Raw genomic sequence first — 57,671 nt, 5'->3', positions numbered from 1 at the left:
CCACCCGGAAACCGGCCGCCTCGACCCGGGTCCGCACCTCGCCGAGCAGCACCACCCCGTGCGCGCCCGCCCAGCGCGGGTCGCCGGTGCCGAACACCGCGCCCAGGTCGCCGAGGCCCGCGGCCGACAGCAGGGCGTCGCACAGCGCGTGCGCGGCGACGTCGCCGTCGGAGTCGCCGAGGCAGCCGGGGACGCCGGGCCAGTGCAGACCCGCGATCCAGCACTCGCGGTCTACGTCGATCGGGTGAACATCGGTGCCGATCCCGACTCTCACGGAGCCTCTCCCGCCGACAGGATGAATTCGGCAATCGCCAGGTCAAAGGGGGTTGTGATTTTCATCGCATAGTGGTGGCCGGGCACCGTGGCGACCGGCACGCCGATCTGCTCGACCAGCCCCGCGTCGTCCGTCGCCGAATCGCCCGCCTCGGCATAAGCCCTGGTCAGGGTGGCCGTGTCGAAGCCCTGGGGGGTCTGCACCACGCGCAGCGCGGCGCGGTCGGGGGTGGCGAGCACCGTACCCGCCGGATCAACCTGTTTGACGGTGTCGGCGACCGGCAGCACCGGCACGACAGCGGGTGCGCCAGCGGCCACGGCGGCCACGACCGACCGGATGACCGCTCCCGGGGTGAACGCGCGCGCCGCGTCGTGGACCAGCACCACGCGGGCGTCCGGGATGATCTCGACCACGTGCCGCAGCGCGCGCCGGACCGAGTCCGTGCGGTCCGCGCCGCCCGCCACGACGGCCGCGGTCAACCCGGCGGCCCGCAGCAGCTCAGCGGTGCCCTCGACCTCGGTGGGCGGGGCCGCAACCACAACATGCCGTACGCAGCCCGCGTCGAGCAGGCCGCGCACGGCATGGGTGAGCAGAGCGGTCCCCCGCACGGGGACCAGCGCCTTGGGTACCCCGAAGCCGAGGCGTTCGCCTCGGCCAGCCGCAGGCACGATCGCCACGGCGTTGACCTGCTCGGGGGTGGTCGTGCGCTCCGGTTGGGGTGTCATGCACGTCTCAGTCGGGCCGTTCCGCCGTGGCCCGGTCGGGACGTGCGGGTGTGCCTGGGAGGTTAGACGGTCGCGGTGGCCAGGACCTCGTCGAGCAGGACCTCGGCCTTGTCCTCGTCGGTGCCCTCGGCCAGCGCCAATTCGCTGACCAGTATCTGCCGCGCCTTGGCCAACATCCGCTTCTCACCGGCGGACAGGCCACGGTCCTTCTCCCGCCGCCAGAGGTCCCGCACCACTTCGGCAACCTTGTTCACATCGCCCGAGGCGAGCTTCTCCAGGTTGGCCTTGTACCGACGCGACCAGTTGGTCGGCTCCTCGGTGTGCGGAGCGCGCAGCACGTCGAACACGCGGTTGAGGCCCTCTTGACCCACGACGTCCCGCACGCCGACGATCTCGGCGTTGTCTGCGGGGACGCGGACGGTGAGGTCACCCTGCGCGACCTTGAGGACGAGGTACTTCTTCTCCTCGCCCTTGATCACGCGGGTCTCGATCGCTTCGATGAGTGCGGCACCGTGGTGCGGGTAGACGACGGTCTCTCCGACCTTGAAAACCATGTGTCCTCTGCCCCTTTCGCTACGCCAAGCTTAACACGAGTCGCACCGCCCAGGAGATGAGCGTGTGAACGTCTGTGCAGGTCAAGGGCCACATCAGGGAACAGTCGGGGGTTGACAAGTGCTCCGGGCGCGTACTCAGCCGCCCATTGGCGCGGGTCAGCGGGGAAGTGGATCTCGCAATTGGCCCACCGGCGCGGTGGCGGGGGGCGGCCACGTGATCGTGGTGACATCCGAAGGGTGATTGTGCGCCCACGCGCGGGCCCGTTGGCCCGTCCCGGCTAGGCTCCTGAGCCGGTAGGTGAAAGTCCGCTAGCGACGCAGGAGCCCCCGTGAGCCGTGCACAGCAGAACTCGACCGGCAGGCTGCGCCTCGCCCCGGCCGTGTTGGGCCTCGGTATCGCCGCCGTCCTGGCGACCGCCGCGTGCAGCTCCGGCCAGATCACCCAGACCGACTCGCAGCTGCCCGCGGTCAACGGCGCGCTCGCCCAGACCGGCCAGGTCGCGCTGCGCGACGCCGTCCTCGCGTACCCCGAGGCGGGCCACTACGCCAAGGGCGCCGACGCCCCGCTCTCGCTGTCGATCGTCAACATCGGTGGCACCGCGGACAAGCTCGTCGAGGTCACCAGCCCGCTGGCCGCCGAGGTCGAGCTCGTTGGCGACACCGCGCTGCCCGGCGGCGTGGCCCTCGTCGTCGGCAAGGCAGGCGAAGAGACTGACGGCAAGTCCAGCGCGCCTACGACGCCGACGCCGACCACTACGACCACGGTCGCGCCGACCTCGGCCACGTCCGCGGGCAAGCCCACCTCCGGCGCCCCCAGCACGACCTCCAGCTCGGTCGCCGCCACCTCGGTGACGCCCACCACGACCACCACCAAGGTGCAGCTGGGCAAGCTGGAGATCGTCCTCAAGGGACTCGCCGACAAGGTCTACCCGGGCAAGAACGTGCCGGTGACCTTCGTGTTCGAGAAGGCCGGTCCGGTCACCGTCAACATCCCGGTCGCCGCCCCTAACGGGCCGCGCGAGGAGCACGCCGCGGGCGAGCACTGATCTCGTCGGGTTCCGGTCTTGTCGGTGCCGCGCGCTAGCGTGCGCTGAGTGGTGACCAAGTCCAGCTACCGCTGTGCCGAGTGCGGGCACGCCGTGGCCAAGTGGTTCGGCCGGTGCCCGGAGTGCCAGACCTGGGGCAGCCTGGAAGAGGTCGGCGCGCCCCGGAGCAAGGTCGCGGCCGGTGCGCCCAGCGCGCCCGCCCGCCCGATCGCCGAGGTCGACATCGAGGCCGCCAAGGCCCGCCAGACCGGTGTGCCCGAGCTCGACCGGGTGCTGGGCGGCGGTTTGGTGCCCGGCGCGGTCGTCCTCCTGGCAGGCGAACCGGGCGTCGGGAAGTCCACCCTGCTCCTCGAAGTCGCCTACCGCTGGGCCGCCCGCGACGGCGAGTACGGGCCGACGCTCTACGTGACCGGCGAGGAGTCCGCCGGGCAGGTGCGACTGCGGGCCGAGCGCACCGGCAACGTGCACCAGGCGATGTTCCTGGCCGCTGAGAGCGACATCGCCGCGGTGCTGGGGCACGTGGACGCTGTCCGGCCCGGGCTGCTGGTGGTGGACTCGGTCCAGACGATGTCGTCGCCCGCGGTGGACAGCGCGCCGGGTGGCGTGACCCAGGTGCGTGCGGTCACGGCGGCGTTGGTGGCGCTGGCGAAGGAACGCGGGCTGCCGGTGCTGCTGGTGGGGCACGTGACCAAGGAGGGGTCGATCGCGGGGCCGCGGGTCCTGGAGCACTTGGTCGACGTGGTGCTGCACTTCGAGGGGGACCGGCACTCGGCGCTGCGGTTGCTGCGGGGGGTGAAGAACCGGTTCGGCCCCGCGGACGAGGTCGGCTGCTTCGAGTTGGTCGAAGGCGGCATCATCGGCGTCCCGGACCCGTCCGGGCTCTTCCTCAACCGGCGGGACACCGGGGTGGCGGGCACCGCGGTGACGGTGGCGGTGGAGGGCAAGCGACCGCTGCTGGGTGAGGTGCAGTCGCTGGTCGCCAAGTCCCACTTGGGAACCCCGCGCCGGGCAGTGTCCGGTTTGGACTCGGCCCGAGTCGCGATGGTCCTGGCCGTCCTGGAACGCCGAGGCGGGATCCGCCTGGGCGACGCGGACGTGTTCACCGCGACGGTGGGCGGGATGAAGATCGCCGAGCCCGCTGCCGACTTGGCTATCGCGTTGTCGGTGGCGACGGCTGCGCGGGATGTGGCGCTGCCGCACGACTTGGTGGTGCTGGGGGAGGTCGGCCTCGCCGGTGAGGTGCGCCGGGTGTCCGGGGTCCGGGCCCGGCTGACCGAGGCCGCGCGGCTGGGCTTCACGAAGGCGTTGATACCGCCCGATTCGGGCGAGCTGCCAGAGGGCATCGAAGCCCGCGTCGTCGGCGACCTGGCTTCGGCGATGAACAACCTGCAGGTCCTGCGCGGCTAGGTCCGCTTCGGTCAAGAGCGTGGTGCGCCGACCTCAAGATCGAATGCGCTGAGCAGCCCCCGAATCCAGTCTATCGAGGGTGGCGGGTGGAATGGGCGGCTCACTGTCGGCCTGTGGATGGCGCGCGCGGTTGTGGATGACGCACCGGTCGTTGGGTTGAGTGTGCTGGCTAGCCGGGGAGTCTGGTCCGCTGAGGTAGCTGGTTCGCGGCCTGTGGATGGCGCACCTGAAGCCGCGGCGGCGCTCGAGCCTGGTCTACCGAGGTGGCTGGTCGGCGGGGTGCGCTGTTCTTCAAGATCGAGTGCGCTGAGCAGCCCCCGAATCCAGTCTACCGGGAGTGGCGGCCGGAATGGGTGCTTGAGCGGTGGCTTGTGGATGGTGTGCGCGGTTGTGGATGGCGTGCTGGCCGTTCAAGATCAAGGCGCGATTGGCAGCCCCCGAATCCAGCCTACTGGGATCTGTGGCCGCGATGCGGGCCAACCGAGCGCCGGTGGACAAGCCCGGGGGTTGTGGATGAGGCAAGGGATGGGCCACAAGAAGGTCTGTCCACAACGGCCCGGACCATCCACATGCGACGGGTTCAGCCTTCTGTCATGCGGCAGCCGCTCGGTAGGCTGGATTCGGGGGCTGCTCGGTGCGCTCGATCTTGAAGAACCGTGGGCTAGTCCTCGGCGCGGTCGCGGAGGTAGCGGGTGTGGTCGGACTGGCGGCGGAGGTCTTCGGCGAAGAAGTGGGCGGCGACTTTCTCGGCGTCGGCTTCGAGGAGTTCCAGTTGGGCCAGGAGTTCGCTGGCCGCGGAGCGTTTGGCGACGCTGATCCACCAGGGGAGGTTCAGGTACGTCTCCACGGCAAGGGGCACGTCCACGCGCACCAGCCGGGTCACGCCGTGGGAGGTTTCTGGGTCGGCGGCTAGGGCGTCGGGGCGGGCGAGGACGGCGGCCAGGGCTCGGTCCACCCGGGCCAACCGGTCCAGGGCGCCGTCGGGCATGCGTTTGGACTCGGCGCGGACCTTGGTCATCAGGGCGTCCAGGTCATCGCGCAGTTGGGTCGCTGCCTGGGTCGGGTCGACGGCGAGGTGGATGCGTTCGGGTGGGGCTGCCAGGGCGCCCACCAGGTACAGCCCGGCGATCACGGGCAGCCAGAAGGCGCCCGCGAAGCCGATCAGGTGCAGGCCGACGCCGCCGAGGCCCGCGACGCAGCCGACGAGGTTCTTGGTCGATCCCAGGTAGCGGACGACCCGGTCACTGGTAGCCACGGATCTCCCGGAACACGTGCTGCAGGTCCGTGTCCCGCGCGTCGAACACCTTCCCACCGGTGCGGCGCGCCACGTTCTCCATCTCGCCCTTGTTGCCCTCGCCGAACAGGACCGTGAACACCGGCACGCCCTTGAGCCGCTCGTCGCGGTTCGCCTGCGCCCGTTCGAAATCCGCGTAGTCCTGGCCGCTGTTGTTCTCCCCGTCGGTCATCAGCACGATCGAGGTGAACCTGCCGTCGTCCGGTTGGGCCTGCAGCAGTTGGTACGCGCGATCCAGGCTCGTGTAGATCGCCGTGCCGCCGCTGGAGTCCAAGCCCTCCGCGGCCGACTTGATCCGGTCGAGCTCGCCCTGCGGGTTCGACTCCGGCACCGAGAACGAGATCGGCTGCTGCGGCTGGTCGCTGAACGGGATGAAGGTGACCTCCTCGCGCCCGTGGAACCGCCGGTACCGGCCGACCAGGTCGTTGTTCGCGCCGGTGAGCCCCACCAGCGCGCCGCGCAGCGACGTGATCCGCTCGCCGTCCATCGAGCCGGACACGTCGAGCACGTACACGGTGCGCGACGGGCGGCGGATCTCGTCGAAGTAGGCCATCAGCAGCGCGTCGAAGGCCTGCTCGGTGGCCGGGAACGGCAGTTCGACCAGGGTCTGCGCGGTGAAGTCCTTGGTCAGCTCCACCGTGGGTACCGCGGGCCTGCGGTGCGTGCGGGACATGATCTCCCGCTGCGCGTCCGGCTCCCGCAGGTAGTCGGTGAGCTTGCGGTGGTCGGCCCGGACGTGCTCCGGGGCGTCCTTGAGCGCGGTCAACGGGTAGTCGGCGGTGACGACGCCGTCGCTGGGGTACACCAGGGTCAGCGGTTCGGGGAGCTTGCCGCCCGCGTTGAGCGAGAGCAGCACCGATTCGTAGTTGATCAGGCCGTCGACTTCCGCGCCAGGGTCCTCGCCGGTGGCGCGCCGCTGGTAGGCCTCCGACAGCCAGCCGGAGGAGCCCGCGCGCATGGTCTGGGCGGCGAAGAAGCCCTTCAGCCGCGGGGTGACCGCGCTGATCTCGGTCGCGCTGATCGCCGACCCGGTGCCCGCCAGCGCCGAGGCGACGCCGACCAGCGCGGAGAACCCGGAGTTCGACGCGGACGGGTCGGTCATGCCGTAGCTGAACTTCTTGTCCGCCGCGGCTTGCGCGATGTCGGTCCAGGTGACCGGCTTGTCCGCCCAGCCCAGTTCGGTCGCCTTCGCCCGGGAGAGGCCGAGCACGACCGGTGAGGTCGCGATCTTCGTCTGGGTGCCGAGCCTGCGCGCCGCCTCGGGCAGCGCCTGCGGGTAGCGGTTGGACGAGAACCAGACCGCGTCGAAGCGGCCGTCGGCCTTCCCGCTGGCCAGGATCTCCGCGCCCTCGATGGTGCCGGTGAAGGTGAACTCGACCTGGACGCCGGTCGCCTGCGCTGCCTGGTCCAGCACCGGTTTCAGGTCAGCCAACTCGCTGCCCGCAAGGACCCGCAACCGGCCGGGCTCGGCCGGGTTGACCGGTGGCTGCTCCCCGTCCGACGAGCACCCCGCCACCAGGGCGGCGACGGCTAAAGCGGTCGCGATGGCGCGCTTCATGGTTGTCCCCCGGTCTCGCTGTCGTGTGAGCGGCGCAAGTGCTCAGTGGTGCGGCGCAGTTCCCCGGTGAGCGAGGCGACCGTGGTGGCCATGTTCACCGTCGCGCCCGCCCGGAACTGGTCCACCGCGTCGATGGCGCGCAGGATCTGGTCGAACGACTCGCGGATGGTCGCCACGCCGACCGCCGGATCCCCGGCCGCCTGCTGGATCTGGGTCGTGTGCTGCTCGAGCAGCGTGCTGTTGACCCGCATCAGCTCGTCGGTGGTGCCGCGCAACGCGTCGATCTCGTCCAGCACCGCGCGCTGGTTGGCCAGACCGCCGCTGACCACCAGCGCGATCCGCAACGCCGCCACGGTGGTCGTGCAGGCGCGCTCCACGCCGCGGATCAGCTCGTCGTTGTTGCGCCGCAACAGGTCCAGCGCGAGATGCCCCTGGGCGCTGACCGCGAGCTGGGTGAGGATGTCCTGGTGCCGTTGCCGCACCGGCAGCAGCACGTCGGCGCGCAACGAGGTGGCCGCGGTCGGGTCGGCGAGGTCGAAGATCCCGGCCTGCCGGTCGATCGCGGCGTCCAGCGCCTCGGCGAAGGCGGCCGACTCGGCCAACCGGGCCATGTTCTCCCACAGCCGTGCCCGCTCGCCCTTGATCGCGGCGTTGTCCCGGCGCAGCTGGTCCTGGCGGGTGCGCAGGTCGACGATGAGCTGGTTGATCGGCGCGTGCGCGGCCTGGTACCGGTCGAGCAGCCGCTTCCCGCTGTTGCCCAACGGGATCACGCCGAACAGCTTGCGCTGAAGCGGCACGCCACCCGGGTCCAGCTCGGTGACCGTGCGGCGCAACTCGACCAGGCTCGTGGTGATCCGTTGCTGGGAGCCGCCCTGCGCGGTCGCCAGCGTGCCGACCGACCGGTCCAGCAGCGCGGTGGCGATACCGGCGGCGACGCGCATGTCGGCCTCGCCGAGCGCGAGCAGGTCGTCGACCTTGTCGGTGAAGCCGGGGGAGCGCGGGTCGAGCGCGGTCAGCTCCGCGGTGAACCGCTCGGCCTTCGCGACGGCCGCCACCCGGGTCGCGTCGTCGACCGGGATGAGCCCGGCTGCCCGGTCGAGCGGGACCGGGGCGACCGGATCGGGCGGGGTCAACGCGAGTCCGCTCACCGGTAGTGCCTCGCGATCTCGGTGAGCAGCCGCTCCAGCGTCTCGTAGCTGGGCACGTCGGCCTGGGCGAGCAGGTCGGCCGGGGCGTTGAGCTTCTTGCCCGCGACCACGTCCAGGAACGTCTTGGGGTCGTCGGTGCGGAAGCCGAACTCGGCCGCGAGCCGCTTGAGGCCCGGGTCGGTGGTCAGCAGCTCGCCGACCCGGTCGCCGTTGCCCTTGAGCGGCACCAGGGTGTGCTCGGAGAGCAGGGTCGGCTGCGGGTACAGCAGCCGCATGTCCGGTCGGATCGAGCCGTCGCCGCGCAGTTGCCGGTCCAGGAACTGCGACTCGTAGATGAACACCAGCGGCGCCTTGCCCATGCCCGCGGCCAGGTAGTCCTCGAACGGGCCCTCGCTGCTGTTCTGCGTGTAACCCTGGTCGATGAACAACTTCGCCGCCGTGGGCAGCACCTTCGCCTCGGCGTCCGGGGTGCTGACGACGGCGTTGCCGTTGAGCACGTACGACGTCAGCGCCAGGTACATGGCCGCGGAGTTGGAGTCGCGCGGGTCCGTGGTCGTGATCAGCACGTTCTTGCGCACCGGGTAGGCGGTGTTGCCGGGCAACTGGTCCCAGCGGGTGCCGGTGGCGGTCAGCTCCAGGTACTTGGCCACGTCGAGCACCTGGTACTCGCCGAGGCCCTTGTGCACCGCGCCCTGGGCGGTCAGCAGGTCGGCGATCGGCGCGAACGTCGCCACCGCCATCGGCGACCGGAACGGCGTGTACGACTTGGTGACCTTCTTGTCGACCGCGATCCGCTGGGCGGCCGGGCGCGACGACGGGAACGCGAAGTCGTACGGGCCGAGGTCCACCGCGGTCGCGATCTGCCGCGAGCCCGCGGCGTCGAACTCGACCCGCAGACCGTGCTTGCCGAACGCCTCGCCGACCCGCGGGTCGGCGAAGAACGCCGCCTTCTCCGAACCGCCGACGCCCCGCACCACCTGGGCCTGGTCTGCCGGGGTGCCCTCGTCACCGCCCGAGCCGAAGACGATCGCCGCCACGACCGCCGCGAGCAACACCACAGCCAGACCGATGCTGATCCGACGTTTCATGCGCCCCCTCCTCGCTGGGCCGATCATCCCCGGCCCACAACCCCTACGACGGGGGATTGCGCGGACGGGACATGAACCCAGCGTGAATGTCAGGCGACTTATAAGCCCTGGTGCAGGTCGCGCAACCGCTTGGCCAGCGCGGGTTTGCTCGCCGGGGCGATGAGCACCCGGTTGCCGGGCAGGGTGAGGTTGAGCCAGCGACCCCCGCTGGTGTCGGCGTAGCGCACCGGCTGCGGCACCGCGGTCCGCCGGTTGTGGTTGTCGCGCACGGCCACGTACAGCTGCCCGCCGCCGGTCGTCGGCAAGCTCGCGATCCGTTGCGCCAACGCGAGTTCCGGGGCTGCCCTGGACGTCGTCGTGTACTGGCGGGTCGAGGGCTCGGCCGGGGTGACGGTGATCGCCTGGCCGCGCCCGGGCGCGGCGTCCGGCACCTGGGCGACGAGCGCGTCCGGCAGGCGGTCGGGGTCGATTTGTCGCAAGTGGAGGGTCTCGCCCACCCGCACGGCCAGCACGGCGTCCCGCCCGGCCGCGGCGGCCAGGGCGGCGATCGTGCGGTCACCGCTGGTGATCCACCCGTAGAACTCGGTGCGCGGGCGGCACAGCAGCGCCAGGGTCGCCCGCAGGTCGGGGTCGACCCGCCCCCGGCTGTCCACTTCGCCCAGTTCGGCGAGCGCGCGCAGCGCAGCGGCGTCCTGCGCCCGCTCCTCGTCCCTGGGCAGCCACACCGGGGTGGGCGCCAGGGTCACGTGCAGTTCGCCGAGTTCCTCGACCCGGGCGATGCGCTGCACCGCGTGCACGGACAACTCCAGCGGTCTGTCCAGCAACGGTCACTCACCGATGACCGGGGGAGCGGTGACCGCGTCGGTCCCGAACAGCGCCTCGGGATCCGGCACGACGAGGTACGCGGGCGCCGATCGCTCCAGGTCGTCTTCCCCCGGTCCGGCCGCACCTCCCCCGCCCGTCGGCAACCCGCCGCCCGCTCGTCCCTGGCCCGCTCCCCTTGCCCCTTCGGACACCCCGGACCCTCGAACGCCCTCGGTCGGCCCCACGCCCGTCCTGGCCCCCTCCGGCCCGAACCCGCGTCCCGCCTCGGCCCCAAACCCGCGTCCCGCCTCGGCCCCGAGCCCGCGGGCCGAGAAACCGCGCCCTTGCTCGGTCCCGGTCGGCACCCGCTGTCCACTGTGGCTCCCGGCGCCCTGCTGCCCCGGCTGGCCGCCACCACCCCCGAACCGCCCACCGGTGGTCCCCACCGACCCCGTCGTAGACCCACCACCCGGCATCCGCACCGGCGGCAGCACGACGACCGGCGGCCGCACACCTGGCGGCGGATACCCGGGCAGCTGTCCCGGATTCGGGCCCGGCCGCGGAGCCACCGCAGGCGGCCGCGGCGCGACCTGACTCGGATCCGTCCGCTGCTGTTGGTGCGCCTGGACTTCGCCGGTACCGACCCGCTGCTGCTCGGTCCCCGACCGGGCAGGCGCCCGGGTCACGACGGGCTCGTGGGTGGCTGCCACCCGGTTCCGAACCGGCACCGGCGGTCGGACCCGTGTCGGGGGTACCGGTTCGGCCGGTGGCGTCGGTGGCGTTTCCACGACCCCGGGCCGGTCGATCGCTGTGGCCCCGAACGAGGTGGGCATGGCCGAGGCGTTGCTGGTCGTCTGGTCCTCGTACACCCGCATCGCATCGACGTTGATCTTGTTCGCGGTGTTGTACCGGGCCGTCTCGGCCTCGTAGGTCAGCGCTGCCCGACCAAAGGTGGTCAGGTTGTCCCACCAGCCCGGCTGTTGCGGCATGGGAGGGATCGGCTGCACCACCCTCTTGATCCCGTTGAACAACGCCACCTGGTCCATGGTCACGCTCTGCACCTTGGTCAACTCGGACGCCGCGGCATCGTGCTCCGCCTCGAGCGGCTCAGCGCCCCGCATCGCCGCACCGCTGGCCGCTCCAGACCAAGCCTCTTCCATCGTTCGCGTGATCTGCGCGATTTCTCCGGCGACCTCGCCGTACTGCTGGGCGACCTGGGCTACCGTTTCCGCTGCGCGCTCCAGTGGCCTGGTACCCGCGCCGTTGTGGAAGTTCGCGTAGATCTCCTCGCCGGTCAACCCCTTGAACCAGGCCATCAGGTCCACGGCCTACCCCGCTTTCAGGTTGGTGATCGCCAGGGTCGCCATTTCGCGCAACGTCTCGCACGCCTCTGGTCCCGGTCCGCCGAGCGCGCTGACGTGGAAGGTGAGGTTGTCACGAATTCCCACAACCAAGTTGCAATGGCCGCGTTGACGGTTGTCGGTGCCGGAATGGAAAACGGCGGGGTATCCGTCGATTGAAATCGGCTCGAAGTACGCCGAATTGTCCTTGAATACCCGGTACGTGTCGGTAATGCTCTGGTTGTACTCGTCGAGCCAGCCGAAAGAGTAGTTCGCCAGGTCTTTGGTGTCCCAATCGCAGGACGCGTTCTTCTGCCCCGCCTTGTGCGGGGTGCCTTCGGCTTCCCAGCCCAGGCCGGTCGACTGGGCCCTGGTGAGGACCGCGCACGGCTCGGCGAGGAATCGCCCCGGTTCAATGGGATCTTTCACCTTCAGCGATGCCCCGTCGGTATCGCTGGTCGTCGGGCTCGGTGTGCCGGATGAGCCTGCTACGGGCGTGCCCGGCTCGGAACAGGCGGCCAGCAGCGCGGCCGTCACCATCCCGACAACGATCATGTAGCGGCGCACGTCAGCGTCCTTCCGAGGTGCGGACGATCACGGTGTTCCGCGCCTCGGTCGCCGCGTACGCATTGCGTGCGGCGATGAGCTTTTCCAGATACGCCTTGGTGTACTCATGCATCTGGATATTGTGGTCGAGGGCCGACTGCACGCTGAACTTCGTTGCGTTGACCTCATTGGCGCTCATGCCATCGCCCGCCGGTGGGCGGATCGTTTCGTGGCTCTCTTCCAGAGTCCTGGCGTTCGCGGAGATCTTGGTCAGGACGACGTGCCACCGGGCGATGAGCGCGTCGAGCGCTGAGATGCTTTCGAACTGGAAGTGGCCGCTCCTGCCGCTGCCGCTGGCGACTTCGCTGGGGAGTTGGTACGTCAGCACCGGGCCCTTGCCCACCTGCACGCTGATCTGCCGGTCGACGGACGCCGCTATGTCGCCATCTGGCATGGGAATCCCCCTCGACGGTGCGGTGCGGGGAGAGAGTAGCAACGCTGTGTGGCGAAAAGCCCGCCGTTGGCGGTTTTTCGTCCGCCCTGCACCGTTCGGGTCATCAGTGGTTCGGCGTACTTTGACCGACAGTGAACAAACGAGGGGTGGACCGGTTCTCGGTCCACCCCTCGGAAGTAGTAACGCGGGTTAAGCGGAAAGCAGTTGCGCGCAGCGGATCAAACCGAGGTGCGAGTACGCCTGCGGGTGGTTGCCCAACGAGCGCTCCGCCACCGGGTCGTACTCCTCCGGCAGCAACCCGGTCGGTCCCGCCGCGTTCACGATCTGGGCGAACAGGTCCTCGGCCTCCGGGCGGCGGCCGGTGAGCAGGTAGGCCTCGATCATCCAGGCCGCGCAGATGTGGAAGCCGCCCTCGTCGCCGGGCAGGCCGTCGTCGCGGTGGTAGCGGTAGACGGTGGAGCCGGAGCGCAGTTCGGCCTCGGTGGCGGTCACGGTGGCCTGGAACCGCTCGTCGGTGGGGTCGATGAGGCCGACCATGCCGATCATCAGGGTGGCCGCGTCCAGGTCGGTGCCGTCGTAGGCGGTGGTGAACGAGCGGACCTCGTCGTTCCAGCCGTTGGTGAGCACGTCCGCGGCGATGGTGTCGCGCAGGCCGGGCCAGTCGGCGTGCACCGCCCGGTCGTGGGCCTCGGCGAGCTTGATCGCGCGGTCGATGGTCAGCCAGCACATGACCTTCGAGTACACGTGGTGGCGCGGGCGGTGCCGCTCCTCCCAGATGCCGTGGTCGGGCTCGTGCCAGCGCCGGGTGACCGCCTCGGCCATCGCCTCGACCATCGCCCAGTCACCATCCGAGAGCGACCCCTTGACCTCGGCGAGCGCCGCGACCAGGTCGACCACCGGCCCGAACACGTCCAGCTGCACCTGCTGGTTGGCCAGGTTGCCGACCCGCACCGGTCGCGAACCGGCGTACCCGGGCAGCGTGTCGATCACCGCTTCCGGGCCCAGCGTCGTGCCCGCGATGGTGTACAGCGGGTGCAGCCGCTCCGGGCCGGGGATGGTGGCGAGCACCCCGTGCACCCAGCCCAGGAACGCCTCGGCCTCCACAGTGGACCCCAGCGACACCAGCGCCTTCGCCGTCATCGACGCGTCGCGCAGCCAGCAGTACCGGTAGTCCCAGTTGCGGATGCCGCCGATCTCCTCGGGCAGCGAGGTGGTGGCCGCGGCCATGATCGCGCCGGTCTCGCTGTGGCACAGGCCGCGCAGGGTCAGCGCCGAGCGGGCGACCAGGTCCTTCTCCACCGGTGGCAGCACGAGCGTGTCCAGCCACTCGGTCCAGTACGCCGCCGCGCGGGACTTGCGCTGCGCCTCGGCGACCGGGTGCGCGGACAGGTCCCTGGTGCCGCAGCGCAGTTCGAACACCACCGGCGCGTCCGGGGTCGGCTGCACGACCGCGCGCGCCGAGTCCACCTGCCCGTCGCTGGTGATCTCCCAGACCACACCGGGGGCGCGCAGCGCGATCGGGTCCGAGGTGCCCAGCACCAGCAGCCCGTCCGGCGTCGCCTCCAGCCGCACCTGCACCTGGCCGAACTCCGGTCGGGGCGCGAACTCCACGACCGCGGCCGACGAGCCGGACAGCACCCGGGTCAGGTCGGTGCGGTGCGCGGGCACGTCGTGCTCGAGGTAGTCGGTGACCAGCAGGCCCGACCAGCGGGTCTCCACCGTCATCGTGCCCGGCAGGTACCGTTGCCCCAGCGGCAATCCGCCACGTTCGGGGGACACCGAGAAGTGCCCGGCCGTCGGACCGCCGAGCAGGTCGGCGAACACCGCGGCCGAGTCCGGCTCCGGGTGGCACAGCCAGGTGAGCCGTGCGTCCGGGGTGACCAGCGCGACCGAGCGCTCGTTGGCCACCATGGACAGCCGCTCGATCGGCGGCGCCTGCCCGCCGTAGAGCCAGTTGCGCCGCTCCTCGAGCAGCAGCGCCAGCATGGTCGCGACGGACACCGGGTCGTCGATGCGGTACCCGGCGAGCGTCTCGCCGTCGCCGACCTTCACGCCGAGGTCGGGGCCCTGCAGCCGGGCGAACGCCTTCTCGTCGGTCACGTCGTCGCCGACGAAGACCGCGGCGGTCGCGCCTGCCTGGTGGCGCAAGACGTCGAGCGCGTGGCCCTTGTCGGTCTGGACCACCGCGAGCTCGATGACCGCCTTGCCCTCGGTCACCTGGACCCCGGTCCACGTGCACGGCCCGGTGCGGACCTTGCCCAGCACCTCCTCGGCCACCCCGGCCGCCGCGCGGCGCACGTGCACCGCGATGCTGGCGGGCTTGACCTCCAGGTGCACGCCCTCGGCGCCCTCGGTCAGCTTCTCCAGCTCCGCCTCGATCCGGCGGTGCAGGTCGCGCGCCTCGGCGTCGAGCGCGTGCACGAACCCCACGTCGAACTCGGAACCGTGGCTGCCGACCAGGTGCACCTCGGCTGGCAGGCGCGACAGCGTCGCCAGGTCGCGCAGCGCCCGACCGGAGATGACCGCTGCGGTGGTCTCGTGCAGACCGGCCAGCGAGCGCAGCGCGCCGACCGACTCGGTGTGCGGGCGGGCGTTCTCGGGGATCTCGACGATCGGGGCCAGCGTCCCGTCGTAGTCGCAGGCGACCAGCAGTCGGGGTGTGCGGGCTATCTGCACGATGGCGCGGCGCAGCTCGGCGGGGAGGGCCTCGGCGGTCAACGCCTTCTCCTTGGCTCGTTCTCGGGGCGGGTCTGCTCAGTGGGCGTGTTCTGGGTCCAACGCGTCGAGGAACGAGCGCGCCCACCGGTCGACGTCGTGGGTCAACACTTGTCGCCGCAGCGCGCGCATCCTACGGCGACCCTCTGCTGGATCGATCGTGAGGGCCGCGTGCATGGCGTTCTTCACGCCGTCCAAATCGTGCGGGTTGACCAGGAAGGCGCTCGTCAGCTCGGCCGCGGCGCCCGCGAACTCGGAGAGCACCAGCGCGCCACCGAGGTCGTGCCGACAAGCCACGTACTCCTTGCACACCAGGTTCATCCCGTCCCGCAGCGGCGTCACCAGCATGACGTCGGCGGCGGAGAAGAACGCCGACAGCTCGGCCCGCCCGATCGACTGGTGCAGGTAGTGCACGATCGGGCGGCCGATCCGGCCGAACTCGCCGTTGATCCGGCTCACGACCTGCTCGATGTCGCTGCGCATCCGCTGGTAGTGCTCGACCCGCTCGCGGCTCGGGGTCGCCAGCTGCACCATCGCGACCTCGGCCGGGTCGACCCGGCCCTCTCTGAGCAACTCCTGCAGCGCGTAGAGCCGCACGTCGATGCCCTTGGTGTAGTCGAGCCGGTCCACCCCGAGGATGACCTTCTTGGGGTTGCCCAGGTCCGCGCGGATCTGCTGGGTGCGCGCGACGGTTTCCCGCTTGCGCGACAACGCGTCCAGGCCCGCGGAGTCGATGGAGATGGGGAACGCGCCGACCCGGACCGCGCGGTCGCCGAGCTGGATGACACCGGGGCGGGTGCGCACGCCGACCGCGCCCCTGGTCGGTTCCAGGCCGAGCAGCCGCCGCGCCAGCCACAGGAAGTTCTGCGCGCCACCGGGCCGGTGGAAGCCGATCAGGTCGGCGCCGAGCAGCCCGCGCACGATCTCCGCGCGCCAGGGCAGCTGCATGAACAGCTCGGTCGGCGGGAACGGGATGTGCAGGAAGAAGCCGATCCTCAGGTCCGGCCGCAGTTCGCGCAGGATCGCGGGCGCCAGTTGCAGTTGGTAGTCCTGGATCCACACCGTCGCGCCCTGGGCCGCCACCTTCGCGCAGGCCTCGGCGAAGCGGTGGTTGACCTTCACGTAGCTGTCCCACCAACCGCGGTCGAACTCCGGTGGCGCCACCACGTCGTGGTAGAGCGGCCACAGCGTCGCGTTGGAGAAACCCTCGTAGTAGTCGCGCACCTCGTCCGCGGTCAGCGACACCGGGTACAGCCGCAGACCGTCCTCGGTGAACTCGTCGACCTCCACGTCGGCCACCCCGGGCCAGCCGACCCAGGCACCGCTGTGGCTGCGCAGGAACGGCTCCAGCGCGCTGACCAGACCGCCGGGGCTGTGCTTCCACCGCTGGCTGCCGTCCGGCAGGCGCTCGAGGTCGACCGGCAGCCGGTTGGCGGCCACGATGAACTCCGCACCGTTTTCGCTGCTCACGCCTGACGTGCCTCCTCAGACCGGGGGATGCCCGGTTTGAGGCTAACCACTGCGGGCACTCCCCGCGTCCTGCGACCAGGGTGAGCGCGCGTGGCGACTCTCACGCCCGCGGGGGGTTTACTCCAGCCGCCGCTCAGTGGGGCGCAACGGGCCGGAGAGCCGGGGCCCGGACAGCCGCCGCTCCAACCTGCTCAGACCGGTCCGGACCGGCTGGGCCAGGTATTCGCCCAGGACGACGCCCGCGGCGAGTGCCAGTGCGATCGCCGCCGCCAACATCAGCGTCGGCAGGCCGGTCGTGCTCCGCTCGGCGGCGAGTTCGTAGAGCCCGCGGTAGGTCGTGAGACCGGGCAGCAACGGCACCAGACCGGACACCGCGACCACCAGCGGTGGCATCCGCAGCCGCCGCGAGATCACCCCGCCAGCGAAGCCGATCACCACGGCGGCCACCCCGGAGGCGGTGATCGGGCTGCTGCCCGCGAGGGTGAGCGCGCCGTAGACCGCCGTGCCCGCGCCGCCCGCGGCCGAGGCGACCAGCAGCGCCCGCGGCTTGGCGTAGCTCGCCAGGGCGAACAGCGCGGCGCCCGCGGCACCGGCGAGCGCCTGCACGGGGAGCCGGAACGCGCTGGGTGGCAACGGGTCGGCCAGCGGTGTGTACGCCATGCCGAGCCTGGTGGCGACGTTCAGCGCGAGCACGACACCGGCGATCAGGCCCGCCGTCATCAGCGAGATCTCCATCGTGCGGCCAGCCGCGGTCACGTTGTAGCCGGTGATCGCGTCCTGGACGGTCGACACGACCGACAACCCGGACAGCAGCACGGTGATCGCCGCGGCCACCAGCAGCGTCGGTTTCGCCGTGATGGCCCCGCTGGCCAGCAGCGCCAGCGCCGCGCCCGTCGCCAGCGCGCCCCCGACCACCTGCTGGAAGAAGAACGGCAGCGCCCTGCGGTTGAGCAACCGCCCGACCCGGTCGACCACGGCGGTGATGATCCCGGCGAACAGCGCCATGTCCGCCGCGCCGCCGATGAGGACGGTCACCGCCGCCGCCATCCCCGCGTACGCCGCCGTCGCCACCCAGCGCGGGTACGGGTGCGGCGCGGTCGTGATCCGCTCCAGCTCGGCCCGCGCCTGCAGCACCCCCAGCCGGTTGCGGGTGATCTTGCCGACGAGGGTCTCCACGTCGGCCAGCCGGGTGTAGTCCAGCCCGCGCGAGCGCACCACCCGCAGCGAGGTGATCGGCGGCTCGTCGGTACCGCGCTGGCACGCCACGGTGATCGAGGTGAAGATGACGTCCACCTCGCAGTGCGGCAACCCGTACGCCGCCGACACCGCGATGATCGTGGCGGTCACGTCGGAGGCACCGGCCCCCGAGGCCATCTGCACCTCACCGATCCGCAGCGCCAGGTCCAGCACGAAGTGGACGGTGCGCTCCTCGGGCAGCTGCGGCCCGTGCACGGCCTGCCCCCCGCTGGCACCGTGCCCGTTGCCGCTGAGCTGCCCGTTGACCCGCCGCCACGGCAACCACCCGGCCCGTTGCGAGAACCGCGCCACCCCGACCTCCTCACGTCTCGGCCCCACCGACCGTCTCGGATCATGAGCCGCCCCGCAACCGCGCCCACCGCCGGCCTTACCATTGGGGCGGCGCCACCAGCGTGGCACCAGGCCGGCATAGCTCAATTGGCAGAGCACTCGCCTTGTAAGCGAAAGGTTGCGGGTTCAAGTCCCGCTGCCGGCTCCACCCTGACCAGCGGCGATGCTGGCCAGGGCGTGCTCGGCGAGGCCGGGGGTCTCACTCAGGGGCTCATTCGTCCCACAGATGACCCCCGACCTGCTTGGCCACGTCGGTAGCCATGTCGCTCGACACGTGCTGGTAGCGGGTCAGCATGGACATCTGCGACCAGCCCATGATTTCCATGATCACCCGAGGGTGCACCCCCAGGGCCATGAGGATCGTGGCGGCGGTGTGCCGAAGGTCATGCAGCCGGGCGTCCCGTACTCCGGCGTCCTTCAGCAGGGCTTTCCACTCGTCGTGGTCCCTGCGGGGGTCGATCGGCTTGCCGTTGGGCTGAGTGAAGGTCCACCCTCCCTCCTGCCACTCGGTGCCCGCGGCGACCCGCTCCGCGTCCTGGACCTCCTTGTGCTCATCCAGCAGGGTGACCAGCGGCCCAGGTAGACCCACGGAGCGGCGACCCGCCCGCGACTTGACCGGGACCTCCCGGAGGCCCCCGCCGTGCCGCTGGGGACACGTAGAGGCGTGCGCGGCGCAGTCCGGTGGACACGGCGGCGGGCAGGGCTTCCGCTTGTGCCGCGCGCACCCTGGCTTACAGGGTTTGACCTTGTGCCGCGTAGTCCCGCACTGGTGCGGGTCGTCGCACCCGTGCTTCCACTTGTGCCGCTGAAGTTGGCGCGGCGTCCGCAGCTTGCCCTTAGCCAGGTCGATCCGGGTCCATTTGAGTCCGATGGACTCGCCTTTCCGCAGGCCAAGCGCCAGGCCGACGATGAACCGCACCCCGTTTCGGCGCTTCTTGGCGCAACGGATCAGACGCTGCGCTTCCTCCTCGGTGAACGGTTCAATCTCGGTCTCTTCGAGCTTGGGAGCCTTCGCGAGGCTGGCCGGATTCCGCGTGATTCTCTCTCGCGCTACCGCGACGTTCAACGCTGTCTTAACGGTACGGTGCACCTGGTGGGCATAGCCCGGTGATTTGCCTTGAGCCAACATCTTTGCGTAGAGCTTTTCCAGGTGTTCTGGCTGCAAACGGTTCAGTCGATGAGCGCCCACGCCGGGAATAAGCCACTTGTTCACCGCGTAGCTGTAGGCGCTTGCAGCATTCGGTGTGATTGAAGGCGTGGCAATGGTTTCCAGCCAGTGTGTCAGCCACTCGCCAACAGAAGGCACACGTCCGGGTGTCGTCACTTCCCCGTTCTTGCGCTTCAATTCGAGTTCGCGAACTGCCTCAATCACCTCGGCTTCGGTTGCGCGTTTGACGTGTGGACGGTGGGGTTTGCCGTTGTCTTTGACCCCCATGGTGACGCGGCCGTGCCACTTCTGGTCGTACTCGCTGAAATAGATGGTCGATGCGCCGTTGGGGCGTCGTGTCCCCTCGGGGCGTGGTTTGCGGGGCATATCGGTCCTTCCGGTAGGTCGCGCGGCATGGCTGTGTCGTGAAGGGGTGGTGTCGTGTCCCCCTGGGAGGGCTGGGGGCAGGGGAGCAACAGCCCGGTTTCGGGCTGTTGTGGGCGTGGCGGCGGGGCCCTGGACTGCTTCCCTGGTGGGTGTTGGCGCAGGTCGGCCCAGGGAAGCGGCGTAGGGAAGCGGTCAGGGGAAAATCCCTGGTTGTCGCTGCTCCCCTGTGCCCTTCCCTGAGGGGAGGGAGGCGGGCCAGGGCGGAGGTGCAGCCGTTCTCGTGGCCGTGCGGCCGGTGCTGGACGGGTCTGCGGGGGCTCCCAGCGGCCTTGGTGGCCAGGTCCGTGCTGGTCAGGTGAGGGAGGCAGGCGAGGGAGGCGGGAAGGGAGAACTCCCTGCGGGCTGGGTGCCTCCCTCGCCGTGTCTCGTGGTTGCTAGGCGGCTTGGGCTTGGGTGAGTTGGCGGGTGAAGGTGGTGAGTGCGTCGCGTGGGACGCGGCGGAGGCGTCCGATTCGGACGGTGAGGATCGCGCCTTCTTTGATCAATGCGTACATGCGGGTGCGGCTGATGGACAGGGCGGTGGCGGCGGCTTCGACGGTGAGCAGTACGCGCGGCGTGTCGTCGGTGGCGGGTGTTGGGGTGTCCACTGTGGTGTGTCCTTTCCGGTTGGTGCTGGGCTACGCGGAAGGGCTGCCCTACTAGCCCGCGCGGGGGTAGTGGGGCGGGGTTCGTGGTCTGGCGGGTGGTGGTTGACGAACTTGACGAACTAACGAACTAGGTCGGTGACCTGCGGTTTTGTCGGGGGCTTAGTTCGTCACGACGAACTAAGGTCGAGGTGTCTGCCCTGGTCAGGGCCTTTGTTCGTTAGTTCGTCGAGTTCGTCGGGGTGTGGGTGGTGGCGGTGTAGGTCTCGGCGGGGCGTCCCTTGCCCGATTGCGTGGTGCGGGTGATGTGTCCGGTGTCGACCAGGCGGGCCAGGAGCGCGTCGGGGTTGATGCCGCGCCGTTTGGCGTTGCCCTGGTAGTGGCCGGTGGTCACGTCCCTCTTGGTGCGGCCTTGCGGCCCTGCGGCGTTGATGTAGGCGAGCAGGGCAGCGAGGGTGTCGTCTGGGCGAAGGACGGCGCGGGCGGAGTTGATGCTGTAGCGCACGAGCGCGGCAGCTGCCGACAGGTGCGCGATGCCGACGCGCGGCGAGCGGTCCAGGGCCGCGTAGGTGGCGGCGATGCGTAGGCAGTTGGGGACGGCGCGGGAGGTGAACTGGGACAGGACGTGGTCACCGTCCCCATCGGACTCGGGGCCGCCGAACTCCAGGTAGATGTGTTGCCAGGTGTCGATGGCGTCGGGTGCGATGGTGATGCGGTCCAGGCGTGTCCCCGCGGTGACCCTGTCTGCGAGTGCGGCGCCGAACTGGAGCAGCAGGGCGTGGTCGACGGGTTTGGGGACGGGCAGGAACTTGGACTGCCCGACCGCGATGGGGAGGAACCGGTTGTAGGTGCCGCCGGCCATGTCGGTGGCGCTGACTTTGGCGGCGAACTCTTGGGGGGTGATGTGGGCGACGATGCCGATGTGGGTGTCGCGTGCGGTGCGGGCGTCGACGTTGAGTGTGGACAGGTCCCCGCCCTCCCAGGCCGCTCGTAGCGTCGCCGAGAGCGTGTTGCCCTCCCGTTTCATGCGGGCCATCACGGAGGCCCATTCGGGTTCGTAGGCCAGCAAACGGAAGTCTCCTTCCGGCAGCAGTCGTGTCCCCCCAGCCTTGCCCTTGCCGGGTTGGTCGTCGGTGGCGAACACGGCCGCGAGTCCCTCGCCGGAGGACAGGCCGGATTTGACGTTCTCGGTGACGAAGTCGGGCATGGCGTAGGAGAGGACGGCTTTGGCGACGTTGTAGCCGGTGCCCTTGCGTCCTGTCCCCGTCCGACCGATCACGATCGGCCAGGTGAGCAGGGGGTGGCGTTCGAACCCGCCCACCACGACGTGCGGGCCGGGTCCCATCGCGACTCCGGCAGCTGCCAGCAGGGTGGCCAGGACGTTGACCGGGTCGGCCTCGGTGAACGGGTCCAGGTGCAGCGCGACTTGGCCCAGGAACGAGTCGAACACGGCCGGATCGACCGGGGGGAGCCACTGCCGCACCTGCGCCACCCGCGCGGCCATGCCGGTCACGTCCCCGGTCGCGGTGACGGAAGGGCCGTGGTCGGTTCCGTCACCGGGGGACGGGACCGGGTAGAGCCGTCGCCCTGAACCCGGGTCTGCTGGGACTGCGCTGGGGGTGCTCATGGCGGGTTCCCTCCCTGGGCTCAGGCGGCGAGGACGCGGCGGGCCATGCGGCGGGCGGCGGCCAGGCGATGGGGGTGGGCGAGGGTCCCGTTGTGTTCGGCGGCCAGGACGAGCGCGGTCACCTCGGGCACGCGGAACAGCGGGTCCGCCACGACCCCGGCGACGATGGGGGCGAGTCCGGCGGGTTCGAGTCGGCGCCACTGGGCACGGGTGTAGGGCAGCAGGTACAGCACGGCGGCGGTCACGTCCACGCTCGAACGCGGGTGCTGACGGGTGCACGCGGGCACGACAGGGTCCTTTCACAGGCGCCTTCGAACCCGGGTCCGAAGGCGGGATGACATGCGAAAACAAGGAAGTGGGGGGCGGGTGCGGGTGTGGTGGCCCAGCTGGCCGGAGTTCGGCTGGGAGAACCTCCCCGCACCCACCTCCCCCCTGTGGTTCCAGCCGGGTTCGGGTACGGCTGGAACCACCAGGGGGCGACGTCGGGGGCGGGTGCCTCAGGTTTGTGGCCTGGCGACTGGGAAGTAGTCGAATGGGGGAGCGACGCGCCAGGCGAGGGTGGCGCAGAGTCGGGCGCGGGCGGGTGAGCCCCATAGGTTCCGGTGGGCGCCATCGTCATCGCGGAGGTTGATGTCCAGGGCGATGTCTGACCACCGCGACGTTGCGGCGAGCCCACCCAGGTTGGCCACCCCCGCCGCGACCAAGGCGAAGACCTCGTCATCGGTGAGTCGTTTGTGTAGCCGTACGCCGCTGCGGGCCAACGCGACCGCGACCCCGGTGGTGTCCAGCTCATCCACGCAACGGGTGCCCACGAGTACCGCGTCCCGGTCCGCGACGGTGGAGGGGGCGAGGGTGGGGGTCATCGCGCGGCCCCGATCAGCACGGCGGCGGCCTGCACGCACCGGTCCCGGTGCGCCGGGCTGGTCCAGTGTTGGTGGAACCAGGCGGTGTCATCGGCATTGGCGCGGCCTGCCTGGACCTGGGCGGCGACGTGGGCCAGGTGCCGCACGGTGTCGCTGCCGAGGCGGTCGTAGCCGTCGAGCACAGAGGCCGCGATCCGGGCCGGGGTCGACCCGAACCCGGTCACCGCAGACAGGGCCGCTGCTGCCTCACCGGCGGTGAAGTGCCCACCGAGAGTCCAGGACTGCCGCTGCCCCCGCACGATCTCCCGCCGGTACCTGGCCTCGTACTCCCGCGAGGTACCCGGGTCGGTGGGCGCCACACGCTCCAACCACACCGTGCCCGGACGCTGCCCCCGCGCGAACCGCACCACCACGCCCGACTCGTCCGCCATCGTGGGGCGGCCCAGAACGGCGGTCATTCCGACACCGCCACGTCAACGCCACCCAGCACGGCCGCGTCCTGGTCGACATCCTCAACCGACTCACCCGCCACCACGAACGCCTGGTACGCGGCCTCACCGCACGCCTCCAGGTACACCTGGAGCGCCCGCTCCGGGATACGCAGCGACTTTCCGATCTTGAGCGCGTCCAGCTCACCGGACTGCACAGCCCGGTAGACCGTGTTGACCGACACGTCCAGCATCTCCGCGACGGCCCGGACCTTGTAGAACCGGCTAGTCTCTACCTGCATCGTGCGTCTCCAAGTTCGATGCGGCCCCGGTCGGTGTGTCAGCACCAGCCGGGGCTTTCTGTTGTCCCGTCAGCGTCACTGGCTGCTGCCAGTTGCGCACTCCCCATGTCTACTGGCAGCAGCCAGTAGCGTCAACTGGCAGCAGCCAGTGTCACTCAAGTGGAGTAAGCCAGTGAGGAGTAGAGTGCAACAGGCAGCAGCCAGCCCGCAGGGAGGGATCTTGACCACGCAGGATGAGCCAGTAAGCAAGCAGGTTGCAGGTGCCATTCGAAGCAAGATCGAGCAAGGCGAACTTGTCGAGGGGTCAAAGCTTCCCTCGGAACGAGAAATAGCCTCCGAATATCAAATCGCCAGGACGACGGCCACGGCGGCAATTCGCCTACTCGAACAGGAAGGATTGGTTATTCGACAGCACGGACGGGGGAACTTCGTCCGAAAAGTTAGCCCACTGATCCGGCTAGGCGGAGATCGGTACTCGCGAAAGTATCGCGGAGGCCCTACGCCCTTTAGGCGAGAATGCCAGAAGGCAGGCTTGGAGCCCAGGGTTGAGGTGTTGTCGGCGGAGCAGGCGCGTCCACCGCAAGACGTTGCTGACCGTCTCCAGGTAGACGCCACCGCGCGATCGGTGCTGAAACGCTCGAACCTCTATTTCGCAAACGATGAACCCGTGCAGGTTGTTACAACCTATATCCCGTGGGTTATCGCCAAGGGAACCCCGCTAGTCGCGCGAAAGCAAACCGGAAAAGATGGCATCTACGGCAGGCTTGAAGACTGCGGGCACGTGATGACTACGATCCGAGAAGAGGTCACAGCGCGAATGCCTGACCATCGCGAGCGTGAGATGCTGGCATTGCCGGGCGGAACGCCAATCCTGCAAGTGATTCACACGAGCATCGATCAGAATCAAGAACCCTTCGAAGTCACTCGATTTGTCCTGAGAGCTGACCGGAACGGCCTGCTGTACCAGATGCCTGTCGACTAGGTGTCCGTACCTAACACCGTTGACCTGCGGTGGTGAGGCTGGACGGCTAGCTCCCCCAGTTTCAGCCTGGTGTTTCGGGTGAGTGGCCGTCCCAAGCCGTCCCAAGCGTCCCACCGCAGGTCGGAGTGCATGTAGTGCCGTCCCACAGCCGTCCCAGGTACGTCCCGCCTCTGTCGGCTTGCAGCTGCTGACGCACGAGGTCCTGACCTGTTTGGCGGCGAGACGTCATCTGCCTGTATGAGGTGTTCTGTTGAGCCGACGGGAGTGGCGGGGGGCGGAGCGGCCGAGCCGGGCGGGGTCAGGGGGCATCTGCGCGCGGGGCTCAATCAGGGGCTCAATCCCAGTTCGTACGCGCCTTGGCCTACGTCTCTCTGTGCGCTCTGACCAGCGGCTCAGACCCATCGGGACTCCCCTGAACCCCCCGCCCTTGAACTTGTAAGCGAAAGGTTGCGGGTTCAAGTCCCGCTGCCGGCTCCACAGTCCTCGTGCCACGTACGGTTCAGCCGTAACGGCGATCACCGCGCGGCGATCTCTTGTGGGAACACCAACACCCGCAGGAGGCCAGGTGCCATTCAGCTTCTCCCCTGGCGGCGGTGGTGACGTGCACAACTCGATGTCGGCCAGCATCTTCGGCTCGGTCGTGCAGGCGCACACCATTCACGGTGGGATCCACCTCCCTGGGGGGCTTGGCCTCCCGGAGCGCATCGCCCAGGATGCTGCGGATCTCGCAAGGGGGTTGCTCGAGTACGGCGCCGCGGAGGCCGCCGTCGAGGTCATGGCCACGGCGCACCGGGTGTTGCGGGACAAGCGCGGAGACCGGGACTTGGTGGTCCTGACCGCCTTGGAAACGTTGGGTGACCTTTTCAGCGAGAGCGGGCGCGCCGGTGAGGCCGTCGAGGCGCAGCGGGACCTGCTGGAGGCCCGCCGGGCGATACTCGGTCGGCACCACGAGGAGACCCTGCAGACCGCGGGCAACCTGGCGGTGGCGCTGTGGCAGCTCGGCGAGTACGAGAGTTCCCGCGCCCTCGAGGAGGAGGTCCTCGAAGGGCGCGAGCGGGTGCTGGGGCCGGACCACCCGAACACCATCGCGGCTCGCGACAACCTGGCTTCTACGTACGCCGCCCTCGGCCGGTGGTCTGACGCTATCGAGAAGGCGCGCCAGGCGGTTGCTGGGTTCGAACGGGTCTTCGGGCCCGAGCATCCCAAGACGACAGCGGCCACCGCGAGCCTGGCCACCCACCTCGCCCGTGTGGGTTCTCACGACGAGGCGTCCGAGTTGTTCCGGCAGGTTTGGCAAGTCCGCAGGCGCACCCTGGGCGAGGAGCATTCGGACACCCTGCGGGCTGCGGGTAATTTCGCGGCGTCGTTGTGGCAGACCGGGCAGTACGCGAGGGCGCGCAAGATCGAGCAGGAGGTCCTGGACCGGCGGCGGGCGAAGTTCGGTCCGGACCACCCGGACACGATCAAGGCGGCGATGAACCTCGCCGGCTCGCTGGCCGAAGCGGGCGAGTTGACCGATGCGCTCGTACTGCTGGAGGACACTTACCGCGACTCCTCGCGGGTGTTGGGCCCGCACGACCAGGTCACCACGACCGCACAGGCGAACCTGGGCACGGTGCTGTGGCAGCTGGGGCGATTCGATGAAGCCGCGGAGCTACAACGCGACCTGCTTGAGAAGCTCAGGCGAACACTGGGCGACGACGACCTGGACACGCTCGCCGCCATGGCGAGCCTGATCACCTCGTTGCAGTCCGGGGGGCGCTACGACGACGCTCGCGGGTTCGCCGACGAGCTGTGGCGGCGGTTGCGCGAGCAGTTCTCCCCGGACAACCCCTCGGTGATCTCGGCAGGTCTTGAACTCGTCCAGATGGCCGCTCAGCAGTCCGATATGGCCACCGCCCGCGAGGTTTTGGCCTTGGTGCGGGAGAACCTGCCGGAAGACCCCGAGCTGCGGGCGCGTTTCGCCGCCGTCGAGCGGGTGGTCGCGCAGCGATGAGCGCGCCGGAGCCGACCGAGATGAGCGTGTTGCTCAAGGTCGTGGAAGCGGTGGAGCTGAAGATCCGCAGCTCCGCCACCGTGCGGTTGCCGGAGCCGGAGCGCACGCACATCACCCAGATCGTCGCCAAGTTCGAGCCCGGCTCGACCATCGGCGCTTTCATCCAGGACAACGGGGAAGGACCCAAGATGGGCGACACCTACAACGTCGACAAAGCGGGCGCGGTCGGGAAGGGCGCGACGGCCTTCGGGGTGACTTTCGGGGACGGGGGCGGGCAGCAGGTCGACCTCACCGAGCTGGCGGCGGAGTTGGGCAAGCTGCGCGAGGCGATGCGCAAGGAGGGCACCACGGTCGACCACGACATCGCGGTGGCCGAGGTCGCGCAGGCGGAGCGGTCCGCGACAGCCGGGGACGCGGCCGAGACGGTGAGCAGGCTCGCCAAAGCGGGGGAATGGGCGCTGAAGTGCGCGACGGTGATCGGGGCGCCGTTGGCCGTGGCCGTGTTGAAGTCGGCGTTGGGGTTGTAGCCCGTAGGGGTCCCGGCTGGGGCGAACCCGGTGTGCAACATCGGCTTGGGCTGCGACGATGTGCTCGTCGACTGTCGAGATGGTGTGGGGGTGCCCGGTGACCGGGGAACCGACTATTCGGGCTGGGGCCGCGACTGACGTGGGTCTGGTGCGGGCGGCCAATGAGGACAACTACGTCGTGACCGCGGCGGTGTTCGCCGTGGCCGACGGGATGGGGGGACACGCGGCGGGGGACGTCGCCAGCGGGCTCGCGGTGGCGGGGTTGGCGCAGCTGGGGACCGAGGGCACGCTGCGGCCCGATGACGTGCGCAGGCACATCGTGCGGCTCAACGGCGACATCCTGGCCGCGGCGGCGCGCAACCCGGAGCAGCTGGGGATGGGGACGACCGTCACCGGGCTGTGCCTGGTCGACTTCGCCGGGTCGCCGCACTGGGTGGTGTTCAACGTGGGGGACTCGCGGGTCTACCGCTACGCCGAGCGCGAGCTGGTGCAGCTGACCGTGGACCACTCCGAGGTGACCGAGTTGGTCGCGGCGGGCGAGCTGAGCCCGGCGGAGGCCGCGACCGACCCCAGGCGCAACGTGGTGACCAGGGCGCTCGGGTCGCCGCTGCCGCCGGAGCCGGACCTGCTGGTGTTCCCGCCGACCGAGGGGGACCGGTTCCTGGTCTGCTCCGACGGCCTCACCGGTGAGCTGGACGACGCGGCCATCGCCGCCGTGCTCGGCGCCCAGGGCGACCCGGTGGCCGCGGCGGCCGCGCTGGTGCGCGACGCGGTCGCGGCCGGTGGGCGGGACAACGTGACCGCCGTGGTGGTCGACCACGTCAGCGCCCCCACCGCGCCGACCGGCGACGAGACGGCGCCGCGAGAGGCCCCCTAGAGCCGAGGAAGGCCCGCAAGATGTGTGTCCGGCACCGCTCGGGGAATCGGGTCGCGCGCTTAGGCAAGCGTTTGCGCCCGCTGGTCACCGCACGACTCGGGGTGAGCCGATGAGGCCACCGGAACTGCCCGGTCTGCGACTGGTCCGCTTCCTCGGTTCCGGCGGTTTCGCCGAGGTGTACCTGTACCGGCAGGCCGAGCCGAAGCGCGATGTCGCGGTCAAGGTGCTCAGGGACGCCAGCCTGGCCGCCCGGTTCGCCGAGGAGGCCGACGCCATGGCCGAACTGGGCGACCACCCCAACATCGCGCAGGTCTTCTTCACCGGCGTCAGCGCGGACGGCCGCTCGTTCCTGGTCATGCCGTACTACCCGCGGGCGAACTTCGCCGAGCGCACCCGCGCCGAGCGGATCCCGGTCACCGAGGTGATCGCGGTCGGGGTGCGGATCGCCAACGCCGTGCACGCCGCGCACGAGGTCGGCATCACGCACCGCGACATCAAGCCCGCCAACGTCCTGGTCGACCGGCTGGGTGAGCCGCGGCTGGCCGACTTCGGCATCGCGGGCCGCGGCGGCGCCTCGGTCGACGGCGTCGGCGTGCCGATGTCGATACCGTGGTCGCCGCCGGAAGTGTTGCGGGACGGGGTTTCCACCTTCCAGTCCGATGTGTACTCGTTGGGCGCCACCGTGTGGCACCTGCTCGCAGGCCGGTCCCCGTTCGAGGTCGTCGACGGTGACAACGACGCCGACGCGCTGGTCCACCGCATCCTGCACACCCCGGCCCGGCCCAGCGGTCGCGACGACGCGCCGCCGGGGTTGGAGCAGGCGCTCCTGCGCGCCATGGAGCCCGATCCCGCCGACCGCTTCGCGACCGCCCGTGAGTTCGCCCTCGCGCTGCGTGCCGTCGAGCAGGGGGCGGGTTTCCCGGGGCAGACCACGGTCCTGCCGCCGCGCCCGCGCGCCAAGCCCGCACCGGTCAAACCCGCACCGGCCGAGGAGGCCACGGTCCACCCCGTTGAGCCGAACGGCTCAACGAAGGCGTTGTCGATCCCCACCTACGTAGACCCGCCGCCCGCCGTCCAGCCGGTCATCCCACCTCGGTCCTCGTGGTCCACACCACCGCCCCCGCCACCCATTCACACTGTGGCCTCCGACACAGTGAATGAGGAGCGCGGCAGGCCGTGGGTGGCGATCACCCTGGGTGCCGCCGCGTTCCTCGCGGCCGTCACCACGGGCGTGGTCCTGCTGTCCACCGGGGCAGCCGAACAGCCCGCACCGCGGGGGCCGGTCGACCCCGGCGTCCGCGACCAGGACGCGGGTGGAATCGCCGCGCCGCCGGGGAAACCGGTGGTCACCGCGACGCGCATCGATCCGACGACCTTGCGCTTCACCTGGACCTACTCGGCGCCGCTGGGGACCGACAGCTTCCTCTGGCGCACCGAGGACCGCTCACGCACCGCGACCGCGACCGCGCCGACGGTCGACATCGCCGCCCCGGCGGGTACCCCGGTTTGCCTTGAGGTGAAGGTCGTCCGGGCGGACGGCAGTAGCGCATCCGCGGTCTTTTCGCCACCCGGGTGTGGAAGGTGAACGGACAAACCTGCAACATAGTCGCCGCGCGACACGATATGGCCGGATGACGGCTCGGGGACTCTGGCAGGGGACACGTGGGTTTTCTCAGGCGACACCGCACCGCCATCGCGTCCTCGGTCGTGCTCGCGGTCGGGGCGACGGCTCTGGTCACGTACGCGTTGTCATCGACCGGCTACCCGGTGCGCCAGGTCGACCTCGACGACGGCGGCATCTGGGTGACCAGCGACAAGGACGGCCTCTTCGGCAGGCTCAACAAGCCCGCTGCCGCCCTGGACGCCGCCTTCTACCCCCCGGGTGGGGCGCAGCAGACCTACCAGCTCGACATCCACCAGGACGGCTCCGCCGTGGCAGCGCGCGACGCGGCGACCGGTCGCCTCTTCCCCGTCGACGTCGCCCGCGCGGTCGCCTTACCCGAGCAGGGCTTATCCATCGCCGGGGACACGGAACTGGCCATGGCGGGCGGCACGCTCGCCGCGCTGGAGCCGCGCACCGGCCGGGTGTGGGCGACCAGGGTCGACACCCACGACGGCATGACCAACCTCGGCACCCTCGACCCGGCCAACGCCCCGCTCGCCACCGTCGACCCCGACGCCGCGCTCGCCGTCTCCCCGGACGGCACGGTCCGCGTGGTCTCCAAGACCGGCAAGGTCGCCACGATCCGGGTCAGCCAGAACTCCTTCGAGTCCCCCGACTACAGCGCCCTGCCGCGCCCGCTCTCCAGCGTCCAGGTCACCTCGGTCGGCGGTGACCTCCTCGTCCTCGACACCAACACCGGCACGCTGGTGCTGCCCGACGGCAAGGACGTCACGATCGACGCCGACGAGACCACCCGGCTGCAGCAGCCCGGTCCCGGATCCGACGTCGTCATCATCGCCACCAAGAAGGCCCTCGTCGCGGTCTCCATCGCCGACGGCCGCACCACGCTGCTGTCCGACGCGGGCAAGGGCGCGCCAGCCGCCCCGGTGCGGCTCGGCGGGTGCGTGCACGCCGCCTGGGCGGGCACCCAGTCCGGCTACGTCCGCTCCTGCGACGGCGGCAAGGCGACCCCCGGCAACCTGCGCGACGAGACCGTGCTGGCCAAGCCGGTGTTCCGGGTCAACCGCGGCTCCATCGTGCTCAACGACATCGCCACCGGCGCGGTGTGGGACCTGAGCACGCAGAAGAAGGTCGACAACTGGTCGGCCGTGAAGCCGCCGCCGGTGCAGAACCCCAGCGACAAGACCAAGAACGACAAGAACACCGACGCGGTCAAGGACAAGCCGCCGAAGGCCGTGGACGACAACCTCGGCGCCCGGCCCGGTCGCACCACCGTGCTGCACGTGCTGGACAACGACTCCGACCCGGCAGGCAACATCCTGTCCATCTCGGCGGTCACCGCCCCGGACAACCCGGCCGTGCGGCTGGCGATCTCCCCGGACGGGCAGACCGTGCAGATCACCCTGCCGGAGTCCGCTGTGGACACCCGGTTCAAGTACACCATCGACGACGGCCAGGGCCTGTCGGCGACCGGCTCGGTCAACGTCGAGGGCCGCACCGCCGACGAGAACAAGCCGCCGGAGCTGCGCCCGGGCTTCAAGCCGACCGACTGGAGCGTGCCCTCCGGCGGGCTGGTGTCGATCCCGGCCGTCGCCGACTGGCGCGACTTCGACGGCGACCCGATCGTGCTCGCGGGCGCGAAGGTCGCCGACGGTTCGGTGACCACCACCCCGGCCGGGTTCGCCGACTTCACCGCCCCGCGCAAGGCGGGCCCGCAGCAGGTCGAGTACCAGGTCACCGACGGCAGGGGCGAGCCGGTCGTCGGCACCGAGACCGTCACCGTGCAGGACCCGGCCGCGACGACGGCGGTCGCCGCGATCGCCCAGCCCGACGTCGTGCGCGGCCAGGTCGGCCAGCCGATCACCGTGCGCCCGCTGGAGAACGACCGCCCCGGCTCCGACCCGACCGACCCCGCCGCGCGGCTGCGGCTGGCGGGCGACCTCGCCGCCCCGCCGGGCGCCGCGGTGGTCACCGACATCAAGACCGGCCTGGTCACCGTCACCGTCGCCCGGCCGGGCACGGTGTTCCTGGAGTACTCGGCCGCCTTCGGCAACGCGCCGTTCGCCACCGGCAGCATCCGGGTCGACGCCACCCCGGCGCCCGCGACACCGCTGCCGCCGGTCGCCGTCCCCGACAGCGCCGTGGTCCGCGCGCAGCTGCCGACGCTGGTCGACGTGCTGGCCAACGACGTCGACCCGTCCGGCTCGCTGCTGGTCGTGCAGACCGCCGCGCCGGTCGTCGAGGACCAGGTCAAGGTCGCCATCGTCAAGGGCCGCTGGCTGCGGATCACCTCGCTGACCCCGACGCTGAGCCCGAACCCGCAGGTCGTGCGCTACACCGTGACCAACGGGCTGACCGGCGCGGTCACCGGTGAGGTCACCGTGACCCAGCTCGGCCCGCCGCCGGACGACACCCCGGTGCCCAAGGACGACCACGCCGTGGTGCGCGCCGGTGACTCCGTCGCGATCCCGGTGCTGGACAACGACACCACCCCGGGCGGGTCGCCGATCTCGTTGCAGGCCAACGTCGAGGGCGCGCCCGCGCGCGGGCAGCTCTCGGTCACCGGCATCACCGACCCGGACACCCAGGTCGGCCGCGCCTACGTCACCGGCAACGTGGTCCGCTACGTCCCACCGGCCACTGTGGACGCGCCGGTGAAGGTGCTGGTCTCCTACGTCGCGGTGAACCCCAACGGCGACCAGGCGGTCGGGCAGGCGCACGTCACGGTCAACCCGGCGCCGACCCCGCAGGTGCCCAACCAGCCGCCCGCCCCGCAGCCGGTCGAGGCGCGGGCGATCGCGGGCGACACCATCAAGATCGTCATCCCGACCAGCGGCCTGGACCCCGACGGCGACTCGGTCTCGGTCACCGGCATCGGCTCGGCCGCCGCGCTCGGCCGGATCATCGCGATGGGCGCCACCTCGATCACCTACCAGGCGTACCCGTCCAGCGCGGGCACGGACACGTTCAAGTACCTGGTCACCGACCCGTTCGGCAAGACGAGCGAGTCCGACATCCGGGTGGCCATCGTGCCCCCGGGCGACCCGCAGCCCGCGATCGCGGTCGACGACGTCGTCACCGCCGCGCCCGGGGTGCGGCTGGCCATCGACGTGATGGGCAACGACCTGCGCGCCCCCGGTGACACCACCCAGGTGGAGCCGCTCAGCGGGCGCAACCCCAACCTGCCCAAGGACGTCACGCTCAACCCCGAGACCGGCCTGGTCGAGCTGACCGCGCCCGACCTCAGCGGCAAGCCGCTGATCATCGTCTACAGCGTCATCGGCGGCTTCGGCGAGCCGTCCATCGCGACGCTGACGGTGCGCAGCCAGAAGGACTACAACATGCCGCCCATCGCGGGCGACACCTACGCCGAGCCCCGCCCGGGCGCCGACACCGTCGAGGTGGACGTGCTCGCCGCCGCGGGCGACGTCGACGGCTCGGCCGGTGACCTGACCATCACCAAGGTCTTCGACGACAAGGCGAGCGAGTCCGGCGGCAAGATCACCATGCCCGTCCTCGGCCAGCCGCGCACCGTCGCCTACGAGCTCAAGGACGGCGGCGGCGCGACCGCGCTCGGGTTCATCCACGTGCCCGCCAGCGGCAACGGCGCCCCGTACGGCAAGCCGGGGCAGAGCGTCGAGGTGCCCATCGACGGCGCCAAGACCGTGTCCATCACCGACTTCGTGGTCGACCCGGCCAACAAGCCGGTGAAGCTGACCCTCGCCGACCGGATCTTCGCCTCGCCCTCGATCGGCCTGCAGGTGCGCAACGAGGGCGACCAGTCGCTGGTGCTCACCGCGGTGCCCGGCTACAACGGCCCCGCCGCGGTCACCTTCGAGGTCACCAACGGCGCCAGCCTCACCGAGGGCCAGACCGCCTACATCACCGTCCCGGTGCAGATCGGCCCGGACGTGCCGATCCTGCGCTGCCCCAGCGGCACGATCACGCTCATCGCGGGCGGCACGACGATCGGCATGGACATCACCTCGGTCTGCCACGTGTGGACCGCCAAGCCCGGTGCCGCCGTCGACCTGAAGTACACCGCCAAGTGGAAGACCGACGCCGAGGGCGTCGACGTGGAGGGCTCCGGCTCGCGCACCATCCGGCTCACCGCCTCCGGCGCGGCCCGACCGGGCGCCAACGGGGTGCTGGAGGTCGGCGTCGAGGGCTCGCCCGCGCCGCCGACGCCGTTCGCGGTCCGCGTGATCGCCGCGCCCGCGCCGTCGGTCTCGCCGGTGTCCATCGACGGCATCAAGGCGGGCGAGACCACCGACGTCAACCTCGCCCAGTACGTGCGCTCCCGGCTGCGCGACCCGGTGATCTCCGTGGTCTCGGTGCGCCAGATCGACGGCATGTCCGCCAACTCGAGCTCGTCGGGGGCCTCGGTGCGGATCACCCCGGGCGCCGACTCGCACGGCACGATGTCCTTCGAGGTCACCGTGTCCGACGTGGCCGACACCAGCCGCAACGACCGCAAGGTCCCCGGCCGGATCACCCTGCGCGTGCTGGGTGTGCCGGACGCGCCGAGCATCCCGATCCCGGGCCGCACCACGCTGAGCAAGGTCGTGGAGCTGTCCTGGGGCACCCCGGCCAACAACGGCGCCCCGATCGAGGGCTACGAGGTCTCCTGGGACGGCGGTTCGCAGAACTGCGCCGCCTCGCCGTGCTCGATCTCCGGGCTCACCAACGGCCGCGCCTACTCGTTCACCGTGCGGGCCAGGAACCTGGTCGGCTGGAGCAAGCCGAGCCCGTCGTCGTCATCGTCCACACCGGACGAGGTGCCCGGCGCGGTCGGCGGTCTCACCGCGGCCCAGCCGCGCGACGGTGGCGTGACGCTCACCTGGACCCCCGCCCGCAACGAGGGCAGTGAGCTGCAGCGGCACGAGATCAGCTGGACCGGCGGTGGCCGGATGACGGTGCCGGGTGGCGCCACCACGGCCACACCATCCAATTTGGACAACGACACGATCTACACGTTCACCGTCATCGCGGTGAACGCGCACGGCCCCGGTCCGGCGGCGACGACGACCGCGCAGTCGGCTGGCGTGCCGAACCGGCCGTCCGCGCCGACGCTCAACGTGGTCCAGTCCGCCGACTCGAAGCGCAGCGCGGTACGGGTTTCGTGGGCTCCGGTCAGTGCCAACGGCCCCGGCCCGGTCACCTACACCGTCACCCGCACCGGCGGCGGTGGCGACAAGGTCGTCTGCGAGAACGTCCGCAACCTGTCCTGCGCCGACGACGGCATCCCCAACGACGGCACGGTGTACACCTACTTCCTCACCGCGACCAACTCCGGACCGGGTGAGGGCCACACCTCGCCGCCCAGCCCCGGTGCGGACATGGAGGCCAGCGCCAAGCCGGACGCCTTCGGCGCCTCGTACAAGGCGGAGGCCACCGGGGTCGACGGCCAGGCGAAGATCAGCTTCGACGCACCGGCCTCGCACGGCAGGTCGAACACGGTCACCTGCAGCTGGGGCACCGGCAACAGCTGCGGCACCTGGGAGTACCCGGTCGAGGGCAAGGACAACGTCGAGTACACGATCAACGGGCTGCCCAACGGCCAGCAGGTCGGCATCACCCTGCGCACCTGCAACGGCAGCGGGGGCAACGAGGCGTGCAACGCGCCCGCGGTCGAGCAGGTGACCACCTACGGCCCGATGAAGGACCTGGTGATCTCGACGACCGCGGTCGAGGACAAGGTCACCTACCGGGTCACCGCCAACCCCAACGGCAAGGCCGCCCAGGTGCGGATCCAGACCGACAAGGGCAACGGCAACCTGAACCTCACCACCGGGGTCGGCGAGTGGAGCCACGAGGCCACCCTGGACGTGGGGTACGCGACCACGGTCAAGATCACCGTGACGGTGAGCAGCCAGGGCAGGCCGACGCTGACCGAGGAGGCCTCGCAGGCGACCGGGCCGGAGCCGCCCGCGCCGGTGGTCACCGTGTCCAAGGGCGCTGCCTGCGGCACGTCGAACCCGTGCAACAGCGCCAAACCCGACGCGTGCACCGACGCCAGCTGCGCCTTCATCAAGGTGAAGGTGGAGAACTTCCGCGGCACCACCGTCACCTGCTCGTTCACCGCGCAGACCGCCGGCTACACGTTCGTGAACGAGACCTTCACCCCTGGCGAGGAACGCCAGACGCGCAACTTCTACGGCTCGCCGGGGACCAAGGTGACCGTCACCTGCCGGTCGTCCGGGTCACCGAACACCTCCGGAGCGATCACGTGGTGAGCACGCTCAGGCAGCACACACAGGACGGGAACGGGCAATGACAGCCACACCGGAGCAGGCGCAGCTGTTCGCGCAGACCTTCGACCGGTTGGTCGCCAACGTGAGCGTGGCGATCGTCGGCAAGGAGCACACGGTGCGCCTCGCGCTCACCTGCCTGCTCTCCGAGGGGCACCTCCTGCTGGAGGACTACCCGGGGACCGGCAAGACGATGCTGGCCAAGGCACTGTCCAAATCGGTGCAGGGCACCAACTCCCGCATCCAGTTCACCCCGGACCTGCTGCCCTCCGACGTCACCGGTGTGACGATCTACGACCAGCGCAAGCAGGAGTTCGAGTTCCACCGCGGCCCGGTGTTCCACTCGATCCTGCTCGCCGACGAGATCAACCGCGCCTCGCCGAAGACCCAGTCGGCGCTGCTGGAGGTCATGGAGGAGGGGCGGGTCACCGTCGACGGCGTCGGCCACGAGGTCGGCAAGCCGTTCATGGTGATCGCCACCCAGAACCCGATCGAGCAGGCGGGCACCTACCGGCTGCCCGAGGCGCAGCTCGACCGGTTCCTGATGAAGACCAGCATCGGCTACCCCGACCACACCGCGACCGTGGCGCTGCTGTCGGCCGCCTCGGTGCGCGACCGGTCCGTCGCCGTGCAGCCGGTGATCTCCTCGCAGGTGGTCTCGCAGCTCGCCGCGACCGCCGACCGCGTGCACGTCGACGCCGCCGTCCTGTCCTACGTCACCCGCATCGCCGAGGCCTCCCGCGAGCACGAGCACGTGCGCCTGGGTGTCTCCGTGCGCGGTTGCCTCGCCTACGTGCGCTGCGCCAAGACGTGGGCGATGACCAAGGGCCGCAACTTCGTCACCCCCGAGGACGTCAAGGAGTTGGCGCTGCCGGTGCTCGGGCACCGCATCCTGCTCAACGCCCAGGCCCAGTTCGACGGGGTTTCCGTGACCGACGTGATCGAGAAGTTGCTCGCCGACGTCGCCCCGCCCGTCGCCCGGGGCTAGGTCGTGGGTGGGCTGGCGGAGGCACTCCGCGCGGTAACGCCGATGGGCTGGGTCGTGGCCGTCTGCTCGGTCCTGTCCTGGATCGCGGGCGGTGTGCTCGGCTGGACCGAGCTGGTGGTGGCGGGCGTCGCCGGGCTGCTGGTCTTCCTGGCCTGCCTGAGCTGGGCGATCGGGCGCAACCTGCTCGCCGTGCGGTTCACCCTGGACAAGGAGCGGGTGGTCCGCGGCCGACCGGCCACCTGCGTGGTCGAGGTCGCCGGTCAGCGCGCGGGCGCCCGGCTGCTCGCGATGGAGCTGGAGCTCTCGGTCGACGACGAGGTGCACGTGGTCGAGGTGCCCGGTCTGGTGGCCGGGCAGGTGCACAGCGAGTTCTTCCCGATCCCGACCGAGCAGCGCGGCGTCATCACGGTCGGCCCCGCGGTGACCGTGCGCGGCGACCCCCTGGGCGTGCTGCGCCGCACCGTCGAGTGGGGCGGCACCCGCGAGCTGTTCGTGCACCCGGTGACGGTCGCCCTCGGCCCGCTCGGCGCGGGCATGCTGCGCGACCTCGAGGGCTACACCACCACCGACCTGTCCACCAGCGACCTGGCGTTCCACACGCTGCGCGAGTTCGCCCCCGGTGACGACCGCAGGCACATCCACTGGCGCTCCTCGGCCAAGCTCGCCTCCTCGGGGTCCGACGGCAAGTTCCTGGTCCGCCAGTACCTCGACACCCGCCGGGCGCGCCTGGTGATCGCCGTCGACGGCGACCGGGCCGCCTACGCCAGCGACGACGACTTCGAGAACGCCATCTCGGTCGCGGGGTCGCTCGCGCTGCGCGCGGTGGAGGACGACATCGACCTGACCCTGTTCGCGGGCGGCCAGGTCGTGCACGACGCGGTCGCCCAGTCCGCTTTGGACGGTCTGGCCCGGGTCAAGCCGATCACCATGGGCCTCGACGACCTGACCACCCGCGCCGCCCAGCTCGCCCCGGACGCCACCGTGGTCGTGGTGGTCGCGGGCGGCTCGCGCACCTTCCCGGAACTGCTGCGGGCCTGCGGGCAGTTCCCCTCCGACATCCGCCGCGCCGCGATCACGGTGGCGGCGACCGGGAACGCGGGCATCACCGAGAACGTGGGACTCACCGTCGCCGCCGTGCGCGACCTGGACGATCTGCGGGCCGTGCTCGCGGGAGGGCCGCTGGCATGACCGGTTCCACTGCTCCCCGGCGCTCCGTGGTGCCGACCCGCGCTGACCTCGCCGACGCGGCGTACCTGACGTTGTTGTTCACCGTGGCGCTGGTCGGGTTCACCACCAGCTACACCGGCTGGCCGTTCCTGTGGACCGGGCTCGCGGGCCTCGGCTTGGGTCTGCTGGTCGGGCACGTCGCCAACGTGCTCAAGCAGCCGCTGGTCACCGTGGTCGCGCTGACCGTCGCGGTGTTCTTCCTGCTCGGCGGCGCCGTGGTCATGCGCGAGCGGGCCGTCGCGGGCTTCCTGCCCGGTCCCGACGCGCTCGGCGGCCTCGCCCAGTCCAGTGTGGACAGCTGGAAGCAGCTGCTCACCACCCTGCCGCCGGTCGACAGCGGGCCGCTGCTGATCATCCCGTACATCCTCGGCCTCGTCTGCGGTGCGGGCGGTTTCACGCTGGCCAGGCGGGTCCGGGTCAGCGCGGCACCGGTCGCGGCGCCCGCGCTGGTGATGATCGCGGTCATCCTGCTCGGCACCTCGTCGCCGACGCTGCCGACCGTGCTCGGCGGGATCTTCGCCGCGCTGAGCCTCGGCTGGATCTCGGTGCGGGCCAGGCGCAGGCGCCGCCAGTTGCGCGACGGCGCGCGGCGGGCGACCCGGGTCATGTCCGCGGCCGCGCTGGTCGGCGTGCTCGCGGGCCTCGCGGTGCTGGCTGGCCCGATCCTGCCCGGCGCGGGCGGGCACCGGACGGTGCTGCGGGAGTACATCACCCCGCCGTTCGACCTCAACGCCTACGCCAGCCCGCTGGTCGGTTTCCGCAAGTACACGAAGAACGCCAACCAGCTGCACGACCAGACGCTGTTCACCGTCACCGGCCTGCCCGAGGGCGGCCTGGTCCGCATCGCCACCCTCGACGACTACACCGGCACGGTGTGGGGCGCGGGCGGCGGCAGCGCGGAAACCGTTCCGGGGCAACCGAAGTACGGCTTCCAGCGGGTCGGCACCCGCATCCCGCCGACCGCCAAGGGGCCGCGGGCCACCGTCGAGATCGAGATCGGCGCCGCCTACGCGACCGCCGACGACGTGAACGCCTGGCTGCCCACCCCCGGCGCCCCGACCGCGATCCGCTTCGCCGGTACCACCGCGCGCGGGCACTCCGAGAGCTTCCGCTACAACCTGGCCACCACCTCGGGCATCGTCGCCGACCGGCTGCGCACCGGCGACAAGTACACGGTGGACACCATCGTCGACACCGTCGAGGTGCCCGCCGACCCGCAGCCCTTCGGCAGGCCGACGGTCGAGCAGTCGGCGTACCAGTTCGTCACCGCCAAGACCGGTACCTGGGCGGCGAAGGCGTCCGACCTGGGCGGCAAGCTGAAGGCGGTCGCGAGCTACCTGCGCGACAACGGCGCCTACAGCGACGGCGGCCCGGGGGAGACCGAGTACCTGCCCGGCCACAGCGTCGGCAGGCTCACCAGCTTCCTCAACGCCCAGCGCCCGGTCGGCGACGACGAGCAGTACGCGGCTGTCTTCGCGCTGGTCGCCAACCAGCTCGGCATGCCTGCCCGGGTCGTCCTGGGCGCCCGGCCCGGCCCCGGCGGCGTCGTGCGCGGCGAGCACATCCAGGCCTGGGTGGAGATCCACCTGACCGACGGCCGCTGGGCGCAGGTCATGAGCAGCGAGTTCATGCCGGACCGGTCGAAGAAGCCGGACAAGATCCCGCCGCAGCAGTTCGAGAACACCGAGGCGTCGATCGTCCCGCCGCCCAACACCGTGCACCCGCCGAGCTCGCTCACCGACGCCAGCCGGGTCGACCCGAACGTGGGCCGCTCCGCCTCGGCCAAGGGCGACGAGGGCTGGGAGATCCCCGGCTACCTGCTCACCATCATCACCTGGGCGGGCCCGCCGATCGGCCTGGTCGCGCTGGTCTGCACGGTGATCATCGGTGGCAAGGCGCTGCGCAGGCGCCGCCGCAGGTTGCAGGGCGAGCCCGCCGCCCGGGTCGCCTCGGGGTGGCAGGAGGTCATGGACCGCGCCCGCGACCTCGGCACCGCCGTGCCCGCCGGGCTCACCCGCCCCGAGCAGGCCACCACCCTGGGCGACGCGACGGTGCTGCGGCTCGCCCGCGCCGCCGACGCGACCGTCTTCGGCCCGATCGACCCGAACGACGCGGCCGCGACCAGGTTCTGGTCGTCGGTCGACGAGGTCCGCAAGCAGCTCGGCGCCGGGGTGAGCCGGTTCCGCAGGCTCAAGGCGGCGCTGAGCCTGAGCACGGTTCGGTTGCGCCGCGGCTGAGTTTTCCCCAGGGTGGGGATGGGCCTGTGTATAGATCGACTTCGGATGGCGGCTTGACAGCGCCGTCCCCACCCGCAATAAACCCGGTCCCCCGTGGTGGTCTTACACTTAGGTAAGCCTTACCTATCGGGGGTTCATGGTGCGTACCCGCTCGTCCACCCCGGCGGAGTTGATCGCCGCCGCGCCCGGGGACTACTTCTACCTGGACACGCCGACCCACCGGTGGTTCGCCACCGGGGTGGCGGCCCGGGTCGTCATCGACCGCGACGCCGTGCACGTGTGGACGGCCACCACCTCCGACGTCGAGCCGTGGGTCGACCCGCTGCGCCAGGTCGTCGACCTGCTGAACTCGGCCGTCGGCGGCGCCCTGGGTGGCAGCGGTGGTGGTGGTGGTGCCGGGGGTGCTGGTGGCTGTCCCGACTGGCGGGCGTTCGGCTGGGCCGAGCCGGAACTGGGGCACGCGCTCGCCGGGCGGCCCGACCTCGTCGGCGGTGACCAACCCCTGCTCCACCTGGTGGTGCCCACCAGGATGGTGGACGTCACACCATCACTTTCCGTCGCGGGCACTGGGCCGATCGCGGCCTTCCGGCTGGGCTGCACCACGCGCGAGGTGTCGGACGGTCACCACGTGGCGACCGGGTTCCGCAGCTTCCCCAGCCTCGTCGGCGAGTGCGCCGGTGCGATCTTCACCCTGGACTCTCGAACCGGGCTGGCCGACGTGATAAGGATAGGCTAAGCAAAGTTTCGAGTTGGAGGTCCCCACATGCGGGTCGTCATGTTCGGTTTCCAGACCTGGGGGCACCGCACCCTCGAGGCGCTGCTCGCCTCCAGCCACGACGTCGTCGCCGTCGTGACGCACCCGCCTGGCGAGGGTGTCTACGAGAAGGTCTGGAGCGACTCGGTCGCCGAGTTGGCCGAGGCGAACGGCGTCGAGGTCATCGTGCGCGAGCGGCCGGACGACGACGAGCTGTTCGACCGGCTCACCGAGCTCGCCCCGGACGTGATCGTGGCGACCAACTGGCGCACCTGGATCCCGCCGCGCATCTTCAACCTGCCCAGGCAGGGCACGCTCAACGTGCACGACTCGCTGCTGCCGACCTACGCCGGGTTCTCCCCGCTGATCTGGGCGCTCATCAACGACGAGCCCGAGGTCGGCGTGACCGCGCACATCATGGACGACACCCTCGACGCCGGGCCGATCGTGCTGCAGCGCGCGGTGCCGGTCGGGCCGCGCGACACCTCGGCCGACCTGTTCGCCAAGACCCTGGCGCTGTTCGGCCCGATCACCGTCGACGGCCTCGCCGAGATCGAGTCCGGTCGCACCGACTTCACCCAGCAGGACCGGTCCAGGGCCAGCTTCTTCCACAAGCGCGCCGAGGAGGACCTGCGCGTCGACTGGACCTGGTCGGCCGAGGAGCTCGACCGCCTGGTGCGGGCCCAGTCCGCGCCCTACCCGAGCGCGTTCTGCTTCCACCGCGGCAAGCGCCTGGAGATCGTCGCCGCGCGGGTGTCGGAGGCCAACTACGGCGGCACCAACGGCCGGATCTTCTACCGCGAGGGCGACGGCGTGGCGATCGTCGCGGGTCCCGAGGCGCGCCGCGGCCGCAACCGCGCGCTGCTGGTCACCCGGGTCCGCACGGCCGACGGCACCGAGCTCGCCGCGCACGACTACTTCAAGCACATGGGCGGCTACCTCACCTCGCGCCCCTGATCCGCACCCGAGGAAAGGTCTGTCCACAGTGAACACCCTGGAAACGCTCAGACCGGGTCGGGTCGCCAGGCCGCAGCTGCGCCGGGTGCTGCCCGACGACCTCAGCGCCGCGCTGCTGGCCGACGTCCCCGCCTACCACGGCACCGACACCGCCGACCTGCTGTGCGCCGCGCTCGTCGTGGCGGTCGGCGACCGCGGCACCGTGCGGACCGCGGCGTCTACGGGCGGGCTCGCCCGCACCGTCCGCAGGCTCACCGCGGCGACGGACCTCGCGGTCATCGGCTTCCACTACCCGACCGACGGCACCGAGCCGGAGGTGAGTGGGGCGGTCGACGTGGTCGTGCGCGTCGTGGCCGGGCAGATCGCCTCGACCTGGTCGTGGCGCGCCGATGCCCGCACCGAACGCGCCGTCGTCGACCTGGCAGGCACCTGGTGCGACGCCTTGGCGCGGTTGGCCGCCGGGGCCCGCTCGGTGAGCCCGATCCCCAGTGCCATGGACAAAGAACCGGCCAGCGTCGCTGTGGACCTACCGGGCGCGATCAGTCCCAATGCGGTGCGCAAGGCGATCGACGCCGTCGCCTGCCGGTACCCCTACCTCGCGACGGGACGGCGGGTCGTCGGCGGCTCGGTCTTCGCGGTTCGAGGCGCGGGGACCTCGTTGCGCTGCACCCGGTCGGATCCGTTCCACCCGGACTGGACGCCGGTCGTCCAGTTCGAACTCGTCCGCACCGGAGCCGCCCGCACCCGGCTCACCATCGCGGCGAACCCGCTGCTCGTCGGCGACCTCACCGGCCTCGCGCGGGAGGTGCGCGCGGAACTGGCGGGAGATCCAGACCACGTCTCGGCCGGCGGCATGGACTCCGCGGCCACCGGTAATTAGGTTAGCCTTACCTGCACTTGTCGACGAAGGGACCCCGGTGACCAGCGACGCTCTGCCGCACGAGGTGCGCGACGTGGTGGGGATCGGCTTCGGCCCGTCCAACCTGGCCCTGGCCATCGCGGTCCACGAGCACAACCGGCGGCACCCGGAGCGGGCGGTCGACGCGCTGTTCCTGGAGCGCCAGGCCGGGTTCGGCTGGCACCGCGGCATGCTGATCGACGACGCGACCATGCAGGTGTCCTTCCTCAAGGACCTGGTCACCATGCGCGACCCGGCCAGCGACTTCAGCTTCCTGTGCTACCTGCGCGACCGCGACCGGCTCGCCGAGTTCATCAACCACAAGACGATGTTCCCGCTGCGCACCGAGTTCCACGACTACTTCGAGTGGGCGGCGGGCCGGGTCGAGGACCTGGTCCGCTACGGCGCCGAGGTCGTCTCGGTCCGCCCGGTCGAGGTCGACGGCGAGGTCGCGCACTTCGACGTCGCCGCCAAGGACGCCGAGGGCCGGATCAGCACGGTCCGCGCCCGCAACGTCGTCATCGCGACCGGGCTCAAGCCGAAGCTGCCCGCCGACGCGGTGCCCTCGGAGCGGGTCTGGCACAACATCGAGCTGATGCACCGGGTCGAGCGGTTGGCCGGGACCGACCCGCACCGGGTGCTGGTCGTGGGCTCCGGGCAGAGCGGCGCGGAGACCGTCGCCGAGCTGCACAGCGTCCTGCCCCGGGCCCAGGTGTGCGCGGTGTTCGCCCGCTACGGCTACGCGCCAGCCGACGACAGCCCGTTCGCCAACCGGATCTTCGACCCGCGCGCGGTCGACCACTTCCACGGCGCCTCGGCCGAGGTCAAGCAGATGCTGCTGGACTACCACCGGAACACGAACTACTCGGTGGTCGACATGGACCTCATCGAGGAGCTCTACCGCCGCGAGTACCGGGAGAAGGTGACCGGGCGCAAGCGGCTGGACATCCGCAACGCCTCCCGGGTCACCTACACCCGCGAGACCGACGAGGCCGTGTACGTGACGGTCGAGTTCCTGCCCACCGGGGAGACCGAGGTCCTGGAGTGCGACGCGGTGGTCTACGCCACCGGGTTCCAGACGCCGGACCTGTTCGACCTGCTCGGGCGCGCGGCCGCGGTCTGCGAGCGCGACGCGGCGGGCAACCCGCTCATCGGGCGGGACTACCGGGTCCGCACCGGCGGCAACGTCACCGCGGGCGTGTACCTGCAGGGCGCCGAGCACAGCCACGGTCTCACCGCGACACTGCTGTCGACCACGGCGGTGCGGGTCGGTGAGATCCTCGACTCGATCCTGCGCGGCGGCCCGGTCGAGGCGCCGGTCGAGCAGCGCGGCGCCGAGCGCCGGGTCGCTGTCACTCAGTAACCGCCGCTCAGCAGTTGGTACTCAGCGGTCCACCGGCAGCGGCGCGGTGTCGGGCGGGTTCAGTACTTTGGTGCCATGGCAACACTGGTGACTTTCCACGCCCACCCCGACGACGAGTGCATCAACTGCGGTGGCGTCATGCGCAAAGCGGCCGACGAGGGCCACCGGGTCGTGCTGGTGGTCGCGACCCGCGGTGAACTCGGCGAGGTCGAAGACGGGTTCCTCGCCCCGGGGGAGGACCTGACCACGCGCCGGGTCGCCGAGACGCACGCGGCCGCCGACATCCTCGGTGTGTCGCGTGTGGAGTTCCTCGGCTACACCGACTCCGGGATGATGGGCGAGCCGTCCAACGACACCCCCGGCACCTTCTGGACCGCCTCGGTCGAGGAGGCCGCGGCCAGGCTCGCCAAGATCCTCGTCGACGAGTCGGCCGACGTGCTGACGATCTACGACGACAACGGCGGCTACGGCCACCCCGACCACATCCAGGTCTACCGGGTCGGCAAGCGCGCGGCCGAGCTCGCGGGCACCGCGCGGGTGTACCAGGCGACCGCGAACCGCGACGACGTCCGCAAGCACATGAGCGAGGCCGCCGCGGCCGACGGGGACGACTCGTTCGGCCCGCCGGAGGAGTGGGAGATCGGCAAGCCGCTGGCCGAGCTGACCGCCCGGGTCGACGTCAGCGCGCACGTGGCCGCCAAGCGGGCCGCGATGCGCGCGCACGCCAGCCAGATCTCCGAGGAGAGCTTCTTCCTCGCCATGCCCGACCCGGTCTTCGCCGAGGCGTTCGGCGTGGAGTGGTTCATCCGCGAGGGGGCCGGGCCCGGCATCACCGAGACCGACATCATGGCAGGCCTCTGAGCTGGCCCCCGGCCGCCACCATCGGGTGAACAGCCTGGTCGGCGGCCGCGCGGTCGGCTTACCTTGCCGACCATGTCCGCCTTCGACGACATGGTCCGCCGGGTCGCGGCCGACCGGCCGGGGTCGATGGCGGCCCTGCGCGCCCGGTTGCTGACCCAGCCCCGCGAGTGGCTGGTCGACCAACTGCTGGCCACCCTCGGCCCCCTCGACGGCTACCGCCCGCGCCCGGTCGAGCTCGACGAGCGCCTGCTGGTCGAGCACACCGCCCGCCTCGGCGCCTGGGACACCAGCGCCTGCCTGCTCGCCCCACCACCCCCGGCCGGACTCATGATCGGCCCGGCCGCGCGCACCGCGGCGGGCGACGAACTGCTCGCCGGGGCCAAAGACCTCCTGCACGCCCTGTTGTCCGGCACAAGCGGCCTCACCCCGGTCCGCCGAGCCCGCCTCGCGCTGACCCTGCCCGACCGCAAAGCCGCCCAGCTGGGCTTCCTCGGCCCCGCCGTCACCGCCACCGCAGTCGGCCACGGCGAGACCGCCCTCCTGCTCGACTACCCAGAAGTCGCCGCCAACCTGGTAGGCGACGCCGTGGTGGCCGCCCTCCGCGTGGTCAACGGGCTAGAGCTCAACGAGGAAGTCCTCTACGCCCGCAAAGCCGATGTGGACTCCACCTCCCTCCTCTAGCCCCCCACCCCCACCTCCACCCCACCCGCCCAGCAAGCCCCGGTGCCACCCCAACCTCCGTCAGGTCCGCCCCACCCCACAGTGCCAGCCACCGGCCACTCGGAAGCCGAAGCTGCCAACCCAGCCCCCGTCAGGTCCGCCCCAACCCACCCGCTCAACCCCGCGCTCCTCGGAGCCGCCGGTGCCAACTGCTCGATGGGGCGGACTTCCTTTGCGCGGGGGGACGACACCCGTAGCGTTTCCTCGCGGCAGGGCCATGCTTTTCGGCCCCTGCTTTGCGGACCTGCCACGGGTGTCGTAGGGGCCCCGCGCAAAGGAAGTCCGCCCCATCGAGCCAACCGCATTGCCCCCCTCCCACCGCACTCCCAACCCTCCCACCGCATTCCCACCCCGCACCGCACTCCCAGCCCCCCAACCGCATTGCCAGCCACCCAGCCGCACTCCCAACCCGCCACCGCACCCGCCCCCACGCCCGCCGCAACGCCAAAGACGATCCGACACACGCCCAACGCCCAACACACAGCCAACGTCCGCCCCCTAAGCGAGAATCACCGGGCAGCAACCGCGACCTCCGAGGAGTCCCATGCCGTTCCCAGCCGCGCCCTACCGCGCCGAGGAGAGCCGCTACGACCGCACCGCCTACCGCAGGTCCGGGCGCAGCGGGCTGAAGCTGCCGCCGGTCTCGCTCGGCCTGTGGCACAACTTCGGCGACGACCGGCCGTTCGAGACCGGTCGCGCCATCCTGCGCCGCGCCTTCGACCTCGGGGTGACCCACTTCGACCTGGCCAACAACTACGGCCCGCCCTACGGCAGCGCGGAGGCCAACTTCGGCCGCGCCCTCGCCGCCGACTTCAAGCCCTACCGCGACGAGATCGTCGTCTCCACCAAGGCGGGCTACGACATGTGGCCCGGCCCGTACGGGGAGTGGGGCTCGCGCAAGTACGTCCTGTCCTCTTTGGACCAGTCGTTGACCAGGCTCGGCCTCGACTACGTGGACATCTTCTACTCGCACCGGTTCGACCCGGACACCCCGCTGGAGGAGACGGTCGGCGCGCTGATCACCGCCGTCGAGCAGGGCAAGGCGCTCTACGTCGGTGTGTCGTCCTACTCGCCGACCGCCACCAAGCGCGCGGCGGAGATCCTTCGTGGTGCGAACATCCCACTGCTGATCCACCAGCCGTCGTACTCGCTGCTCAACCGCTGGATCGAGGCCGGGCTGCTCGACACCCTCGACGAGCTCGGCGCGGGCTGCATCGCGTTCTCCCCGCTGGGGCAGGGCCTGCTCACCGACCGGTACCTCGACGGCATCCCCGAGGGCTCCCGCGCCAGCCGCGACTCGTCGTTGTCGCCGTCGCTGATCTCCGAGGAGAACCTGGCCCGGGTGCGCGGGCTCAACGAGGTCGCCCGCCTGCGCGGCCAGTCGCTCGCCCAGCTCGCCATCGCCTGGGTGCTGCGCGATCCGCGGGTGACCTCCGCCCTGATCGGCGCCAGTTCGGTCGCGCAGTTGGAGGCCAACCTCGCCGCGGTGGACGCGCCGCCGTTCACCGACGACGAGTTGGCCGAGATCGACCGGTACGCGGTGGATTCCGGCATCAACCTGTGGGCCACCTCCAGCGAGGCGGGCTGACCTTTAACACGGCGCCGGTGCGGGGGGCAACCGAGCTGTTGCCCTCCTCACCGGTGATCCGCTGAAACCCCAGGTAGCCGCAGGGGTGCGGGTTTCCCCCGTCCACAACCGTCGAAACTTCGCTGTTACGTTCCCTGGGTATGTCCGGGGAAACGCACGACGCCGTGATCACCGAGCCGTCCACAGAGGACGGCTCCGAGCTGTGGCGGATCGCCCGCGATTCGCGCTCGCTAGACCTGAACTCCTCTTACGCCTACCTGCTCTGGTGCCGCGACTTCGCCGACACCTCCGCGGTCGCCCTCGTCGACGGCCGCCCGGTCGGCTTCGTGATCGGTTTCGTCCGGCCCGCCGCGCCGGACACCGTGGTGGTGTGGCAGATCGCCGTCGACGGCGGTCAGCGCGGCAAGGGCCTGGCGGCCAAGCTCCTCGACCACCTGCTCGACCGGCTCGCCCCGCGCGGCGTGCGGCACCTGGAAACCACCATCACCGCCGACAACGCGGCCTCCATCGCGCTGTTCAGCGCGCTGGGCAGGCGCCGGGGCGCGCCGGTGCGCCGGGCCGACCTGTTCGCCGCCGACCACTTCCCGGACGAGCACGCCGCCGAGGACCTCTACCGCATCGGTCCGCTGGCGCCCGTGCCCGCTCTGGTCTGACATTCCCGCTGGGGAGGGAGATTTCCGCGATGAGTGTGTTCGAGACCCTCGAGTCCGAGGTTCGCAGCTACAGCCGGGGCTGGCCGGTCGTGTTCGACCGCGCGGTCGGCAGCCACCTCTACGACGAGTCCGGGAAGTCCTATGTGGACTTCTTCGCGGGCGCGGGCGCGCTGAACTACGGGCACAACAACCCGGTCCTCAAACAGGCGGTCGTCGACTACATCATGCGCGACGGCGTCACCCACGCCCTCGACATGAACACCGCCGCCAAGCGGGACTTCCTGGAGTCGTTCCGCGACATCGTGCTGGAGCCGCGCGAGCTGGACTACAAGGTCATGTTCCCCGGCCCGGCAGGCGCCAACGCCGTCGAGGCAGCGCTGAAGCTGGCCCGCAAGGTCACCGGCCGCGAGTCGGTCGTCAACTTCACCAACGCCTTCCACGGCATGACGCTCGGCGCGCTGTCGGTCACCGGCAACTCGATGAAGCGCGGTGGCGCGGGCATCCCGCTGGTGCACGCCACCCCGATGCCATTCGACAACTACCTCGACGGGCAGGTCCCGGACTTCCTGTGGCTCGAGCGGCTGCTGGCCGACAGCGGCAGCGGGCTCAACGAACCCGCCGCGGTGATCGTCGAGACCGTGCAGGGCGAGGGCGGCATCAACGCCGCCCGCGTGGAGTGGTTGCGCGGCCTCGCCGACCTGTGCCAGCGGCACGGCATGCTGCTGATCGTCGACGACGTGCAGATGGGCTGCGGCCGCACCGGCCCGTTCTTCAGCTTCGAGGTCGCCGGGATCAAGCCGGACATCGTCTGCCTGTCCAAGTCCATCGGCGCGTTCGGCTTCCCGATGGCGCTCACCCTGCTGCGCCCCGACCTCGACGTCTGGGAGCCCGGCGAGCACAACGGCACCTTCCGCGGCGTGAACCCGGCGTTCGTCGCCGCCACCGCGGCGCTGCGCACCTACTGGACCGACGACACCCTGGAGAAGGGCACGCTGGCCAAGGGCGAGCAGGTCGAGCGGGTCATGCACGGCATCGCCGAGGCGCACCCGGACGCGCGGCTCAAGGTCAAGGGCCGTGGCCTCGCCAGGGGACTGCGCTTCACCGACGGCGCGACCGCGGGCGCGGTCTGCCGTGCCGCTTTCGAACGCGGGCTGCTGATGGAGACCTCCGGCCCGGACGGCGAGGTCGCCAAGGTCATGCCCGCGCTGACCATCACCGACGACGAACTCGACGCGGGACTTCGGATCCTCGTCGACTCCGTCGCCGCGACGCTGCAAGGGGGAACCGCGTGATCGTGCGGACCATCGCCGACATCACCGACACCGACCGCGACGTCAAGACCGAGCACTGGCGCAGCAAGCGGATCATCCTCGCCGGGGACGGGGTCGGCTTCTCGGTGCACGAGACCACGCTGTACCCGGGCGCGGTCAACGACTTCTGGTACGCCAACCACGTCGAGGCCGTCTTCGTCGTCGAGGGCGAGGGCGAGTTGCTCGACAAGGAGACCGGCGAGACCCACCAGCTCGCCCCCGGATCGCTGTACCTGCTCGACGGCAACGAGCGCCACCAGGTGCGACCGCGCACCGAGATGCGGACCGTCTGCGTGTTCAACCCCCCGGTCACCGGCCGGGAGGTGCACGACGAGGACGGCGTCTACCCGCTGATCACCGAGGAGGCCCGATGACCCTGACCGACACCCGCGTGCACGACCGCTACCCCACCCGCACCGCCGAGCCCCGCGCGCCGTTCGGTCGCGCGGAGCCGACGGTCTGGGGTGGCCTCACCGGCCCGATCGACCCGGCGACGCTCGCCGCGCACGACACCCACGGCTACTCCAGGCACGAGGCCCTGCTCGGTCCGGACGAGGTCGCGGCCTTCCGCGCCGAACTCGACCGCTTGGCGGGCGATGACGCGGTGCGCGCCGACGAGCGCACCGTCGTCGAGCGCGCCACCGACGAGGTCCGCTCGATCTTCGAGGTGCACCGGATCAGCGAGCTGGTCGCCGAACTCGTCCGCGACCCGCGGGTGCTCGGCCGGGCGCGGCAGGTCCTGGGTTCCGAGGTCTACCTGCACCAGAGCCGGGTCAACTACATGCCCGGCTTCCAGGGCAAGGGCTTCTACTGGCACTCGGACTTCGAGACCTGGCACGCCGAGGACGGCATGCCCGTGCCGCGCGCGGTGAGCATGTCCATCGCGCTCACCGACAACTTCCCGTTCAACGGCGGCCTGATGGTGATGCCCGGCTCGCACCGCACCTTCGTGCCGTGCGTCGGGGAGACCCCGGCCGAGCACTACAAGGCGTCGTTGACCGAGCAGGAGATCGGCGTGCCCAGCCAGGCGGCGATCACCCGGCTCGCCGCCGAGCACGGCATCGACCAGTTCACCGGCGCGGCGGGCTCGGCGCTGATGTTCGACTCGAACCTCATGCACGGCTCCGGCAACAACATCACGCCGTTCCCGCGCTCGAACATCTTCCTCTGCTTCAACTCGGTGGCCAACGCCCTGGTCGACCCGTTCGCCGCGCCCCGGCCCCGGCCCGGTTTCATCGCGTCGCGAACCTTCGCCGCGCTAAGCAGGTGACCCCTACGTGATCATGCGTAATCCATCTGTTACCATTTGCGAGCGCTCCGCGCACCGTTGATCAAGAGCTGGTCGGGGTTCCCACTCGGGGTGAACCCGACGTGCTGTCGACCAACCGCGCGGAGTACGGCCCCGCGCCCACCGAGTCGGGATCGGTCGGGTGGCGGGGCCGACCCATGTCCGCAGCGCGGTGGGGCCGAGCCATGTCTCAGCGCGGTGGGGCCGTCCCATGTCTCAGCGAGGTGGGGCCGACCCATGTCTCAGCGCCGCGGGGGCGGCCCATGTTCGCGGTTGGTCGAAGTCGTCCCGTATTCACACATCCACCACCTGTGGACCAGGTGTGGCTGAGCCTTTTGGCCGGGGCCGTTCATATCGCCGATCCATACCGGTTAGGCCATCCGGTTGACTAGTGCCACAACCACTCCCACGGATTCGCGCACGCCCTAGGTTTGTCGCGGGAGCGCTGGGAACCGGCTTTAGGGGAGTCGGTCCGATCGGGGGGTGGTACCGAGTGGCGCACGTCGCGCTCGCGCGTCCGGAACAGGACGGGCCGCGGTTCTGCGTGTTGGGTCCGGTGTGCGCGCTGGTGGGGGCGAACACGCTGGTGCCGGGTGGGCCGGGATTGCGCGGCCTGCTGGCGATCCTGCTGCTGGAGCCCAACCAGGTCGTCTCGGTCGAGCACATCATGGATGTGCTGTGGGATCACGAACCGCCCGCGACCGCGCGCACCATCGTGCAGGGCTACGTGTCCAGGCTGCGCCGCTGGCTGTCCACAGTGGACCCGACGCGGGAGACCAGGATCCAGACCGCCGGGCCGGGCTACCGGCTGGCCGTCGACGAGGGCCGCATCGATGTCGCGCTGGCCCGCGAGTTGCTCGCCGAGTCGCGCGACCGCGCGGCCAACGAGCGGGCCGACCTGCTGGCCACGGCGCAGGGCCTGTGGCGCGGGCCGGAGCTGTCCGGGATCGGCGGCCGGGTCCGCGCGCCGGAACTGGCCGAGTTGCGGCTCACCGTGCTGGAGGCGCGCCTGGACGCCGACCTCGAACTCGGCCGCCACTACGAGGTCATCGGTGAACTGGCCGCGCTGGTCGACACCCACCCGTTCCGCGAACACCTGGTGGGCCAACTGGTGCTCGCCCTCTACCGCTCCGGCAGGCGCGCCGCGGCCCTGGAGATCTACCAGCGCTTCGCCCACCGCGCCGCCCGCGAACTCGGCCTGGACCCCGGTCCCGGTCTGCGCGAGTTGCACAGCCGGATCCTGCGCGACGACACCGCCCTGCTCGAACCGCGCCCGTCGCCGGTCATCGCGCCCCGGGTCGGCGTGCTCACCCCGGCCCAGTTGCCAGCCGCGCCACCGGGTTTCACCGGTCGCGACGGCGAACTCGAGTGGCTGGACGGCATCCGGGACAACGCCGACGGCACCGCGCCCGCGATCGCGGTCCTGGTCGGCTCCGCGGGTGTCGGCAAGAGCGCCCTCGCCGTCGTGTGGGGAACCCGCGCGGCCAAGGCGTTCCCGGACGGCAGGCTCTACGCGTCGCTGCGGGGTTTCGACCCCCGGCACGAACCGGTCGAACCCGCCGAGGTCCTGGCGCGGTTCCTGCTCGCGCTCGGCGTCGCCGCGGAGCACATCCCGGCGGACCTCGCGCAGCGCACCGCGTTCTACCGGTCGCTGCTGGCGGACCGGCGGCTGCTGGTGGTGCTCGACGACGCCAGGGACTCCGACCAGGTGCGGTCGCTGCTGCCCGGCGGTCCCGGGTCGATGGTGCTGGTCACCAGCAGGCGCAAGCTCGACGGCCTGGTGGCGCACGGGGCGGCGTTGCGCGTGCTGGGAACCCTGCCCCCGGTCGAGGCCGAGGCGGTCATCGAGCACGCGGCCGGCCCGCCAGCCGAGCACGAACGCGCGCTGCGCACCAGGTTGGCCCGGCTGTGCGACTACCTGCCGCTCGCCCTGCGGGTCGCGGGCGCCCGGCTGGCGGTCAGTCCACAGTGGTCGTTGCGCGAGTTGGTCGCCGAGCTCGCCGACGAGCGCACCCGCCTGGGCGCCCTGCGCGCGCACGACGTGGACACCGGCGTCCGCGCCGCCCTCGACCTCACCGTCGGTGGTCTGGACCCGGCGCTCGCCGAGGTGCTGCGCCTGCTCGGCGCGGTCCCCGGGCCGACGTTCGGGCCGCACCTGCTGGGCGCCATGGCGCGGACCAGCCCGGAGACCGCGCGCGAGCGGCTGCGCGGGCTGGCGGCGCTGTTCCTGGTCACCGAGTCGGACCCGGACGTCTTCGGCATGCACGACCTGGTCCGGCTCTACGCCAGGGAACTGGGCGGCGCCGACGACCTGCTGCCCGCGGTCCTGCGGTTCTACCTGGTCGCCGCCGACCTGAGCCGCAGGCACCTGCGCGCGGCTGGCGACGACCTCGACCACGCCGACACCGAGCCGGACGTGCCGCGCCCGGCGGTGCGCGGCCGCGAGGACGCCCTCGCCTGGTTCGAGCGCGAGTGGCCGAACCTGGTCGCCGCCGCCGAGGCCGGGGCGAAGGCGGGCCTGCACACCCAGGTCTGGCAACTGGCCAGGATGGCCAGCGAGTTCCGCCGGGTCCGGCCCCGCCGCGACGACTGGGAACACGTCCTGCGCTTGGGTCTCGCCGCCGCGAAGGCCGCGGGCGACCGCCGCGGTGAAGTCCTCATGCGCCTGAGCCGCTGCGTCCTGCTCACCCGCTTCGACCAGGAGCACGAGACCGTCGCCGATGCCGAGCGAGCGGTCGCCATCGCGACCGAGTTGCGCGACGCGAAGCTGATGGCGATGGGGTTCAACACCGTCGCCAGCGCGCTCTACGGCCAGAAGCGCTACAGCGAGGCGCTCGCGGGTTACCGGAAGGCCCTGGAGCTGTCCGGTCGCGCGGGCTACCGGCTGGGCGAGGCGAACCTGCTCAACAACATTGCCCAGGTGCACCGCAACCTGGGCGCCCCAGCCGAAGCCGTTGGACCGCAGGCCCAAGCGGTGTCGATCTTCCGCGAGGTCGGCGACCTGGGTTTCGTCGGACTCGCGCTGGCCAACCTCGCCGAACTCGAGCACGAGCTCAACCTCCCCGAGGCGGCCGAGACGCACTCCCGCGAGGCGATCGCCCTCGCCGAGGCGAACGGGCTCGACCTGACCGAGGCGTTCGCGCGGGAGGTCCTGGCCCGGGTCCACCGCGACCGCGGCGAGATCGCCGAGGCCCGGGTGGAGCTGACCCTCTCCCTGGAGCTCTACCGCCTGGTCCAATCCCCGGCCGCCGACGCCGTCCAAGCCGGACTGGCGGCCCTGCCCACCGACGTTTAGCGAACGCTTAGCCGCGCCCGGTCACCAGCCGGCACCCTCTCCGCGCAGGGTGACCCAGGGTCACCCAGGGCCGCGGCGGGAGACAATTGGGGGTGCGGCCCGACGTACCGGCCGGCGCTCTCGGGGGAGGGAGAGCCGGCCGGTCGTCGTTTCCCGACCGTCCACTCACCCGCCCCCCGCGCCGACCGGCCCGGGTGCCCTAAACCGACCGCGAACGCTCCACAGTGGACTCGTAGGCGCCCGCCTCGTAAGCGCCGCGGACCGGCATCAGCTCCGGCCGCTTCGGGTGCAGCCCGTCCCCGAGCGACTCGCCGGTGATCTGCCGCCGCACCCACGGGATCAGGTGCGTGGTCGTCCACGCCAGGTCGTCCTGGCGCAGGCGCAACCACGGCCTGCGCGCCTCCAGCGGCAGCGGCTCCCGCCAGTCCTGGGCCACCGCCACGTCCAGCACCTCCGCCGCGCGCAGCGCGATCCGCCGGTGCCCCTCGGTCGAGAAGTGCAGGCGGTCGTCGCACCAGGAGCGGCGGTCGTGCAGCACGCCCATGGACCACAGGTCGACCAGTCGGGCGCCGTGCCGCTCGGCGATGGCGTGCAGGTGTCCGTTGTAGATCGCGATCTTGCCGCGGAACCGGCGGATCAGCGGCTGGACCTTGGGGTCGGGCCCGGTGAAGATCAGGACCTCGCTCCCCGCCGCGCGCAGCCGCGCGACCGCGGTGTCGAACAGGGCGGCCACGTCGTCGACGTCGGTGCCCGGGGTGATGATGTCGTTGCCGCCGCCGCAGAGGGTGACCAGGTCGGGGCGGGCAGCGACCGCGATGTGCAGCTGCTCCTCGACGATCTCCCGCAGCATCTTGCCGCGCAGCGCCAGGTTCGCGTACCGGAACCCGGGCCGCTGACCCGCCATCAGCTCGGCGAGCCGGTCCGCCCAGCCGACGTAGTTGCCGTCGGCGCCGACGTCGCTCATGCCCTCCGTGAAGCTGTCCCCGACCGCGATCCAGCTGTTCCACCCATGCACAGCCCGACCTCCCCTTCGACCTCGACAGCCCGCCGACCCAGCGGGCCCAGTTGCCCCAGACAACCAACGCGGTCAGTATGCCCCGGTATTCCCGGCGGGTCGTCAGCGCAGAGTATGACCCCACGCCGACACGGGACCAGCCAATAGCGACCCGCGCGGGCGTAATGGCAGGCTGGGGGCGTGACCGACTCCCTGGCCGAGCTGCTGGGCGGCAGGCGCGGCGCCGTCGACGCGACCGTGCCGCCGTTGGCCTTCGCCGCCGTCTGGCTGCTCTCCGACGCGATCGGTTGGGCCATCGCCGCCGCGTTGGTGGCCGCCGCCGTCGTGGCCGGGATCCGGGTGTCGCGCGGCGGCAAGGTCACCGCCGTGGCGGGCAGCATGACGGCCGTGGTCGTCGGTGCCCTCGTGGTGCTCTACACCGGTCGGGCGGAAGACTTCTTCCTCATCCAGCTGCTCTCCAACATCGGCAGCGCCCTCGCCTGGGCGGTGAGCGTCCTCATCCGCTGGCCCCTGCTGGGCGTCGTCGTCGGCCTGCTGCTGGGGCAGCGGTTCCGGTGGCGCCGCGACCCCGCGCTGGTGCGCGCGTACGGCAGGGCGAGCTGGGTGTGGGTGCTCCTGCAGTACACGCTGCGCACGGCCGTGTTCGGTGCGCTCTGGTGGCTGGGCGACGTCGCCGCGCTCGCGATGGCCCGGGTCGCTCTCTCCTGGCCGCTGGTGGCCCTGGTGATCGCCGTTAGCGCTGCCGTCCTGCGCAAGTCGCTACCGGACGACCACCCGGGCCTGCGTCACCCGCGCGTCCCCGAAGCCGCCGAGAACTAGTGGGTCGGGCCACTAGAGGCTGGGCCGCAGCGCATCGGGGCCGAAGGCGTCCAGCGATGCCAGCCAAGCGGCACCTACCGTCCCGTCCTTGGCGTCCACGACCTCTTGCCCTACCAGCAGGTCCCGCACCCGGGCTCCCACGGCCGTCTGCATGACCGCGCCCGCGAGTACAACCGGTCCGCCCTCGTGCACGGCGAGTGCCTGCGCGGCCAGTGATTGCGCCGCCCGCTCCACGATCCCGTGCGCCACCGGGTCGTCCACCGAGGAGGCCAGCGGGGCGAAGCGTGCCAAGCGGATCGGTTCCTCCCGGTTCACCTGGCGGATCAACCGCCCGAACGGGATCCTCGGGTCGCCGTCGATCGGTAGCCCCGCCGAGGTCAGCACGGCCTGCGGCAGCGGTCCCAGCGGCTTGCCGCTCTGCAGCGCGTACAGCGTGACCCGCACGGCTTCCCGGCCGATCCAGAACGCCGAGCCCTCGTCGCCGAGCAGCCAGCCGAACCCGCCGTAGGTGGCGACCCGCTCGCGCCCGGCGATCCGGCTCGCGATCGACCCGGTCCCGGAGATCAGCACCGTGCCGAAGGCCGACGAGGTCCCGGACGCGAAGGCCACCTCCGCGTCGGACACCACCCGCGGCCGCAGCAGCTCGAACACCACGTCGAACTCGGCGGCCACCGCCGGGTCCAGCAGCGCCGACGACCCGGCCATCCCGATCACGCACGACTCGGCCTGCGACCCCGACAGCGCCGTGTTCGCCGCCGCGAGCAGCTGCGCGGCCGCGGCGGCCGGGCCGTTGGTGTTCGGGTTCCCGCCGCCAGCCACGCCGCGGCCGACCACGTCCCCGGCGGAGTCCACGGCCAGCGCGCGGGTGGTGCTCCCGCCGATGTCGACGCCCAACGCGACCCCGGTCATCGGACCGCTACTCCGTTCGGCGTAACATGACCTTGCCCGCTCCGCTCCACCCCCTCGGCGGAGCGGGCTCCCAACATCACCGACCTCGCGCTGTGCTGCTCGGCCTCGACCTCGCGCACCCGCAGCGGGTCGCCGCAGGAGGCGCAGGTCACCACCGCGTGCGTCTCGTGCCCGCAGGTGCGGTGCCGCAGCCGGACCGGGCGGTCCTCGGTCAGCCAGCGCTCACCCCAGTGCATGATCGCCGCGAGCGCGGGCCAGAAGTCGCGGCCCATGTCGGTGAGCACGTACTCGTAGCGCACCGGCCGCTGTTGGTAGGGCTCCCGGCGCAGCAGACCGGCACCGACGAGCCGGTCCAGCCGCTCGGTGAGCGTGTTGCGGGCGATGCCCAACTCGGCCTGGATCCGGTCGAACCGCCGGACTCCCAGATAGGCCTCCCGCAGCACGAGAAGGGTCCACTGGTCGCCGAGCAGGTCCATCGCGCGGGCGATCGAGCACGGCCACTGCGCGAACGAGGTCCTCCGCATCTGCCCAGTCTAGGAACCCGGGCGGCCCGGCGGAACGTCGATCACCTCGTGCGGGTGACTTTCGCCCGCGGCCCCGGTGGGCCCGCCCGGGTCCGACAACCCCAGGGCGGGGCCGCCTGTCAAGATCCGCCCGACCCGTTCGGCGGCCGCCGCGGTGTCACCCGATGGGTCGCGGGCGCCTCGCCCTGGGCCGCTTCGACGGCCAAGATGTTCGCGCGACCCGCGGTGGTGATCGCCGCCACACCTGTGTTCGCGCTCACTGCCGCCCCCGGTTGCCCGTCCACTTCGGTCACCACGGCCACCGCGACCAGCGGGTTGGCCGCGCTCGCGGCGGCGGCGGCCCGACTCGAGAACCACCCGACCGGATGACAGCCCGAGGGCGTGCAACGGACAAATCGGACGGCACGCCGAACGTGTCCACTTGCGCGCCCGGCACCGCTGCGACGAGGTACTTTCCGTACCGGGGTGGCCCACCGGGCGGGTTCGGTCGCCGCCGGGGGCTCGGCCGGGATTCCCGGTTGCCCGCCATCTGGACGCGGTCGGCCGGTAAGGTCTAGACCAATCGTGGCGCAGGCGGGGCAGCGCGCCCGCTGGCGCGGG

Annotated in this window: 49 protein-coding genes and 1 tRNA gene (1 of these 50 cut by a window edge); 26 read left to right on the top strand and 24 right to left on the bottom strand. The window is 71.1% G+C overall.

Annotation, left to right across the window (positions count from 1 at the left end; translation table 11 throughout):
• The 3 genes from ispF to LV75_RS22095 form a co-directional block, all read right to left on the bottom strand.
• Positions 1-274, bottom strand: the 5' portion of a protein-coding gene (gene ispF / locus LV75_RS22105) for a 2-C-methyl-D-erythritol 2,4-cyclodiphosphate synthase (protein WP_253888893.1). 191 nt of this gene lie to the left of the window's left edge; only the first 274 of its 465 coding nucleotides appear in the window; it begins with the start codon at positions 272-274; the stop codon falls past the left edge of the window.
• Entirely contained in the window at positions 271-999 is a 729-nt protein-coding gene (ispD, locus tag LV75_RS22100; RefSeq protein WP_253888892.1) for a 2-C-methyl-D-erythritol 4-phosphate cytidylyltransferase, read from the bottom strand. The genes ispF and ispD overlap by 4 nt, the downstream gene beginning before the upstream one ends.
• A 62-nt stretch (positions 1,000-1,061) precedes the next feature.
• Entirely contained in the window at positions 1,062-1,553 is a 492-nt protein-coding gene (locus LV75_RS22095) for a CarD family transcriptional regulator (protein WP_018682461.1), read from the bottom strand.
• 329 nt (positions 1,554-1,882) lie between these two features.
• Between LV75_RS22095 and LV75_RS22090 the strand changes: the two genes are divergently transcribed.
• Both LV75_RS22090 and radA read left to right on the top strand, forming a co-directional pair.
• Positions 1,883-2,599, top strand: a complete 717-nt coding sequence (locus LV75_RS22090; RefSeq protein WP_253888891.1) for a copper chaperone PCu(A)C domain-containing protein — start codon at positions 1,883-1,885, stop codon at positions 2,597-2,599.
• 48 nt (positions 2,600-2,647) lie between these two features.
• On the top strand, positions 2,648-4,006 hold the full coding sequence (radA, locus tag LV75_RS22085) for a DNA repair protein RadA (protein WP_253888890.1): 1,359 nt from the start codon (positions 2,648-2,650) through the stop codon (positions 4,004-4,006).
• A gap of 661 nt (positions 4,007-4,667) precedes the next feature.
• Here the strand turns inward: radA and LV75_RS22080 are convergent.
• From LV75_RS22080 to LV75_RS22030, 11 genes are all read right to left on the bottom strand, one after another.
• Positions 4,668-5,261: a hypothetical protein gene (locus LV75_RS22080; RefSeq protein WP_253888889.1), complete on the bottom strand. Its 594-nt coding sequence runs from the start codon at positions 5,259-5,261 to the stop codon at positions 4,668-4,670.
• Complete coding sequence (locus tag LV75_RS22075) at positions 5,248-6,858, bottom strand: VWA domain-containing protein (RefSeq protein WP_253888888.1); 1,611 nt, start codon at positions 6,856-6,858, stop codon at positions 5,248-5,250. Before LV75_RS22075 ends, LV75_RS22080 begins: the two co-directional genes overlap by 14 nt.
• Positions 6,855-8,006, bottom strand: coding sequence for a toxic anion resistance protein (locus LV75_RS22070; protein WP_253888887.1), 1,152 nt, complete (start codon positions 8,004-8,006; stop codon positions 6,855-6,857). The genes LV75_RS22075 and LV75_RS22070 overlap by 4 nt, the downstream gene beginning before the upstream one ends.
• The gene (locus LV75_RS22065; protein ID WP_253888886.1) at positions 8,003-9,094 is read right to left on the bottom strand and encodes a hypothetical protein; all 1,092 of its coding nucleotides are present in this window, start codon (positions 9,092-9,094) and stop codon (positions 8,003-8,005) included. The genes LV75_RS22070 and LV75_RS22065 overlap by 4 nt, the downstream gene beginning before the upstream one ends.
• 98 nt (positions 9,095-9,192) lie before the next feature.
• Entirely contained in the window at positions 9,193-9,918 is a 726-nt protein-coding gene (locus tag LV75_RS22060) for an ESX secretion-associated protein EspG (protein ID WP_253888885.1), read from the bottom strand.
• A gap of 3 nt (positions 9,919-9,921) precedes the next feature.
• The gene (locus tag LV75_RS22055) at positions 9,922-11,214 is read right to left on the bottom strand and encodes a hypothetical protein (protein ID WP_253888884.1); all 1,293 of its coding nucleotides are present in this window, start codon (positions 11,212-11,214) and stop codon (positions 9,922-9,924) included.
• Between the two features lie 12 nt (positions 11,215-11,226).
• Positions 11,227-11,805, bottom strand: coding sequence for a DUF3558 domain-containing protein (locus LV75_RS22050; protein WP_253888883.1), 579 nt, complete (start codon positions 11,803-11,805; stop codon positions 11,227-11,229).
• A 1-nt stretch (position 11,806) separates the two neighbouring features.
• Positions 11,807-12,238, bottom strand: coding sequence for a hypothetical protein (locus tag LV75_RS22045; RefSeq protein ID WP_253888882.1), 432 nt, complete (start codon positions 12,236-12,238; stop codon positions 11,807-11,809).
• A gap of 189 nt (positions 12,239-12,427) precedes the next feature.
• Positions 12,428-14,956 carry a trehalose-phosphatase gene (otsB, locus tag LV75_RS22040; protein WP_253888881.1) on the bottom strand — a complete coding sequence of 843 codons (2,529 nt, stop codon included), beginning with the start codon at positions 14,954-14,956 and terminating at the stop codon, positions 12,428-12,430.
• Positions 14,957-14,992: 36 nt separating this feature from the next.
• The gene (locus LV75_RS22035) at positions 14,993-16,423 is read right to left on the bottom strand and encodes an alpha,alpha-trehalose-phosphate synthase (UDP-forming) (RefSeq protein ID WP_253888880.1); all 1,431 of its coding nucleotides are present in this window, start codon (positions 16,421-16,423) and stop codon (positions 14,993-14,995) included.
• Positions 16,424-16,540: 117 nt separating this feature from the next.
• Positions 16,541-17,875, bottom strand: coding sequence for a threonine/serine exporter family protein (locus LV75_RS22030; RefSeq protein WP_253888939.1), 1,335 nt, complete (start codon positions 17,873-17,875; stop codon positions 16,541-16,543).
• A gap of 207 nt (positions 17,876-18,082) precedes the next feature.
• Between LV75_RS22030 and LV75_RS22025 the strand changes: the two genes are divergently transcribed.
• Positions 18,083-18,158, top strand: a tRNA-Thr gene (locus tag LV75_RS22025).
• 63 nt (positions 18,159-18,221) lie between these two features.
• On the opposite strand, the gene LV75_RS22020 is transcribed toward LV75_RS22025, so the two are convergent.
• From LV75_RS22020 to LV75_RS21990, 7 genes are all read right to left on the bottom strand, one after another.
• On the bottom strand, positions 18,222-19,544 hold the full coding sequence (locus tag LV75_RS22020; protein WP_253888879.1) for a tyrosine-type recombinase/integrase: 1,323 nt from the start codon (positions 19,542-19,544) through the stop codon (positions 18,222-18,224).
• 434 nt (positions 19,545-19,978) lie between these two features.
• Entirely contained in the window at positions 19,979-20,191 is a 213-nt protein-coding gene (locus LV75_RS22015) for a helix-turn-helix domain-containing protein (RefSeq protein ID WP_253888878.1), read from the bottom strand.
• Positions 20,192-20,408: 217 nt separating this feature from the next.
• The gene (locus LV75_RS22010; protein WP_253888877.1) at positions 20,409-21,815 is read right to left on the bottom strand and encodes a DUF3987 domain-containing protein; all 1,407 of its coding nucleotides are present in this window, start codon (positions 21,813-21,815) and stop codon (positions 20,409-20,411) included.
• A gap of 20 nt (positions 21,816-21,835) precedes the next feature.
• On the bottom strand, positions 21,836-22,102 hold the full coding sequence (locus tag LV75_RS22005) for a hypothetical protein (protein WP_253888876.1): 267 nt from the start codon (positions 22,100-22,102) through the stop codon (positions 21,836-21,838).
• Positions 22,103-22,312: 210 nt separating this feature from the next.
• Positions 22,313-22,678 (bottom strand): hypothetical protein, encoded by a 366-nt coding sequence (locus LV75_RS22000; RefSeq protein ID WP_253888875.1) that lies wholly within the window; start codon positions 22,676-22,678, stop codon positions 22,313-22,315.
• Positions 22,675-23,136: a hypothetical protein gene (locus LV75_RS21995; protein WP_253888874.1), complete on the bottom strand. Its 462-nt coding sequence runs from the start codon at positions 23,134-23,136 to the stop codon at positions 22,675-22,677. The genes LV75_RS22000 and LV75_RS21995 overlap by 4 nt, the downstream gene beginning before the upstream one ends.
• On the bottom strand, positions 23,133-23,408 hold the full coding sequence (locus LV75_RS21990) for a helix-turn-helix domain-containing protein (protein WP_253888873.1): 276 nt from the start codon (positions 23,406-23,408) through the stop codon (positions 23,133-23,135). Before LV75_RS21990 ends, LV75_RS21995 begins: the two co-directional genes overlap by 4 nt.
• A gap of 220 nt (positions 23,409-23,628) precedes the next feature.
• Here LV75_RS21990 and LV75_RS21985 point away from each other — a divergent pair, with 220 nt between their 5' ends.
• From LV75_RS21985 to LV75_RS21885, 21 genes are all read left to right on the top strand, one after another.
• Complete coding sequence (locus LV75_RS21985) at positions 23,629-24,390, top strand: GntR family transcriptional regulator (RefSeq protein WP_253888872.1); 762 nt, start codon at positions 23,629-23,631, stop codon at positions 24,388-24,390.
• Between the two features lie 565 nt (positions 24,391-24,955).
• Positions 24,956-26,386 carry a tetratricopeptide repeat protein gene (locus tag LV75_RS21980; protein ID WP_253888871.1) on the top strand — a complete coding sequence of 477 codons (1,431 nt, stop codon included), beginning with the start codon at positions 24,956-24,958 and terminating at the stop codon, positions 26,384-26,386.
• The gene (locus LV75_RS21975) at positions 26,383-26,913 is read left to right on the top strand and encodes a hypothetical protein (protein ID WP_253888870.1); all 531 of its coding nucleotides are present in this window, start codon (positions 26,383-26,385) and stop codon (positions 26,911-26,913) included. Before LV75_RS21980 ends, LV75_RS21975 begins: the two co-directional genes overlap by 4 nt.
• A gap of 97 nt (positions 26,914-27,010) precedes the next feature.
• Entirely contained in the window at positions 27,011-27,790 is a 780-nt protein-coding gene (locus tag LV75_RS21970) for a PP2C family protein-serine/threonine phosphatase (protein WP_253888869.1), read from the top strand.
• A gap of 109 nt (positions 27,791-27,899) precedes the next feature.
• Positions 27,900-29,375, top strand: coding sequence for a serine/threonine-protein kinase (locus LV75_RS21965; protein ID WP_253888868.1), 1,476 nt, complete (start codon positions 27,900-27,902; stop codon positions 29,373-29,375).
• A gap of 77 nt (positions 29,376-29,452) precedes the next feature.
• The gene (locus LV75_RS21960; protein WP_253888867.1) at positions 29,453-35,650 is read left to right on the top strand and encodes an Ig-like domain-containing protein; all 6,198 of its coding nucleotides are present in this window, start codon (positions 29,453-29,455) and stop codon (positions 35,648-35,650) included.
• A 37-nt stretch (positions 35,651-35,687) separates the two neighbouring features.
• Positions 35,688-36,653, top strand: coding sequence for an AAA family ATPase (locus LV75_RS21955; RefSeq protein ID WP_253888866.1), 966 nt, complete (start codon positions 35,688-35,690; stop codon positions 36,651-36,653).
• A 42-nt stretch (positions 36,654-36,695) separates the two neighbouring features.
• On the top strand, positions 36,696-37,841 hold the full coding sequence (locus LV75_RS21950; protein ID WP_253888865.1) for a DUF58 domain-containing protein: 1,146 nt from the start codon (positions 36,696-36,698) through the stop codon (positions 37,839-37,841).
• Positions 37,838-40,117, top strand: coding sequence for a transglutaminase TgpA family protein (locus LV75_RS21945; RefSeq protein ID WP_253888864.1), 2,280 nt, complete (start codon positions 37,838-37,840; stop codon positions 40,115-40,117). Before LV75_RS21950 ends, LV75_RS21945 begins: the two co-directional genes overlap by 4 nt.
• Before the next feature lie 136 nt (positions 40,118-40,253).
• Positions 40,254-40,853, top strand: coding sequence for a hypothetical protein (locus LV75_RS21940; protein WP_253888863.1), 600 nt, complete (start codon positions 40,254-40,256; stop codon positions 40,851-40,853).
• Positions 40,854-40,880: 27 nt separating this feature from the next.
• Complete coding sequence (locus LV75_RS21935; RefSeq protein WP_253888862.1) at positions 40,881-41,828, top strand: methionyl-tRNA formyltransferase; 948 nt, start codon at positions 40,881-40,883, stop codon at positions 41,826-41,828.
• A 28-nt stretch (positions 41,829-41,856) separates the two neighbouring features.
• Positions 41,857-42,708, top strand: a complete 852-nt coding sequence (locus tag LV75_RS21930; protein ID WP_253888861.1) for a hypothetical protein — start codon at positions 41,857-41,859, stop codon at positions 42,706-42,708.
• Positions 42,709-42,745: 37 nt separating this feature from the next.
• On the top strand, positions 42,746-44,089 hold the full coding sequence (locus tag LV75_RS21925; protein ID WP_253888860.1) for a lysine N(6)-hydroxylase/L-ornithine N(5)-oxygenase family protein: 1,344 nt from the start codon (positions 42,746-42,748) through the stop codon (positions 44,087-44,089).
• A gap of 75 nt (positions 44,090-44,164) precedes the next feature.
• Positions 44,165-44,950 (top strand): PIG-L family deacetylase, encoded by a 786-nt coding sequence (locus LV75_RS21920; protein ID WP_253888859.1) that lies wholly within the window; start codon positions 44,165-44,167, stop codon positions 44,948-44,950.
• A gap of 72 nt (positions 44,951-45,022) precedes the next feature.
• Complete coding sequence (locus tag LV75_RS21915) at positions 45,023-45,631, top strand: hypothetical protein (RefSeq protein ID WP_253888858.1); 609 nt, start codon at positions 45,023-45,025, stop codon at positions 45,629-45,631.
• Positions 45,632-46,214: 583 nt separating this feature from the next.
• Positions 46,215-47,258, top strand: coding sequence for an L-glyceraldehyde 3-phosphate reductase (gene mgrA / locus LV75_RS21910; protein ID WP_253888857.1), 1,044 nt, complete (start codon positions 46,215-46,217; stop codon positions 47,256-47,258).
• 140 nt (positions 47,259-47,398) lie between these two features.
• The gene (ectA, locus tag LV75_RS21905; protein WP_253888856.1) at positions 47,399-47,911 is read left to right on the top strand and encodes a diaminobutyrate acetyltransferase; all 513 of its coding nucleotides are present in this window, start codon (positions 47,399-47,401) and stop codon (positions 47,909-47,911) included.
• A gap of 29 nt (positions 47,912-47,940) precedes the next feature.
• Positions 47,941-49,203, top strand: coding sequence for a diaminobutyrate--2-oxoglutarate transaminase (gene ectB, locus LV75_RS21900; protein ID WP_253888855.1), 1,263 nt, complete (start codon positions 47,941-47,943; stop codon positions 49,201-49,203).
• The gene (locus LV75_RS21895; RefSeq protein ID WP_253888854.1) at positions 49,200-49,595 is read left to right on the top strand and encodes an ectoine synthase; all 396 of its coding nucleotides are present in this window, start codon (positions 49,200-49,202) and stop codon (positions 49,593-49,595) included. The genes ectB and LV75_RS21895 overlap by 4 nt, the downstream gene beginning before the upstream one ends.
• Complete coding sequence (gene thpD / locus LV75_RS21890) at positions 49,592-50,491, top strand: ectoine hydroxylase (RefSeq protein WP_253888853.1); 900 nt, start codon at positions 49,592-49,594, stop codon at positions 50,489-50,491. The genes LV75_RS21895 and thpD overlap by 4 nt, the downstream gene beginning before the upstream one ends.
• A 511-nt stretch (positions 50,492-51,002) precedes the next feature.
• The gene (locus LV75_RS21885; RefSeq protein ID WP_253888852.1) at positions 51,003-53,804 is read left to right on the top strand and encodes an AfsR/SARP family transcriptional regulator; all 2,802 of its coding nucleotides are present in this window, start codon (positions 51,003-51,005) and stop codon (positions 53,802-53,804) included.
• A gap of 199 nt (positions 53,805-54,003) precedes the next feature.
• On the opposite strand, the gene LV75_RS21880 is transcribed toward LV75_RS21885, so the two are convergent.
• The gene (locus LV75_RS21880; RefSeq protein ID WP_253888851.1) at positions 54,004-54,819 is read right to left on the bottom strand and encodes an SGNH/GDSL hydrolase family protein; all 816 of its coding nucleotides are present in this window, start codon (positions 54,817-54,819) and stop codon (positions 54,004-54,006) included.
• A gap of 180 nt (positions 54,820-54,999) precedes the next feature.
• On the opposite strand from LV75_RS21880, the gene LV75_RS21875 reads away from it, so the two are divergent.
• Positions 55,000-55,638, top strand: a complete 639-nt coding sequence (locus LV75_RS21875; RefSeq protein WP_253888850.1) for a DUF3159 domain-containing protein — start codon at positions 55,000-55,002, stop codon at positions 55,636-55,638.
• A gap of 12 nt (positions 55,639-55,650) precedes the next feature.
• Here the strand turns inward: LV75_RS21875 and LV75_RS21870 are convergent, their stop codons facing one another.
• On the bottom strand, positions 55,651-56,547 hold the full coding sequence (locus LV75_RS21870; RefSeq protein WP_253888849.1) for an N-acetylglucosamine kinase: 897 nt from the start codon (positions 56,545-56,547) through the stop codon (positions 55,651-55,653).
• Complete coding sequence (locus tag LV75_RS21865; protein WP_253888848.1) at positions 56,544-57,071, bottom strand: winged helix-turn-helix transcriptional regulator; 528 nt, start codon at positions 57,069-57,071, stop codon at positions 56,544-56,546. Before LV75_RS21865 ends, LV75_RS21870 begins: the two co-directional genes overlap by 4 nt.
• 207 nt (positions 57,072-57,278) lie before the next feature.
• Between LV75_RS21865 and LV75_RS21860 the strand changes: the two genes are divergently transcribed.
• Positions 57,279-57,440, top strand: a complete 162-nt coding sequence (locus LV75_RS21860; RefSeq protein WP_253888847.1) for a hypothetical protein — start codon at positions 57,279-57,281, stop codon at positions 57,438-57,440.
• Positions 57,441-57,671: the final 231 nt, after the last annotated feature.

Origin of the sequence: Actinokineospora diospyrosa (genome assembly GCF_024171925.1) — a bacterium.
Lineage (GTDB): Bacteria > Actinomycetota > Actinomycetes > Mycobacteriales > Pseudonocardiaceae > Actinokineospora > Actinokineospora diospyrosa.
The sequence above is the reverse complement of the archived record's forward strand: the minus strand, read 5'-3'. Positions and strand labels throughout refer to the sequence as shown.

Coding starts and splice junctions, on each gene's coding strand:
- ispD (WP_253888892.1), bottom strand. CDS start 999: ATGACACCCCAACCGGAGCGCACGACCACCCCCGAGCAGGTCAACGCC.
- LV75_RS22095 (WP_018682461.1), bottom strand. CDS start 1,553: ATGGTTTTCAAGGTCGGAGAGACCGTCGTCTACCCGCACCACGGTGCC.
- LV75_RS22075 (WP_253888888.1), bottom strand. CDS start 6,858: ATGAAGCGCGCCATCGCGACCGCTTTAGCCGTCGCCGCCCTGGTGGCG.
- LV75_RS22065 (WP_253888886.1), bottom strand. CDS start 9,094: ATGAAACGTCGGATCAGCATCGGTCTGGCTGTGGTGTTGCTCGCGGCG.
- LV75_RS22055 (WP_253888884.1), bottom strand. CDS start 11,214: ATGGCCTGGTTCAAGGGGTTGACCGGCGAGGAGATCTACGCGAACTTC.
- LV75_RS22045 (WP_253888882.1), bottom strand. CDS start 12,238: ATGCCAGATGGCGACATAGCGGCGTCCGTCGACCGGCAGATCAGCGTG.
- LV75_RS22020 (WP_253888879.1), bottom strand. CDS start 19,544: ATGCCCCGCAAACCACGCCCCGAGGGGACACGACGCCCCAACGGCGCA.
- LV75_RS22010 (WP_253888877.1), bottom strand. CDS start 21,815: ATGAGCACCCCCAGCGCAGTCCCAGCAGACCCGGGTTCAGGGCGACGG.
- LV75_RS22000 (WP_253888875.1), bottom strand. CDS start 22,678: ATGACCCCCACCCTCGCCCCCTCCACCGTCGCGGACCGGGACGCGGTA.
- LV75_RS21995 (WP_253888874.1), bottom strand. CDS start 23,136: ATGACCGCCGTTCTGGGCCGCCCCACGATGGCGGACGAGTCGGGCGTG.
- LV75_RS21990 (WP_253888873.1), bottom strand. CDS start 23,408: ATGCAGGTAGAGACTAGCCGGTTCTACAAGGTCCGGGCCGTCGCGGAG.
- LV75_RS21975 (WP_253888870.1), top strand. CDS start 26,383: ATGAGCGCGCCGGAGCCGACCGAGATGAGCGTGTTGCTCAAGGTCGTG.
- LV75_RS21965 (WP_253888868.1), top strand. CDS start 27,900: ATGAGGCCACCGGAACTGCCCGGTCTGCGACTGGTCCGCTTCCTCGGT.
- LV75_RS21955 (WP_253888866.1), top strand. CDS start 35,688: ATGACAGCCACACCGGAGCAGGCGCAGCTGTTCGCGCAGACCTTCGAC.
- LV75_RS21950 (WP_253888865.1), top strand. CDS start 36,696: ATGGGCTGGGTCGTGGCCGTCTGCTCGGTCCTGTCCTGGATCGCGGGC.
- LV75_RS21945 (WP_253888864.1), top strand. CDS start 37,838: ATGACCGGTTCCACTGCTCCCCGGCGCTCCGTGGTGCCGACCCGCGCT.
- LV75_RS21940 (WP_253888863.1), top strand. CDS start 40,254: ATGGTGCGTACCCGCTCGTCCACCCCGGCGGAGTTGATCGCCGCCGCG.
- LV75_RS21935 (WP_253888862.1), top strand. CDS start 40,881: ATGCGGGTCGTCATGTTCGGTTTCCAGACCTGGGGGCACCGCACCCTC.
- LV75_RS21920 (WP_253888859.1), top strand. CDS start 44,165: ATGGCAACACTGGTGACTTTCCACGCCCACCCCGACGACGAGTGCATC.
- LV75_RS21915 (WP_253888858.1), top strand. CDS start 45,023: ATGTCCGCCTTCGACGACATGGTCCGCCGGGTCGCGGCCGACCGGCCG.
- mgrA (WP_253888857.1), top strand. CDS start 46,215: ATGCCGTTCCCAGCCGCGCCCTACCGCGCCGAGGAGAGCCGCTACGAC.
- ectA (WP_253888856.1), top strand. CDS start 47,399: ATGTCCGGGGAAACGCACGACGCCGTGATCACCGAGCCGTCCACAGAG.
- ectB (WP_253888855.1), top strand. CDS start 47,941: ATGAGTGTGTTCGAGACCCTCGAGTCCGAGGTTCGCAGCTACAGCCGG.
- thpD (WP_253888853.1), top strand. CDS start 49,592: ATGACCCTGACCGACACCCGCGTGCACGACCGCTACCCCACCCGCACC.
- LV75_RS21870 (WP_253888849.1), bottom strand. CDS start 56,547: ATGACCGGGGTCGCGTTGGGCGTCGACATCGGCGGGAGCACCACCCGC.
- LV75_RS21865 (WP_253888848.1), bottom strand. CDS start 57,071: ATGCGGAGGACCTCGTTCGCGCAGTGGCCGTGCTCGATCGCCCGCGCG.
- LV75_RS21860 (WP_253888847.1), top strand. CDS start 57,279: ATGTTCGCGCGACCCGCGGTGGTGATCGCCGCCACACCTGTGTTCGCG.